The organism is Bacillus sp. SSR7, from assembly GCF_055902415.1.
The window spans coordinates 1-57,671 of sequence record NZ_JBVVXV010000010.1; the positions used below are offsets into that span (position 1 = coordinate 1).

Sequence of the window (57,671 nt, forward strand, 5' to 3'; positions counted from 1 at the left end):
GGAGACCAGCAGCGTCTGCGGTTAATTTTGGTGCGCCTTGTATAACGAAGTCGCCAGATAAAACCCCTTAATATAAAGTGTTTTTAAAAAGATGTACGCTGAAATTTTCCATGTCCTATTTCATTCTCATTCTGCAAGTAAGTAAGTGTAAGGTTCAAAAATTGAACCACTAAACTTGTAGAAAAGGAATGATTAAAATGGCAGACACTGTAACAAAGATCGAAGGAACAGGAATTATTTGTAAGGGGAATGTTGAAGGTAACTTTGAACAAGTACCAATGGAATTATTCGATTATATTCAGTTAGGATTGATTACTCATACTGATCTAGTCGTTTATGTGAAGTTACTTCAATTTTATAATCCTGACTATGGTTACGCTTTTCCAACTGTTGAAAAGTTAATGATTGATACTCATATAAAAGGTAAAGCAACTGTTCACAACAGCCTTAAAAGATTAGGGGAAGTTGGGCTAATACAGAAAGGTAAGGCAAGTTGGGGAAATAATACTTACATGGTCTACAAGCCATTAAGTAAGACAAAATTATATAAGCGTGTTCCAGATAAGGTTGAAAAATTTAAAGAGTTTGAAAGTAAGTTAATGAAAATATCAATTCATGACAAGGAACGTTTTCAACAGCACCAACAAGATAAACAATTAAGGGAACAACAGGAACAGCAAATTCAAGCAAGGCAAGTTGTTTCTACTGTGGAACAACCAGTGAATAATGAACTAACTGTTTCTAAATATAATGACCTTTTACCTGAGGAAATTGAAATGCTTAGGAAAGTAGAATTATTAGCAAGAAGATAGTACAAATTAAGTACCTGAAAGTCACAAGAATAGGGATTAAGTAGTTCAAATAATGAACCTCAGTAGTTCAATAATTGTACTTGAGATAGTTCGGATTATGAACGTTATACATACTTACTTTAAACAAACTTATATAATCAAACTTAAATATACTCTCTAAAAGAATACTATGAAAAGAATAAAAGAAATCTGTTAAAAGAATGGAGTAAAGAAATTATTAACGTTTATTATTTGAACCATGCACAATGAGTCTTTGCTGGGAATCCGTATGATAGCAACGTTTATGACATATTTAGCTTGTTCATTTTTGTGCAAATCGCACTCTTTTTGCTTCACTGCCCTCTTTATACAGCCGACTCAAAATTATTTTTCTGCACAAACAAGAGGCTATTATTTAGCCCCTTGTTGTTCTCTGTATTCTTTTAACCTTCTCTTAAATGTAGCGATACTACACTTTGCAAATTCAGCCCCCTCAGGCTGTGATATTGTGCCAGCTTCAACTTGCTGAATGGCATTTAATAAAGCCCCTTCAATTTTATGTGTCTTAGATTTTCTACCAAACTTAACGCCCTTCTCTTTAGCGTCTTTAATGCCTTCCTGAGTTCTTTCAAGTATCATAGAACGTTCAAATTCAGCAAATGCCCCTAATACATTGAATAATAGTTTTGTCATAGGATTTTCCATAGTCTCGGCTGTAAACATTCCCATATTGATTATATGAACCGCTACACCTCTATTAGTTAAATCAGTAACGATTTTCTCTAACTGTGATAATGAACGTGCTATACGGTCAGCCTTAGTTACTACAAGCGTGTCACCAGCTTTAATTTCTTCTAATAGCTTGTTAAGTTCTTTTCTGTCAGCTTTAGCCCCACTAATCTTTTCTTTATATATCTTTGTAGCACCAGCCTCTTTAAGTGCTTTTATTTGAATATCCAATTCTTGTTTATTTGTACTTACACGTCCATAGCCATAAATCATAGTTATTTTCCCCTTTTTAGACGTTTTATTTGATACTACTTTTTGATACTATATAAACCCTATAATACAGCCACTCTTCATCAATATCAACAAATGTATACTTTTTGATACTTTTATAAAACTATTCTAATTATTAACCCCCTGCTAAAATTAGCAATGATAAATCAATTAGTTATCAAAGGTGGGTATGTGACTAATGATAAGGATAGTACTTACATTATTCGAATGGACAGCAAAGTATTAAATAAATAATGTGAAAAATTGTGTACATAAAAGTGATATAGCCCTCATCCCTATGCCATATGAGACAAGGAGAAGTAATGATACAAACAAGTGAATGCACATTATAAGTAGTTGCCTCAAATAATTTTTCTGAACAATTGTATTTGTCCCTATTTTTAGAAGGGATTAACCTCTAATTAGTAGAATATATACTATATTACAATATAAAACATACTAAAATGGGGTTATTAGGGGTGAAGTGATGAGTACTACTACAGAGAATATGATAGACGCAATTGTTAAAATTGCAGAGGATTACGAAGGGACAAATTTTACTAATGAACATGTGGAGACATGGTTAAACCAATTTCTACCGGAACAGCATGATTTAATTTTAAAAGAGTTGCATAGTATTCTTAGTAAGGTATATGTATCTAAAGAAGGGGTTATTAAATTTTTCGAGGTTCTTATAGAGAATGAAAATATTTTTCCTATGCATATTAAAAATTATAAATTTATTAACCCTCAAAAAATAGGTGGCAGTCAGAAGGTAATGTTAGAAATTGTAGGTGATGCCATTCAAAAGAAATATGGAATCTCATTAGAAGAGTGTGGTCAAAATTATGTTTCATCATATATTTACATAGATGATGCTATTTATTCTGGAAATCGTGTGGTTCGCGATATTCAAAATTGGGCGGGTATAATAAATGATCCGAATTCGATTGTAAGATTAGATATAATTGTTATAGCAATCCATAATAGGAATTTTAAATATATTAAAGAACAAATTGAAAAGGTTTTGCCAAAAGCTGAAATCAAATTTTGGCGTGGAATTGAATTTCTTGATAGTCTTAGAGGATCGAGACAGCAATTTGAGAGTTATTGGCCTTCAGCGGAGTTAGAGTATAATAATCAAACAGATGAATATATAGCGAGTGTTACAGAATCTCGAAGTGCAAAACAGAATGAGATGATACCACTCCTTAGAAATAGTGGAGAACCTATGTTGGATGAGTATTTTACAAATTCGCAAAATAGAAAGTTAGTGGAGAAAATTTTCTTTGAAAAGGGTGTAGAAATTGTAAATTATGCAGTAAAACCTAATCCCAATATGAGACCTATGGGGTATGATTTCTCTAAGACCCTTGGTTTTGGTTCGTACTTTGTTACATATAGAAATATAGCGAATAATTGTCCTCTCGTTCTTTGGTGGGGGGATTTAAATGCTGCCGGAATTGATAATTGGTATCCATTATTTCCAAGAATAACCAACTAAAGGAGGGATACTATTAAATCTAATCAAAAGATTTATAAAAGGAATGAAGTTGCATTCTTTAGAAAAACAAAAGAAGAATACGGTGGATTGTCTAATATGGCTTCTGGTTTTCCTATTGAATTACAAGGGATTAGGATTTTATCTTCAGAGGCTTTATATCAAGCAATGAGGTATCCTAATCACCCAGAGTATCAAAAAGCTATAATACAGCAAAAGAGTCCCATGACTGCTAAAATGATTAGTAAAAAATATCGATCCCACACAAGAGAAGATTGGGAAGAGGTAAAGTTAATGATAATGCGTTGGTGTTTAAGAGTAAAGCTAATTCAAAACTGGGATAAGTTTGGTTCGTTACTGTTAAGCACACTTGATAAGCAAATTGTTGAAGAATCTTACAAAGATGATTTTTGGGGGGCTAGACCTTCGGACATCAATTTATTGGTGGGAACCAATGCATTAGGAAGATTGTTGATGGAATTAAGGGCGGAATTGCCCCAATTTATAGGGAGGCATGAACTTTCCTTACCTCGTATAGATAATTTTATGTTGTATGGAAAAGAGATAGGGACTATTAGGTTTAAAAATAATGCCATGCCAATTGAAATCTCGTCAAATTTAAATACTAATTTTGAAAATTTATCATTGTTTGACTGATAGTAATGAAAGCTACTTTTTACTGGAAAGTTGAAGTAGCTTTTTTAGTATGTATAAGAGTACTTTTACTAATACCAGTCATATCTTCACTCCTTAATAGCTATTTCTTTCTAACAACTGCAAAGCATGTTCTAGCTATTGTGTAGTGTATTTATTTGAACGACCTTTTTTAAAACTTGCTTGTGTCCATTCCACAATTAGATTGCGTTCTATTTCAATTACTGCTAATAGTATGATAAGGTGAAAATTTCCTATTATTGTGTTTGCTAGTAATTCTACACTTAATAACGGCATGACTTATGATGAAGTAAAGGTTATAATTGGTAATGAAGGCGAATTACAGCCTGAGGTGGAGAATGTAGAACACAATTGTACACATGGAAAGTGAAAAAGGCATTGGTACGAATGCTAACGTAACTATCAAAAATGGTATAGTACAGCCTAAAGTACAGTTCGGACTAAAATACCAGGGGGAAATGAAATGGATACAGTTCAAGTAAAGGTAATTTTTAAAAACAGTATTGCTGGAACAACTGAAAATGGTTATATTAAAACAAAGTTTCCAATCTCACAACAACTTGAAAAGAAGTTTATCGAGATTAAACTAGGAGATACATGGAAACATATATCTACTGACGAAATCGCAAGACTTTGGAAAGCGTAAAACGAGGACACCTGAAAAGGTGTTCTTTTTTATGACCTAAATAGTTCGCAACTTGCAAGTACCTAACTGAACATGGTACTACAATTGAAGTTAAAACTTTTAGAGACAATTTATTTCAAAAGAATACAAGATGATTCGGAAAGGTAATGGAACTAGCAATTAAGAATTTTATTAGTATGAATAATAGTATCGATAATAAGTTATATTAGTGTGTTTAAAAAGTGTTATAGAATTATTAAGTTTATATGAGGTTATTTCCTGATAAAAAATGAGAAGGATAAATTATGAAAATGTAAATGAATTATCGTTTAATATAAAAGTTGTTTTAGGAAAAGTAACCGTCAAAATTCAACACCTTCCGAGTGAACTACTCAGCAACTCAAAGACAAGGAGTAGGCCTCCGTCATAAATCTCAATCAAAGGGGTGTATATCTACTAGTACATGGCTATATAGGGCAGTATAATGGCACTACTAGGTAGTGCTGTGCTGATAGGAATACACATACCATAGTGCTGGAGGTGCATGCAAGGTATGTGGCATACAGCAAGGCACACACCACAAGGCGAGGACAACAGCAAGGAAAGAACGAATGAAGAACGATGAAAGAAGAACAAACAAACGAATAAAGAAAGAAACAAGCAATCAATGAATGAGTAATGAAGGAGATCAGTGAGGACAGTTGCAACGTCTTCTATATTTTTTTATATGGATAGGGGTACATAGGGGGGGTGGGGGTGTGTATATGGCTGGTCTGCCGTTTGAAAAATATATGCTATGGTTTGTGGAATCTATATGGTATTAAATGGAATTTATCTTCCCGTACCTACAACAAGTTAAACTTTTAGTGCGGAAGATTAGGGTTCTACTAAAATTTTTAAATTACTTTTTTAGAAAAAATCAAAGTAAGTTTTATACAATAATTTTTATGTTTATCAGTGTCAACCTGTGCATGTCAGTATAATCCAGTGAAACCTCGTGTTATCTCGTGTAATCTACTAACTTCTAATTATATAAAAATAGGTATTAAAGACGTTGGCGGGGGCGATATTAGTAATAGGACGTCCTAATAAATTCGATAGGAGAGATTAAATTGAAAATACCTCGTCAAAATCCTGATAACTTTGAAGGAGATATATTGACTAAATTGATTAAGAAGGGTGGTAATGGATTTTTATACTGGCACATTTGGAAAGATGGAATGACATTAAAAGTTCATTCTGGTTCTGTTGGAGATATAGGAGAAACAAGAGAAATACAGTTGTCATTATCTGAAAAAGCAAATGAATCAATAGATGAATTAGTTAATCAAAAGATTAAAGAAGAGTTTCGGTATATAGAAGAACATGATCTAATTACTCTTTTAGTGGAATTTAACTATAAAAAAGATAAAATCCAAGAAGCACACAAAAAAAGACATTACATGCAAGATATAATTGATGAAAGTTTATTTCGGACTGGGAATGGCTATTGTGATGGTGGAGGAATGGGAATGGCGGTTGCCCAAATTTTTAATTATGTAATAGATGTTAAAAAGGCTGCAAAAGAAATTATCAAGGAACTTGAAAATGAAAACTTGGTTGAGGGAGTAGAAATCTCCTATCTTAATCCCTTAAATATTCATATCACTTTGTACCCTAATTGATTAGAACAATAATAAAAAGAGAGTATTGAAATCACTCAATACTCTCTTTTTATTATGCGGGGAAGGATAATAATAGTGACGAGGTAAATATTGTAGAAAGTGGTCAATCGCAAGTCATTAAGCTGTATGGCTGGAAGGGGTACATGGGTGGGGTAAGGGTCTATATTATAGCTGTCTAGTATCCGCTGTAAATACACCATATTTTTGAAAGCTTTTTGGGCTGGGTAGTCTGTCTGATTATCGGACTTACTAAAACCAACGAGTCTTGAGGGTGCTGAGATTTGCAATTCTAGGCGATTATCTTTCTCTTTATGGACAAATGCCCTTGCTATTTACCTTGTACAGCTATATAAAGGAGGGGTGGTTAAGGGTTTTGTCATGCTTGAATAATCAATACCCTCCCCTAAAAAACCACCAATTTTTTTGGATTTTTAGGGGAGGGACTGTTTTCTCTCAGTCAGGTCACGCTAAAAAATAAAAGCAGTTGTGATAAGCACAATAGTTTTATTCTCTCCGAAATTTTGGTATATTGTATTGATATAACATAATAAGGAGGACACCAATGAGATCAACTTATAGTATTGCGGTAAACAAGTTGGAACGTATCTTAATTAAAAATGGGGTTAACGCCAAAGGACAAGGGTATTACATAATAAATGCGGTGGACTCTGATGTAGAAAAGGAAGTCAATAGGTTAGGAATGGAAGACGGAATAGACGAAGAATTTGAATTTTCTTCTGAACAAGAGATTGAAGGTGTTTCATTTACACTTTATGGAACTATGATTGAAGATTATCTTACTCCTTTCCCTGATGAATCTATTGAATTAACTCGTTATTACCCGCAACTCGATTCATGTGAGGTTAAAGATATTGACGGAAACATAACATCTTTTGACTTAGGGGTCACTTGGAAATAAATCCACATTATATGAGTAAAACCCGAATCACTACTAACCTAGATTTTTAGGTTAAAAGTAATTCGGGTTATTTTGCTTATTTTGGATTGTTTTTTAAATGCTTGGCAACTGTCCTATGTTTCTTTTTTATACCTTCACTCATTCGAACAGGGTCAACCCCACATATATGCTTTTGATTCTCTTTTGTAAGTAGCCACGTAGGACGTGCATACCATTCTTTATGACAGTTACTACATTTATGAATAAGGGTAGCACGAGGGTTAATGAACTTCTCTTTTACTATGACAGTACCGCCATATTTCTTATTTAATGCTTCCTGATATGGGGCTGTTCTTTCTATTTTCTTATTTTCCTTTGCATTATGGAGGTCAGTTTGTTCTTTAACTCTCATGTCTTCAGTTTCTCTAAAAGTCATACTGGTAACAGTTGTTTGTTTAATTCGTTTTACTAGCTGTTTCTTCATTCTCTTTTTGCGTTGTTTTGCTTTCTTGTTTGCCATATAGTTTCCGCTGTTCATAGTTAATTAAGCAACAGTTTGATGTGTGTTTTTGGGGTTTGAATAGGAATATACCCGACCTCCATTTTTGGACCTGAGAATGCCTTTATACCAAGCCCTCATTTTGCTAAAGTGTTGCGTATTCTACTGTTTCGTTCTGTCTTTCTTCTAGCTGACTTCCTGCATACGTCAGAACAGTATCTCAGTCGCAAATTACTAGTTTTAAAGATCCTTTTACAGCCATTACATTGTTTTGAGAAAACGTAAACCTCCTTGACTACACCATGTTTAGAATCAATGCCATTTAATAAATTTAAGTAGTCACACTTAACCTCTTCTTTATCGAACTTGTAGCGGTCATGTTTAACTAATAACGGACAATATGAGTCTCGTAATAAACACCAATTGTTTTTGCCATTAAATTCTTTAGCTAAGTTACAACAAACCTTTGCTTCCATGTCTCCTGATCTCCCCTTTTAAAACAGAAAACCCCAACCATTATTTGGCTGAGGTTTCGTCTTCCTTATTTTTCAATTTTCGATTACGAGTAATTGCATACGGTGTTGCAACTACAATAGGTTCGTTATGTGCTGTGATAGATTTTCTGATTGTCTCATCGTCCATAGGTGTAGGTTAAACTTTTGTAATACCTACTTCTTTATTGATTTCATCGATAGCCAAACCTAATGTAATTTTATCTAGTGAACTTCTTGCCATAATTTTTTCACGTCCTTTGGTTTACGTATTTGAGAAGGCATGTTTCCGCTACAAGCTGTAAAGATGTCTTGTCGATTGATTACTGATTGCTGAGATTCACTGTAATGTATATTCGTGATGTCAAACTCAAATAAACGCTGGAAGCCTCTATTCGTTTCCATAACTTCTTTATCGTTCAGAAACTCATTCATAGTTGCCATTAAAGGTGTTTGCTGTTTACGAACTTCTTTAGCGTAATCAGTAATAGCCTTAATTAACTCATAACATACAGAATCGACCATATCATTTATAGGAAGTTCGTCTTTCTCCCTTAGGTCTTTTCTATATGTTTCTTGAATAGTTGGTGCAAACTCTTGTCGTAGTGCTGTGAAATCCTCTTTTAAGTTGTCTTGAAGTGATAGAAGTATCTTTACTTCATCATCAATTTTAGTCAGCTGTGCTGAAAGATAAATGTAGTCAGACGGATTGTCATTTGCGACTTCTCTGTTAATTAAAGTTTGGGTATGTTGTTCCTGTAATTGTGCTAGGCGTCTGTAAGTACTTCCCCACGCTTTGCTAACACTTCTTTCTCTGCTTCATAACTAGCAAGTATTTCCTTTGTAGCTGTAAATAAGTTCATTTCCTCAATTGCTTTATCTACTGCTGTACGGTCAATCTTTAACATACAATTTCCTCCTTATTTGATTCCTCTTTGTTGTTTTAATTCAATGATTCTCTTCACTGAAATTAGTTCTAAATTTGATACTGAAAGTTCTTGTAATGCCTCATGGAATTTTGATTGATAATGAACGCTGAATGGTAGCAGACCGTTTTCCAGTCGGCTGAGATCAGCGCATCTGTTTTCATATATGAACTAAATTCAGTCAAAGTAAGGTTGCGTAATCGTCTTACTTCTCGAATATAGTGATAGTCATAATCATGAAAGAAAGGTATATCATCTTTACTGTAAAATGACATATGTTTTCACCTCCAATAAATTTGGGACTGACGGTAAATAGAAAAGGCGTAGCAATTAAGCCACACCTCGAAAAATAAAGTACAAAAGGAAATCAACAATGTTATTTACCGTAGAAAGCCTATAAAGACTTTCCTGCCTTCTAGTTCTTGACGACTAGGGGCATTACTGGTTATTCAAGTAAGTTTTTAAAAATTTATTTTCAATATCAATGTCCTAATTCATTCCGTATTTGCAAGTACCTAACTGACAGAACAAATTCAGTGAGGTGCTAATACAGATGAAAGATGTAAAAAGAAGTAGAAAAACGGAAGGAAATAATGGATTATTAAGTAACCAAAAAAATCAATCTGCATACCATGGCTTTCATGGGGTGATGTGTCTATGAAAAATAAACGTATACCTAAAGTAACAATCATTAAAGCCACTAATCCTAACTATAAACAAGTAGCTGAAACAATTGTGAAATTATCTCAGCCTAACATAGAAACAAAGAAAGACGTTTCCTAATTGGAGACGTCTTTTTCTTTTAGCCTTATTTCAAATTCATCCACTGTATTTACAAGTTCTAGATGTTCAAATAGTAGTCTGTATATCCTATTCTGATTTTCAATGCTTTCGTTTTCAATGTAAATTAGCGAATCAACAGCGTTTTGAATAACTGCACTTCTATCATAGTCAGTCAAACTAGCAAGTAGTCGTTCATTATCTTCTAGTGCCACATTTAAATCCTTTAAATCCTTCTCTAAGGGTGGTACTAATCCTACATAATCTGCTTCAGATAAAACTCCTTTGATTAAATAGCTTTTAGCGTTTTGTATTTCAGTTTGTATTTCAGCTATACGTTTTGATATATCCTTTATTTGTTCCATGACTTTAATTTTCATATCACTGGTTGTATCTATTTCCACTCTTTCTATTTCTTCTCTTAATGAATCCTTATAGCTTTCAATAGCAATATAAAAATGGGGAAGTAGTTCCTTCAAAGAAATCGATTTATTAGGACATTTCTTCTCGTTGTATTCACCCATAACCTTTTGGCATTTACCCACCTGATAAGATGTAACCCCTTCTTTATTAGTCCATGATTTATGAATTGGTAACCTATTACCGCATATACCACATACAACTAATCTATCCAGCACTGTATTGATTTTAGTGTACCTGATACCTTGTGGATTCCTACTACGTGAACGAATCATATTACTTATTTTTTGAAATTCTTCAATTGTTAATAATGCTTGATGTGTATCACGCACTATAACATCTTCATCAAACATCTTACTGTAATAGTGACTTTCACCTAAGTAAACACGATTAGCCAACATCCTTGTAATTGTACCTACGTCTTTCCATTTCTTATTAGACTTTGTGGTATATCCTAGTTGGTTAAGTTGTCCAATGATTTCAGCTATTACATATCCTTCTAATACTTTGTCTACAATAAACCTAAACGTCTTGCTTTCAATAGGGTGTGGTGTCAGTTTGTCCTTATCTTTGAAATAACCAAAAGGTAGCTTATTGACATATTTACCTTCCTTCGCACTTGCTAAAACCTTTACATTCATCCTATAAGCAAAGTTTTCAAGTTCTTGCTGATTCATAGCCCCACGAATGATATTAGTTAGAAACTGATTTCTATCATTAGGGAAGATGTAGCCCTCACGTATGGAAAGGATAGCTATGTCAGTTCCCTTTAATTCTTCATACACATTCGTCTGTTCATTTACTGTACGATATAACCTTGATTCTTCCACAACAACGATTAAATCGTGCTTTCCATCTAAACAAGCATTAAGCATTTTGTTGTATTCAATTCTATTTATGTCCGTTGACTTTGCAATATAATCATTATAAATCACGTAATTGTTCCAGCCTTGATCTTTGCAGAAGTCTGTTAAACGCTTTAAATGGCTTTCAATTGTTTCTATTTCAGTCTTCCCTTGACTCTTCTTAGACTTCCTTATATACAGTGCTTTAGGCTTATCAGAAGGCTTATAGTCAGCTTGTGAGAACGGTTTATACAATGTGTTTCACTCCATTTAATAAGTATTTATATACATTATAATAACATGTTTTACCACCGGATAAAGCAATCCCATGACCGAATAAGTTCATAGCAATTGCCACTCCAATTGGCGGGAGACCGACGCGTACAGCAACCGGTAATAAAATAGCTCCCATTAAGGCGACAGCTGGAGAAGGCCAAAAGAAGAAAGAAATTGTCATCATTAAAAGGCCGATAATCCAGTAGGCGAGGGTAGGGGTACGAATCATCTTTGTAAATGGTGAAATCATCGTATCATTTATGCCGGTATGAACGAGTAAATTGCTCATGGATACGATAATGGAAATGATTAATATAGTTGGTAATAGCTCAGTAATGGCGTAAATAAAACTTTGAAAAATACCGCTAATAGCAAGAGGGATAGAACTTGTAGCAGTTAATGCTAATAAAAAGATAAAAACGATACAAATAATTGTCGTATCTTTTCGGAGAATAAAAAAGGTAATAATAGTGAGTAAACAAATAATATAGAGAGCGTGTAATAGCGTTAATTCAACTCCCATAACATTCACATCCTTAGGCAATCGTGTAGTTTATTGTATGAAAGTAGTGAAAGTATGTGAGTATAAGAAACAGAAAAAAGGTGAAATTTCATGTACTGTAATGGTAAGAACAAAAAATGGATGTTACAATACAATTAATCCTAAAAATGGAATTAAAGGAGGGCTTATGCACAAAAAAATTGGATTTTGGGGATTTATCATATCTTGTATTCTATTAATCATTTTAAAGCTATTTACAAACAATGAATGGATCAGTATTATACCTGTTTTCGGGTTTGTATTTATACTTTTATATAACTGGGATGGTATGAAACAATATAGTAAGAAAAGTATCGGAATTATGATAGGTATCATCGTTGTTTGCTCATTGTTCGCAGGGGGTATTTTAATAGAGGGTCAGAAACAAATGGAGAAAATGTCTATTTTTCAAGAATGGATGTCTTCTGCAAAAGGTCTTTATCTTGTAATTATAGTTGTTATTTTTCTAAGAATTGTTATAAGTATAGCAAGTTACATATTAAGGGAGAAGTAGAATGGGGGAGTATGAATGAGAGAGAAAATAGGGTATTATGGTGTGCTCGTTTGTTTGCTATTATCAGTTATTTCAGGACAATTTCTTAACAGTGCATGGGTGCCAGTTATATTATGTATAGGGGGATTGGTTTTTGCTCCTATGTATCGCTGGGACGAGTGGAAAGCATACAGCCGAAAAAAGAAAATTGTTTTCAGCTTCGAGTTTGTCATTATTATTAGTATGATTTCGTTTTTGTTACTGACGGGAAATGAGATAATAGATGGGATTGTAATGTTTCAAGGGTGGCTATTTTTTGCGAAATTGCTATATTTAATTTGCATTTTAATGTTGGTAGCGGTAGTCACTAAAACAGTAAACGAAAAGTTATTCGTTAATGAATAAAAGAAAATGCCATCTTATTCGGTGGCATTTTCTCATTTACAATTCCCCTCTTTAAACGGAATACTCCAGAGAAGGAATTCTATGTGTAGAGAAAAAACAGGTTGAAAATTTCGAAATATTAACAAGGGATTACAATTAATTCTCTATTTGATTTTGTAATAACTTCATATCCATCTTTTGTAATGACGATATCATCTTCAATTCTACAACCGCCCCAGTTTGGTATGTAAATACCTGGTTCAACTGTAACGACCATACCTTCTTCTAAAGTAGCTTTACTTTCTTGGGATAGGCGAAGTGGTTCATGAATTTCTAATCCAAGACCATGACCAGTAGAATGTCCAAAATATTGACCGTATCCATGCTCAGTAATGTAGTTTCTCGTTATATCATCGATACGTTTTGCAGTTTCTCCAGGTTTAATCGCTTCAGTTCCGCGTTTTAATGCTTCTCGTACAATATTGTATATCTTTTTAAATTCTTCTGATGGTTCCCCGATTGCTACAGTACGTGTTATATCGGAACAGTATCCGTCATAAAGTGCACCGAAATCTAATGTCACGATGTCGCCTCGTTCAATTATTTTATTTGATGCAACTCCATGTGGAAGAGAAGAACGAACGCCAGAAGCTACAATAATTTGAAATGATGAAGAGGCAGCACCTTTTTTTCGCATGAAAAATTCTAACTCATCTCGTACATCATGTTCACTTATTCCCGGTTTTAGAAACGTAAGGATGTGATGAAATGCCTCGTCCGCGATATTAGCTGCAATTTTCATTGTTTCTATTTCAGACGTGTCTTTAATGATACGAATATTTTCGATAATTTCGCATACTTGAATCATTTCCGCCTGTACGTATTTTTGCAAGTTTTTATATTGTTGCAATGTCATGTTGTTTTCTTCGATTCCAAGTTTTTGAATGTTTAATTTCGATACTTGATTTGCAACTTCTTCCTCTAAAATTCCTTTATGCATAATAATTTCAGCATCTTGTATTTGTGACTTTGCTTGATCTACATAGCGGAAATCTGTTATAAAAACAGCTTGATCGGCAGAGATTAAGACGACGCCAGCACTACCTGTAAAGCCTGTTGCATATTGGCGGTTTTCTTTTTTTGTAATAAGTAACCCGTCAATTTCGTAGTTCTGTAGTTGATTTTGGATTTTATTGATTTTTAAAGTCATGTTAATTCCTCCTATTCATAGTATTGAATAAAGCAAATAGCGTGCCAAAATGTAGATTTGAAGAAAGGGTAGTAGGGACAACATATATTTTAGGGGAGATAAAATATAGCCCGCAATTTGTGGGAGACGGTTTGTTCATAAAATCCAGATTGCTTTAATAAATAGCAAGGGGGATGGGAAAAGCAATGATTGGAGTTACATTTGTACTTTATTTACATACTGTAAAAAAATTTATACAAATGTGAAATGATACTGTCAATTTTTTTGACAATATTGAATGGATATAGCAAAGAAATTGAAAACATATAAAAAATGCGCTGCATAAAAGCAGCGCATTTTTTTATTTAAGCTTTTAATTTCATTACAGTATCAGCATCTGGTGTTACATAAACAGTTTGCTGATTGTCGTACGTAACAAAACCAAGTTTTGCACCACTCGGTTTTTTCACGTGGCGTATTTTGGTGAAATCAACAGGTACAGAACTAGACTCTTTTGCTTTACTGTAATAAGCAGCAATTTTGGCAGCTTCTAGTAAAGTTTCTTCAGCAGGTTCTAAAGAACGAATGACAACGTGAGAACCAGGTATGTCTTTCGTATGTAACCAAATTTCATCACGGCGGGCAAATTTCGTTGTTAAATAATCATTTTGTTTATTGTTTTTACCGACGAAAATTTCTGTACCATCAGTAGCCAAATATTTATCTAATACTGGTTTAGTAGGCTTTTTCTTTCCGTTTTTCGTTTTACGATTGCGCATATAACCTTCTTCAGCTAATTCCTCACGAATTTCTTCAATATCTTTTGAAGAAGCAGCTTCCATTTGTTGAAGTAAGCTATCGAAATAAAGAATTTCTTCCTTTGTTTTTTCGATTTGTTCTTCTACAACAACAACTGAATTTTTCGCTTTTTGGTACTTTTGGAAATAGCGTTGTGCATTTTCAGATGGCGTTTTTAAAGGATCTAATGCGATTTTTACAGTTCCGCCATTTTCATCGTAATAGTTCACGACTTCAATATCTTTATCGCCTTTTTTCAAAGCGTACATATTGGCTGTAAGTAGTTCTCCAAATAGTTGATATTTATCTGCTTTTCCAGCATCTTGTAATGTTTTTTCTAGTTTAATGAGTTTTTTCTCATTTTTATTTTTTTCGTTTTGCATAAAGCGCTCTAAATCATGAGCTTGCTGTTTTACACGGTCGCGCTCTGCTTTTCCGAAAAAGAAACGGTCTAGCAATTCACTAACAGATGAGAACGTCTTGTTTTCCCCTTGCAAATGTGCAAGAGGGAAAAGGTAGAAAAATTCTTTCCCATTTGAAGTAGTCATTGTTGGTGAATATGTATGAGTTAATAATGGTTTTTGTATGGAGAAAAATGCGTCAGCTAATGCTTTTTCATTTACCATACCTGCTTTTTTCACGACTTCTTTTGCGAATAATGGCGATATTCCGGTAAAGGTTCCGACTAGCTGTTTATCCATGTTTCCAGATAGAAAGTCTAGCGGTCTAATAAATTCATCATTTGTTTCGATCTGAAGTGGGTTAATTTTATGTTGTGCTGGTGGTGCAATATATTCAGCCCCAGCGTATACAGTTCGATGTCGGTTTACTGCTAAAGAAACGTGTTTTAAGCTATCTAAAATATTGTTTGTTTTTGTGTCTACTAAAATGATGTTACTATGTCGTCCCATAATTTCAATTACTAATGTTTTTAGCGATTCATCACCAATTTCATTTCTGCTACGAACGGTAATTTGAATAATACGCTCTAAATCAATTTGTTCAATTTTTTCAATGAATCCACCTTCTAAATGCTTACGAAGAAGCATGCAGAACATTGGTGGAAGTGCAGGTGAATCGTAACTTTGATTTGTTAAGTGTAAACGTGCATATGTCGGATGAGCGGAAAGAATCAGTTTTTGATTTTTTCCGTTTGCTCGAATATGTAATAAAATCTCGTATTTTGAAGGTTGATATATTTTTGAAATTCTTCCCGTGTAAAGAGAATTTGCAATTTCATGTGTAATCGCTCTTGTAAATAATCCATCGAATGCCATAATTGAACACTCCTTTCTAACTAAAAGTTAATTATAGCATTTTTTTGGACGAGGCTGAATAAGCTTTCAATAGAGTATGTCTGGAATCAGGAGGTCGATAGCAGGATGAACTGGTATGGAATGCGTGCACATGAAGTGGAAGAAAGAACGAATACGAATGTGAAGGTTGGACTTACAGAGAAAGAAGCAGAAGGGCGAATAAAAAAATTTGGTACAAATGAACTAGATGAAGCGAAAAGGCCTTCTGCACTAATGGTATTTTTGGCGCAATTTAAAGATTTTATGGTGCTTGTTTTGTTTGGTGCAACAATCGTTTCGGCCTTTTTAGGGGAATACATTGATTCTATTGCGATTGTGGCAATTGTTATTATCAATGGTATTCTCGGCTTTTTTCAAGAAAGAAAGGCTGAAAAGTCATTGGAAGCTTTAAAAGAGCTAGCCGCCCCGCAAGTAACTGTACTGCGAAATGGAAAGTGGGTAAAGGCACCGTCTAAAGCACTCGTTTTAGGTGATATTATTAAATTTTCTAGTGGCGATCGTGTTGGAGCTGATGTACGTCTTGTTGAGGCGTCGAGTTTATATATTGAAGAATCGGCTTTGACAGGAGAGTCAGTACCCGTGCAGAAGAAAGTAGAAGCATTGCAAGGGCAAGATGTTTCAATTGGTGATCAAAAAAATATGGCTTTTATGGGTACGATGATTACACGAGGGTCTGGAACAGGAGTCGTTGTAGCAACGGGTATGAATACAGCGATGGGACAAATTGCAAATATGTTACAAAATGCAGAGCAGATGGAAACACCACTGCAAAGAAGATTAGAGCAACTCGGAAAAATATTAATTATTGTCGCTCTTGTTTTGACAGCGCTTGTCGTGTTAGCCGGTGTGTATCAAGGGAATGAAGTGTATCATATGTTTTTAGCGGGTGTGTCGCTAGCTGTTGCTGCAATTCCAGAAGGATTGCCAGCAATTGTTACAGTAGCCTTATCGCTTGGTGTACAGCGTATGATAAAAAAGAGAGCGATTGTAAGAAAGTTACCAGCAGTAGAAACGTTAGGTTGCGCTTCTGTTATATGCTCTGATAAAACAGGAACGATGACGCAAAACAAGATGATGGTAACACATATGTGGTCAGGTGGAGAGTTGTGGAAAGTGACAGGCCAAGGGTATGAACCTAATGGCTCGTTTATGAAAGGTGAAAAAGAAATTAATCCAGCTAAGATGAAATCACTTTATCAACTACTTACATTTGGTTCGTTATGCAATAACGCAAATATTATTCAAAAGAAAAAGGCGTATGTATTAGATGGAGATCCAACTGAGGGAGCGCTTGTAGCTGCAGCAATGAAAGCGGGGATAACGCGTGAGGCGCTGAAAGGGAAATTTGAAATTATTCGTGAATTTCCGTTTGATTCAACTCGAAAAATGATGAGTGTTATTGTACGAGATCGAGAGGGTAAAAAGTTTGTCGTTACGAAGGGAGCACCAGATGTCCTTCTGCAAATGAGTCAAACGATTTTATGGGGGGATAAGCAGCAACCATTAAGTGAGTTGTATAGAAAAGAAGTACAGGCGGCTATTCATAGCTTAGGTAGTCAAGCACTTCGAACCATTGCAGTTGCTTTTAAGCCTTTAAAAGTAACAGACTCAATTGAACATGAAAGAGACGTTGAAAAAGATTTTATGTTAGTTGGCATACAAGGAATGATTGATCCGCCAAGACCAGAAGTAGAGCAGGCAGTAAAAGAGTGCAGAGAAGCTGGTATTCGAACAGTGATGATTACAGGTGATCATAAAGTGACTGCAATGGCGATTGCAGAACAATTAAGCATTTTGCCACCAGGTGGACGCGTTGTTGAAGGGGTAGAACTTGCAACTATGGATGTAGAAGAATTAGAAAATGTTGTAGAAGATACGTATGTATTTGCTCGTGTATCACCAGAACATAAATTGAAAATTGTTAAGGCGTTGCAAAATAAAGGACATATAGTCGCGATGACAGGTGATGGAGTAAACGATGCTCCGGCTATAAAAACTGCGGATATTGGGATAGCGATGGGAATTACAGGGACAGATGTTGCAAAAGAAGCTTCTTCTCTCGTATTGCTGGACGATAATTTCGCTACGATAAAATCAGCAATTAAAGAAGGTAGAAATATATACGAGAACATACGTAAGTTTATTCGTTATTTATTAGCATCGAACGTTGGAGAAATTTTGGTCATGTTATTTGCCATGTTACTTGCATTACCGCTGCCGATGGTTCCAATTCAAATTTTATGGGTGAATTTAGTTACTGACGGTTTACCGGCGATGGCATTAGGTTTGGATAAGGCCGAGGGAGACGTGATGAAGAGAACGCCGCGTCATCCGAAAGAAGGGGTATTTGCTAGAGGGCTTGCCTGGAAAATTATAAGTCGTGGCTTTCTAATTGGGGCAGTGACGCTAGTAGCATTTATTATTGCGTATAATCAACATCCAAATGAACTGAAATATGCACAAACTGTAGCGTTTGCAACGTTGGTACTTGCTCAGCTGATTCATGTATTTGATTGCCGAAGTGAGCATTCTGTTTTCCACCGCAATCCGTTTGGAAATGTGTATTTAGTAGGAGCGGTTATCATTTCATTACTACTCATGCTAGTCGTTATATATTATCCACCGTTACAACCGATTTTTAGCACGATGCCAATACAAGCGAGAGATTGGTTGCTAATTGGAGGTTTATCGTCAATTCCGACCTTTTTATTAGTAGGCTCTTTATTAACAGGGAAAAAGGGGAAGAAGGAAAAGTCAATATTATATAAGAAGGGATTAAACTTGAAATAGTCAATGATATGAAAATGTGATATAATTTATAGAAGGTAGTAGAGCCTTGTCTCTATTACCTTTTTCATTGAGTTATTTCATGGCTTGGATGTGATAAAAAATGATTTGTAGTATGACAGGATTTGGAAGGTCGAAAGTAGAGAGTGATACTTTTCAAATTACAGTAGAAATGAAATCGGTGAACCACCGTTTTCTAGAGATGAGTATTCGACTACCGAAGCAAATGATGGTATTTGAAGACAAAATTCGTAAAATAATTGCACAGCAAGTTCGCCGTGGACGTATTGAAGTGTCTATTAGTATAGCGGGTGAAGGGCTTGTTGAAAGAAAATTAAGTGTGAATTGGTCGCTTCTTGAGCAGTACCAATCGATTATGAAAGATATAAAAGGGAAATTTCAATTACAAGATTCTATTACACTCGAGCAATTAATGGCAATGCCAGAAGTAACAGCGATTGAAGAGGTAGAAAACGTAAATGAACAATTTGAGAACAGTTTATATGAGGCTGTTCGCCAAGCTGCTCATATGTTAAAAACGATGAGAGATGGCGAAGGAGAACGATTACATAAAGATATAGCGTATCGCTTACAAGAGATTCACAATTGTGTAAATGCTATTATTCCGCATGCACCAATTGTTACACAAAAATATCGTGAACGATTAGAAAATCGCTTAAAGGAATTACATAATCAAGATTTAGATGAACAAAGATTGCTAACTGAAGTTGCAATCTTTGCTGAGCGTTGTGATATTCACGAAGAGTTAGTTCGTTTGCAAAGTCATTTAGAACAATTCCATGAAACACTGCAGATTGAAGAGCCTGTTGGAAGGAAAATGGATTTCATCGTGCAAGAGATGCATAGAGAAATTAATACGATTGGTTCTAAGGCAAATGACTTAACAATTTCAAAATATGTTGTAGAAATGAAAAATAACCTTGAAAAAATTCGTGAACAAGTACAAAATATTGAGTAGCTTTCAAAAAATATATAAAGTTATACGTGGTGGAGAAATCGGATAGACTTACTAGGAGGCGCAAACTATGGCCATGCGGTTTTTAAATATTGGATACGGAAATATTGTATCTGCTCATCGAATTATTGCTATTGTAAGTCCGGAGTCAGCTCCTATTAAACGAACAGTACAGGAAGCACGCGAACATAATGCTTTGCTTGATGCTACGTATGGGAGAAAAACAAGGGCGGTTATTGTTATGGATGATGGGCATGTTGTATTAAGTCCAATTCAGCCAGAGACGATTGCACATCGTTTGAATAATAAAGAAGAGTTAAGTGAGGAAGGGTAGGTTTTACATATTTATGAGAAGTAGAAGAGGATTGCTCATCGTTCTTTCAGGACCTTCTGGGGTTGGTAAAGGAACGGTTCGAAAAGAGCTGTTTAGTCATGAGGATACACGTTTTCAGTACTCCATTTCAGTAACGACACGTAAGCCACGTGAAGGTGAAGTGGATGGTGTGGATTATTTCTTTAAAGAGAGAGAAGAATTTGAGGAAATGATTCGTAATGAAAAATTACTTGAGTGGGCTGAGTTCGTAGGTAATTATTACGGAACACCAATTGACTACGTTGAAAAAACATTACAAGAAGGAAAAGATGTATTCTTAGAAATTGAAGTGCAAGGAGCAATTCAAGTTAAGAAAGCTTTCCCAGAAGGTGTATTTATTTTCTTAGCACCTCCAAGTTTATCTGAACTAAAGAACCGAATTGTCGGTCGTGGTACAGAAACTGAAGATGTTATTGAAAATCGTTTAACGGTAGCGAAAGAAGAAATTGATATGATGGACGCTTACGACTACGTTGTAGAAAACGACCAAGTTGAACTAGCTTGTGAAAGAATTAAAGCAATTGTGGTTGGCGAACATTGCCGCCGCGAAAGAGTAGCAAAATATTATAAAGAAATGACGGAGGGTCTATAATTATGTTAAATCCATCAATTGATTCATTACTAACAAAAATCGATTCTAAATATACACTTGTAACAGTGGCTGCAAAACGTGCGCGCGAAATGCAACTTGCTAATAACTGTGTTGTAGAAAAACCAGTTTCTCATAAATGTGTAGGTAAAGCATTAGAAGAAATCGATATTGAAGCGTTAAGCTACGTACCAAGTGAAGATAAAGTAACTGAATAAGACTTTGTCTTCGACAATTTAAAACATAGACTTTATAATTTTCTATGTAACGGTAACAACCTATTTACAAGTAGGTTGTTATTTTTTTACGGTAGGGAAGAAATATTGATACTGATGAGCTGATAATCTTGTTTCAGTATTATAAGTTTGAAAAAGAAAGAGGACGAGCCATATGCTAAAAGGGAAAAAGATACTTTTATGTGTAACAGGAGGCATTGCGGTCTTTAAAGCGGCTGCGTTAACGAGTAAATTGACACAAGCTGGTGCTATTGTAAAAGTAATGATGAGTGAGTCGGCAATGAAATTTGTTACACCTCTTACATTCCAAGCGCTTTCTCGCCATGATGTATATACGGATACATTCGATGAGAAAGACTCAGCTGTTATTGCTCATATCGATTTAGCAGATTGGGCAGATGTTGTACTTGTTGCACCTGCTACAGCCAATTGTATTGGAAAGTTAGCTAACGGTATTGCAGATGATATGATTACCACTACTTTGCTAGCTACTACAGCCCCAGTGTGGATTGCACCTGCTATGAATGTGCATATGTATGAAAATAAAATTGTTCAAAAAAATATGATGACGTTAAAAACGTTAGGATATACATTTATTGAGCCCGGAGAAGGTTTTTTAGCGTGTGGTTATGTAGCGAAAGGAAGATTAGAAGAACCTGAAGCGATTATCGCACGGTTAGAAGAGGCTTTTTCAGAACAAAAACCATTACATGGAAAAAGAATATTAATAACTGCTGGTCCAACGCGTGAAAAGATTGATCCAGTTCGTTTTATGACTAATTTTTCTTCTGGAAAAATGGGATATGCGATTGCGGAAGTAGCAGCGAACTTAGGTGCTGACGTCATACTCGTTTCGGGGCCGACAGCATTACATCCACCATTACATGTAACTACAGTGCAAGTGGAATCGGCACAAGATATGTTAGAGGCAGTTATTCAACATTATCAAGACGTAGATGTTGTTATTAAAACAGCAGCAGTTGCAGATTATCGCCCGAAATATGTTCATGATAATAAAATGAAAAAGAAAAATGGCGATGCTGTAATTGAACTTGAGAGAACAGTAGATATTTTAAAAACGTTAGGTGAGATGAAGGACAAACAGTTACTTATCGGTTTTGCGGCTGAAACGACAAACGTAGAGGAATATGCAACGAAAAAATTACGTGAGAAAAATGCGAATATGATTGTTGCAAACGACGTAAAGGCGCAAGGAGCTGGATTTGGTACAGATACGAACATTGTAACAATGTATAGAAAAGATGGAGAAGTTATAGAGTTGCCACTTTTAACGAAGAAAGAGGTTGCTCATGAAATATTAAAGCAAATTGAAATGATGTTAGAAGATGATCGTCTATGAAATTTGCAAGTGTAATTGTTGATGTACCTGCACGTCAGACAGATCGACCATTTGATTATATTATCCCTAAAAAATGGGAAGATATTGTCCAGACAGGCATGCGTGTAGTAGTTCCGTTTGGCCCAAGGAAATTGCAAGGTTTTATTATTGGGATTAAAGATTCTGTTGAAGTAGAAAATAAGAAGTTAAAGACAATCCATGAAATTTTAGATGTAACACCGGTTTTAAATGAAGAGTTGTTAAAGCTTGGGTATTGGCTTACAAGTGAAACGTTATGTTATATGATTTCAGCTTTTCAAGTTATGCTTCCAACGGCGATAAAAGCAACATATAAAAAACGTCTACAGCTTCGTAAACAAGAAGAAGTAGCACCTGAACTACTGTTTTTATTTCAGGACAAAGAAGCGATAGATTGGGAAGCGATTGAGACGCAGCCACATCTATACCGCACGATTCAACAAGAAATTAAACATGGCACGATTGAAGTCGTTTATCACGTAAAAGATAAAGTACAAAAGAAGAAACAAAGAATCGTTCAACCGGAGTTGCCAGAAGATAAATTGGAATTAGCAGCATTTGAACTGAAAAGTAAAAAACAACAAGATGTACTCTATTATTTTGTGGAAAATTATAAAAGTATGCCGTTGAAAGTAATAACAGAAGAGTTGCAAATAACAGATGCTCCAATTAAAGCACTTGTTAAAAAGGGGCTACTCTCAGAAAAGTATGTGGAGGTGTACCGAAATCCGTATGACGATGACGATTTTGAACAAACGAAACCATTCCCACTTACTGAGGAACAAAAGCAAGTTATTACACCGATTTTATCATCAATTACAAATGAAACTTACAATTCATTTTTACTATATGGTGTTACAGGAAGCGGAAAAACAGAAGTATATTTACAATCTATAGCAGCGGTGCTCGAGAAAGGAAAAGAAGCTATTGTACTTGTTCCTGAAATTGCACTAACGCCTCAGATGGTAGATCGTTTTAAAGGTAGATTTGGCTCACAAGTTGCAGTTCTTCATAGTGCGCTGTCTGTTGGAGAAAAATATGATGAATGGCGTAAGATTTTAAGAAAAGAAGTGAAAGTCGTAGTTGGTGCACGCTCAGCTGTATTTGCTCCTTTTGAAAATTTAGGGATTATTATTATTGATGAGGAACATGAATCGAGCTATAAGCAAGAAGATAATCCGAGGTATCATGCAAGGGATGTAGCTGTGTGGAGGGGACAATATCATAAATGTCCTATCGTTCTTGGTAGTGCAACACCGACGCTTGAATCGTTTGCAAGAGCGAAAAAAGGGGTGTATGAATTACTGACGATGGAAAAACGTATGAACGAACAAGCTTTACCGACAGTAGAGATTGTTGATATGCGTGAAGAACTTCGTGACGGGAATCGCTCCATGTTTTCAAAGGCGCTGCATGAAAAAATAGCAGATCGGTTAGAAAAGAAAGAACAAATGGTGCTCTTTTTAAATAGAAGGGGGCATTCTACATTTGTTATGTGCCGTGATTGCGGGTACGTTGTACAATGTCCGCATTGTGATATCTCGCTGACATATCATAAAATGAACCATCGTTTAAAATGCCATTATTGCAGTTACGAAGAAAATATGCCGACTGCGTGTCCTGCTTGTCAAAGTACATACATTCGTTTCTTTGGTACAGGTACGCAAAAGGTAGAAGAGGAAATTACCAAACTATTTCCAGAGGCACGAGTCATTCGAATGGATGTAGATACGACGAGTCGTAAAGGGATGCATGAGAAATTATTAAAGGCGTTCGGGGAAGAAAAAGCAGATATATTACTTGGAACACAAATGATTGCAAAAGGGTTAGATTTTCCAAAAGTAACGCTTGTTGGGGTTTTAACTGCTGATACGATGCTTCATTTACCTGATTTTCGGGCGAGTGAAAAGACTTATCAGTTATTGACGCAAGTAAGTGGGCGAGCAGGCCGACATGAATTGCCAGGGGAAGTTATCATTCAAACGTATACGCCAGAACATTACAGTATAGAGTTAGCAAAGAACCAACAATATGATGTGTTTTTTGACCAAGAAATGCAAATGAGACGAACGAGACAATATCCACCTTATTACTATGTTGTACTTGTGACGGTATCTCATCCGGAATTATTAAAGGCGGTACAAGTGACGGAAAAAATTGTCGGTCATTTACGGTCGCACTGTTCGCAGCAAACAATGGTGTTAGGACCGGTTGCTTCAGCAATTCCAAGGATAAAAGATAGATATCGTTATCAATGCATGATAAAATACAAACGGGAACCAAACTTAAAGAACGTGCTCAAAATGGTAAATGAACATTATCAAGCAGAAATGCAAAAAGAGCTACAAATCTCAATTGATTTTAATCCAACAATGTTAATGTAGCGGAGGGAAATATGGCAGTTTTAGAAATAGTAAAGCATCCAAATGAAGTGTTAGAAACACCGTGTGAAAGAGTAATTAACTTTGATAAAAAGTTAGTGAAATTGTTGAAAGATATGCATGAAACAATGTTAATTGCGGACGGAGTCGGTTTAGCTGCGCCTCAAGTAGGGGTAAGCTTGCAAGTGGCGGTAGTTGATATCGGTGATGATACTGGGAAAATCGAGTTAATTAATCCATCGATACTAGAAAAACGTGGTGAACAAGTAGGTCCCGAAGGCTGTTTAAGCTTCCCGGGACTTTATGGTGAAGTGGAACGTGCGGATTATATTAAAGTGCGTGCGCAAAATCGCAGAGGTAAAGTGTTTTTACTAGAAGCAGAAGGGTTTTTAGCGCGTGCAATTCAACATGAAATCGATCATTTACACGGTGTGTTATTTACATCGAAAGTGACAAGATATTATGAGGAAAACGAATTAGAATAGGTATTAAAAGGAGCGGTTTTTAAATGATAAAAGTAGTATTTATGGGAACACCGGACTTTTCAGTGCCGGTGCTTCGTCGTCTTATTGAAGATGGCTATGATGTAATAGGTGTTGTGACGCAACCAGATCGTCCGGTAGGTAGAAAAAAAGTATTAACACCTACACCTGTTAAAGTGGAAGCAGAAAAGCATGGTATTCCGGTGTTACAGCCGTTAAGAATTCGTGAAAAAGACGAATATGAAAAAGTATTGGCATTAGAGCCAGATTTAATTGTAACAGCTGCGTTCGGTCAAATTGTACCAAATGAAATTTTAGAAGCACCGAAGTATGGATGTATTAACGTCCACGCTTCTTTACTTCCTGAACTTCGTGGCGGTGCACCAATCCATTATGCAATTATGGAAGGGAAAGAAAAAACAGGTATTACAATTATGTATATGGTAGAAAAATTGGATGCTGGTGATATCTTAACACAAGTAGAAGTGGAAATTGAAGAGCGTGAAACGACAGGCTCGTTATTTGATAAGTTAAGTGAAGCAGGGGCACATCTTCTATCTAAAACAGTACCTTTACTAATTCAAGGTAAGTTAGAACCAATTAAACAAAACGAGGAAGAAGTAACGTTTGCATATAATATAAAACGTGAGCAAGAGAAAATTGATTGGACAAAAACAGGTGAAGAAGTATACAATCACATTCGCGGATTGAATCCATGGCCAGTTGCTTATACAACTTTAGCGGGACAAGTTGTTAAAGTATGGTGGGGAGAAAAAGTACCTGTAACGAAATCAGCTGAAGCAGGTACGATTGTTGCGATCGAAGAAGATGGTTTTGTTGTAGCAACTGGTAATGAAACGGGTGTTAAAGTTACAGAATTGCAACCTTCTGGTAAAAAGCGTATGAGTTGTGCGCAATTTTTACGTGGCACAAAACCTGAAATTGGAACGAAGTTAGGAGAAAATGCATGAGACAAAATGTTCGTGAATTAGCTCTTGATGGTTTAATTCAAGTAGAAAAAAGTGGTGCATACAGTAACTTACTTTTAAATAATCTAATTGAAAAAAGTACAATTGATAGAAAAGATATTGGTTTATTAACTGAAATTGTATATGGAACAATCCAACGTCGTGACACATTAGATTATTATTTACAGCCTTTTTTAAAAAAGAAGGTTGAAGCGTGGGTAAGAGTATTGCTTCGCTTATCTTTATATCAAATGATTTATTTAGACCGAGTGCCCGAAAGAGCGGCTATTCATGAAGCGGTTGAGATTGCAAAGCGTCGCGGGCATAAAGGAATTGCTGGTATGGTGAACGGTGTATTACGTTCGATTCAAAGAGAAGGTGTACCTTCTGTAGATGAAATCAAAGATCCAGTAGAACGCTTGGCAATTGCAACAAGTCATCCAGTTTGGCTTGTCCAAGAATGGGCTTCAGAATATGGTTTAGAAATTGCTGAGAAAATGTGTGAAGTGAACATGTTACCGCCTGTACCAACAGCGCGTGTAAATGTTGATAAAATAACAGTAGAAGAAGCAATTACATTATTGGCTAGTGAAGGTATAGAAGCGAAGCGTGGCGATTTATCAGATGATGCAATTCAAATTGAAAAAGGAAATGTAGCGCACACAGATGCGTTTAAAAAAGGTTTTCTTTCTATTCAAGATGAAAGTTCTATGCTGGTAGCACGTGCCTTAGAACCAGATGAGGGAGATGTAGTTCTTGATAGTTGTGCTGCTCCAGGTGGAAAAACAACGCATATTGCAGAGCGATTAAAAGGAACTGGTCAAGTCATGTCCCTTGATTTACATGCACACAAAGTACGTTTAATTAAACAACAAGCAGAGCGACTTGGTCTAGGAAATGTCGAAACAAAGGCATTAGATGCTAGAAAAGTGCAAGAACACTTTGCAAATGAAACGTTTGATAAAATATTAGTAGATGCCCCATGTTCTGGATTTGGTGTGATTAGACGTAAGCCTGATATTAAGTTAGGTAAAGATAAAGGCGATAGTGAAAGATTATCGACGATTCAACTTGCAATACTAGAAAAAATCGCACCGTTATTAAAACAAGGTGGTCGCCTTGTTTATAGTACGTGTACAATTGAGAAAATAGAAAATGAACAAGTAATAGAACGATTTTTACAAGAGCATCCTGAGTTCGAGTGGGATACTACGATAAAAGAGCGTATGCCAGAAAAGCTAAGTCCGTATATTGATGAAGGTCAAGTACAAATTTTACCGCATTATTTTGCAACAGATGGCTTTTATATTGCTTGTTTAAGGAAGAAGGTGTAGCATCGTGGAAACGACTGTGAGAAAACAAAAGAAAAATTTAGAAACGAAAAAACCATCAATTTACTCTTTACAACTTCATGAAATGCAAGATTGGTTAAAGGAGCAAGGAGAACCAAAGTTCCGTGCTGGACAAATTTTTGATTGGTTATATAAAAAACGTGTAAAAAATTATGAGGATATGTCAAACCTTTCTAAAGGATTGCGTGAAAAATTGTCGAATTCCTTTGATATTACTACTTTAAATACGTTAGTAAAACAAACGTCTTCGGATGGAACAATTAAATTCTTATTCCAATTATATGATGGATATTCTATTGAAACGGTATTAATGCGACATGAATATGGAAATTCCATTTGTGTAACAACACAAGTAGGTTGTCGTATTGGGTGTACGTTCTGTGCTTCAACGCTTGGCGGTTTAAAGCGAAACTTAGAAGCTGGAGAAATTGTAGCACAAGTAGTAGAAGTGCAACGTGCACTTGATGAATCAGAAGAACGTGTAAGTTCTCTTGTCGTTATGGGAATTGGAGAACCATTTGATAACTATGATAATTTAATGGGATTCTTACGTATCATTAACCATGAAAAAGGACTGCATATTGGTGCGAGACATATGACAGTTTCGACAAGTGGAATCATCCCAAAAATTTATAAGTTCGCTGAAGAAGACTTACAAATTAATTTTGCGATTTCACTGCATGCTCCAAACTCAGAATTACGTTCAAAATTAATGCCGATTAACCGTGCTTATAAGCTACCAGATTTGATGGAGGCTATAAAATACTATGTAAATAGAACAGGGCGTCGTATTACTTTTGAATATGGACTATTTGGAGGCGAAAATGACCAAGTTGAGCACGCTGAAGAGCTTGCTGCGCTCTTGAAAGGTGTAAAATGTCATGTGAACTTAATTCCGGTAAACTACGTACCTGAACGTGATTATGTACGTACGCCACGTGAACAAATTTTCTTATTTGAAAAAACGTTAAAAGATCGTGGAGTAAATGTAACGATTCGCCGTGAACAAGGTCATGATATTGATGCAGCCTGCGGTCAGTTGCGTGCGAAGGAGCGCAAAGAAGAGACGAGGTGACGAGATGAAAGCCGTGTTTCTATCAGATAAAGGAAAAGTTCGTCAACATAATGAAGATAGTGCAGGAGTTTTTCACAATTTAGATGGAAATATTTTAGCGGTAGTAGCAGATGGAATGGGAGGTCATCGAGCTGGTGATGTAGCTAGCTCGATGACCATTCAATTATTCCATGATTATTGGAAGCAAACGCATAATATGAACGAGCCAAAAAAAGTAGAAGAGTGGTTACATACTAGTGTGGGGATTATTAATGAGCGTATATATGAATACTCTAAGCAACATGTAGAATGTAACGGTATGGGAACAACACTTATAATAGCGATTTGTACACCAAATTTTGTGACGATAGGTCATATAGGAGATAGTCGTTGTTATATGGTATCAGAGGGGGAAATCTCGCTTGTAACGGAAGATCACTCACTTGTCAATGAACTTGTGAGACATGGTGAAATTTCAAAAGAAGACGCAGAATATCACCCGAAAAAGAATGTTTTGTTAAGGGCATTAGGAACAGAAGAGAAAGTCGGATTAGATGTGAAAACATTAGTGCTAGAGGAAGATGATCAGTTACTTCTTTGCTCTGATGGACTATCTAACAAAGTTTCTATTGCTGATATGCAACAAGTTTTACAGTTAAATGAACAGCTAGAAACTAAGGGACAGCGTCTCATTCAATTGGCGAATGATCGTGGCGGGGAAGATAATATCACCCTTGTTCTGATTGATTATGCGGGTTCGACAAACGAAAGTAGGTGAAGTGCAACGTGCTGATTGGAAAACGCTTAAATGACCGTTATAAGCTACTGAAAATGATTGGTGGCGGTGGAATGGCCAATGTGTATTTAGCTCATGATGATATACTAGGCCGAGATGTAGCGGTGAAAATATTAAGACTCGACTATTCAAATAACGAAGAGTTTATTAAACGTTTCCATCGAGAAGCGCAGTCTGTTACAACGTTGTCGCATCCAAATATTGTGAATATGTATGATGTCGGAGAAGAAGATGGTATATATTATCTTGTAATGGAGTATGTACCAGGACAAACATTGAAGCAATACATAATTGAGCGAGGGATGTTACCGATAGGAGAAGCTCTTGATATTATGGAGCAGTTAACATCCGCCATGGCACACGCCCATCATTTTGAAATTGTGCACCGCGATATTAAACCGCACAATATTTTAATTCGAGCTGATGGAGTAATAAAAGTAACAGATTTTGGAATTGCGACAGCTACAAGTGCAACAACAATTACACATACAAATTCAGTACTCGGTTCGGTGCATTATTTATCACCAGAACAAGCACGCGGCGGGATAGCAAATAAACAATCAGATATTTATTCCCTAGGGATTGTTATGTTTGAGTTGTTAACAGGAAGACAACCGTTTTCTGGTGAATCTGCTGTTGCTATAGCTTTAAAACATTTACAAAGTGAAATTCCATCTCCGAGAAGATGGAATGAACATATTCCGCAAAGTGTCGAAAATATTATATTAAAGGCAACTGCGAAAGATCCGTTTCATCGATATCAATCTGCCAATGCGATGAAACGAGATATTGAAACTGCGCTATATCCAGAGAGGATAAATGAGCAGCCATTTTACATACCGGAAGATATGGAAGCGACGAAAGCGATTCCGATTATTCAACAAGAACAATTATTCGAAAATATAACCGATGAAACAATTGTTTTAAAAGGAAGTAAAGTGGATGAACAGAACAGAAAAGAAGAAGTAGAATTAAGTAAGAAGAAAAAACGAAGTAATAAATGGCTCAAAATTTTAATTACAACATTTTTACTTTTAGCGATCGGAATAACGTTAGCCCTTACTGTTATTCCAGGATTCTTTATTCCAAAAGATGTAAAAGTCCCTGATGTGTCTGGTATGAAATATACGACTGCAGTAAATACATTAGTTGAAAAGGGTTTTGAGGTTACGGAACCTAATATTGTATATACAGATGATGTAGAGGTCGGTGGTGTTCTAAAAACAGACCCTGCGGCCGGAAGAGTCGTGAAAGAGAACTCTAAAATTACTATCTATCAATCGGGTGGGAAAAAGAAAAATAAGATGAGTGATCTCACAGGAAAAGATTTTGAGAGCATAAGGTCTGAATTAGAAGAAAAATATAAACAAGTTACAATAAATTATATTGAAAATGATAGACCAAAAGGTGAAATCGTTGAGCAAATTCCGACGCCGGATCAAATGGTAGTAGAGGCGGAACAAGACTTGAAAATTTGGGTAAGTAAGGGTCCTTATCAAATTAGACCAGGTGACTTTTCAGGATGGACTGAAAATAGTGTCAATGGTTATTTGAATGAGAGGAAACTAACTCCAGATATAAAACGAGAGTATTCTGATACTGTTGATAAAGGACTTGTAATTTCGCAATCTCCAAAACCAGGAACGCCGTTAAAAGAAGGAGATAAAGTGACGATTGTCATCTCAGAAGGTCCTAAGCCGAAAGTAACGAAAACAGTGAAAGTAGATAATATTTCTATTCCGTATGAGTCTTCTATAATAGGTGAGAAAAAACCGCAAACGATAGAAATTTATAAAGAAGATATGCAACAAAAAATGGATAGACCAATTGAAACTAGAACAATTTCAGAGTCGGCAACTATTTCATTAGAATTTGTAATTCAAGAAGGTACAAAAGGACATTATAAAATTGTACGAGATGGTGTAACGATTATTGACAAAGAAGTACCATATCCAACTCAATAATAATGAATTCCATTTTCTTTTTAGAGAGAATGGAATGTATTACTTCTGCCTGTTATGCTGTCTACATATAGTGGACTGTATAACAGGCAAAAATATATGATTCAAAAAGATATAAAAGTGATACTGTTATAAATAATATTTTAAATTTGATGGTAGATTAAATATATTAATGTGTATATATGACGGGTTTTGAAATCTTTATTTAAAGAATGATAATCCATTCAATATGAATTACAGCTTCACTTTATACAGAATAAAGGAGAATTATATGCCAGAAGGAAAAATTGTAAAAGCTCTAAGTGGATTTTATTATGTGCAGCATGAAGAAGGGATTACACAATGTCGCGGGCGTGGTGTGTTTAGAAAAAATAAAATTACACCACTGGTAGGAGACCAAGTTGTTTTTCAGGCTGATAATCCAAGTGAAGGATACGTGCTTGAAGTATTTGATCGAAAAAATGAACTTGTCAGGCCTCCTATTGCTAATGTTGATCAAGCAATTCTTGTTTTTTCAGCAGTAGAACCAGATTTTAATCCGGGACTGTTAGATCGATTTTTAGTGCTGATTGAATATCATAACATTAAGCCGATTATTTGCATTAGTAAGATGGATTTAGTGGATGAAAAAATGAGAGAGACTGTTGAATCTTATGCAAATGACTATCGTGAGATGGGATATGATGTATTATTTACTTCTATAAATACATCGGAAAGTATTGATATTTTAAAACCGTTCTTAGAAGGTTGTGTTTCCGTTGTTGCGGGGCAATCTGGTGTTGGAAAATCTTCTATGCTTAACGTCTTACGTCCAGAATTAGAACTGAAAACGAATGATATTTCCTCACATTTAGGACGCGGGAAACATACGACAAGACACGTAGAATTAATTGCGATTGGAAGCGGACTAGTTGCAGATACACCTGGTTTTAGTTCACTCGATTTCATAGATATAGAGGTAGAAGATCTTACATATTGTTTTCCAGAGTTGAAAGAAGCGAGCCAATACTGTAAATTTAGAGGGTGTACACATCTTTCTGAACCGAAATGTGCTGTGAAGGCTGCGGTTGAAGAGGGGAAGATTACAGAATATCGTTATAAGAATTACAAACAATTTGTAGAAGAAATTAGAGAGAGAAAGCCGAGGTATTAGTTATGATTAAAATTGCACCATCGATCTTATCAGCAGATTTTTCAAAATTAGGGGAAGAGATTAAAGATGTAGAAAAAGGCGGAGCGGATTACATTCACGTCGATGTAATGGATGGACATTTCGTACCAAATATTACGATTGGACCATTAATTGTAGAAGCAATCCGTCCAATCACATCGTTACCGTTAGATGTACATTTAATGATTGAAAATCCTGATAACTATATCCCGACTTTCGCAAAAGCGGGAGCGGATATTATTACTGTTCATGTAGAGGCGTGTCCTCATTTACATCGTACAATTCAGTTAATTAAATCTCATGGCATTAAAGCAGGAGTTGTATTAAATCCGCATACGCCAGTTTCAGTGATTGAGCATGTATTAGAAGATATTGATATGGTATTACTTATGACAGTAAACCCTGGATTTGGTGGACAGAAATTTATCCATTCTGTATTACCGAAAATTAAACAAGTTGCAGAAATGGTTAAAGAGCGCAATCTAGAAGTAGAAATTGAAGTTGATGGTGGTGTAAACGCTGAAACAGCAAGACTTTGTGTGGAAGCAGGAGCAAATGTACTTGTAGCTGGGTCAGCAGTATACAATCAAAAAGACCGAGGTGAAGCAATTCGTGTCATTCGTGGATAATGAATGAACGAGTCTTTATCCCAGTGAATCTTCTAGTATAGTAAGTTTTCACTATTTATAAAGGATAGAGAAAAAATATGTAAAAAGGCAATCTACCGAATGGCAGATTGCCTTTTTACAATAGAAGGGGAAGGAAACATGATTATTCATATTTTAGCGGGAGGACCTGCGGAATATTGTGCAGATTTTTCTCCATATGAAAATGAGAAAGTAGTGTGGGCGGCAGTTGATAGAGGAGTATATCGTTTATTAAAAAGAGGTATTACTCCTGCTGTTGCGTTTGGAGATTATGACTCGGTTACGGAAGAAGAATTAGCGTGGATGGGGCAACAAACAAATGATTTACATATTGTTCCTCGTGAAAAAGATCAAACAGATTTAGAAATTGCGATTAACTGGGCGTTAGAACAAAATCCGGCACTCATTCGTATTTTTGGTGCTACTGGCGGAAGACTTGATCACGGTTTAGCGAATATACAGATGCTTTTAAAAGGATTAGAAGTAGGAATAGAAATGTGTATTGTAGATAATCAAAATGAAATAAGTGTAAAAAGAGAGGGTACACATATAATTGAAGAAAATAAAAATTTCCCTTATATATCTTTTGTGCCTGTTACTGAAATAGTGGAAGGGATTACATTACTTGGTTTTAAATATCCTCTAACGAATAAAAAAATAGAGTGGGGATCAACACTTTGTATTAGTAATGAACTCGTTGAGGAAAAAGGTACTTTTTCATTTACTTCTGGCATATTAATGGTGATAAGAAGCACTGATTAAAGAAACAATTTTGCTCCTTACATCATATAGTGAACAAGTGGAGTAATGGGGATTAGGAGGGAAACCATGAGATTTTATACAATTAAGTTACCTAAATTTCTTGGTGGAATTGTTCGTGCCATGTTAAATACCTTCAAAAAAGATTAAAAAAAGCACCTATTACCGGTGCTTTTTCCATTGGTATAGTAAAAAAAGAGCCTAGCGGCTCTTTTTTTTATTATTAAACACGTTCGATTTTGCCAGATTTTAATGCTCTAGCAGAAACGTAAACACGTTGAACTTTTCCGTCGATGCGTACGCGAACTTTTTGAAGGTTAGCGCCCCACTTACGTTTTGTAGCGTTCATTGCGTGAGAACGAGAGTTACCAGAACGAGCTTTTCTTCCAGTAATAGCACAAACACGAGCCATTTATATTTCCCTCCCTTGATACCTTACCATACGTAATTTTTCAATGTTAGTCTTTTATGCGATGCTAAAAACACTACTATAATTTAACACAACTAAAAAGAGAATGCAACACTGTAGAAAAAAGAAATCAAGAAAAATTACTTGACACTATATGTCAATGAAGAAAAGTTGAAATCAAGAAAAATTGCTTGACATATTATAGTGATACATGTTGTATAATAACAATGGACTATTTTGCTCATCATAAAAAAGTGTAGTTTTCAACATAAAATATGAGAGTGAAAAAGAAAGAACGATGGAATTTTCTTTAAAAAGATTATATGATAGTAACTAAAGTAGTCTAACTCACTTTCACCATTTATGAAGGGGGAAAACGAGATGTCAATTGAAATTAAAACGAAGTACGGTCAAATTGATATTAGTACAGATGTAATTGCAACAATTGCTGGAGGTGCCGCGGTAGATTGCTACGGTATCGTAGGTATGGCATCAAAAAATCAGTTAAAAGATGGATTAACAGACATTTTACGAAAAGAAAATTTCACTAGAGGTGTTATTGTTCGTAAAGATGAAGATGAAGTACATATTGATATGTATATTATTGTGAGCTATGGTACGAAAATTTCAGAAGTAGCACATAACGTGCAGACGAAAGTGAAATATACATTAGATCAAACTGTAGGACTAGCAGTAGATTCTGTAAACATCTACGTACAAGGAGTTAAAGTAATAAACTTGTAATGTGCATTAAGGAGGAAAATCTGTGTCAATTCAAAAAATTGATGGAAAACGTTTATCACAAATGATCATTCAAGGAGCGAATAATTTAACAAATAATGTTCAGCTTGTTGATGCATTAAACGTATTTCCAGTTCCAGATGGCGATACCGGTACAAACATGAACTTATCTATGACTTCAGGCGCACGTGAAGTGAAAGCAAATCCTTCACAACATGCTGGTAAAGTCGGTGTAAGTTTAGCCAAAGGATTATTAATGGGAGCTCGTGGTAACTCTGGAGTTATTTTATCTCAGTTGTTCCGTGGTTTCTCAAAATCCATTGAACAAAAAGAAGAATTAACAACAGTTGATTTTGCTGCAGCTTTAGAAGCTGGAGTAGAGGCGGCTTACAAAGCGGTTATGAAACCGATTGAAGGAACGATTTTAACGGTTGCAAGAGAAACGGGTAAATATGCAGTAACAGTTGCGAAAAAACAGCGCGACTTTGTTTTGTTTATGGAAGACGTTGTGAAAGAAGCAAATGCATCGTTAAATCGTACGCCAGATTTATTACCTGTATTAAAACAAGTTGGCGTTGTAGATAGCGGTGGTAAAGGTCTTGTAGTAGTATACGAAGGGTTTTTAGCTGACTTAAAAGGAGAAACGATTTCTTCTGATGCACCTGCCCAACCATCTATGAATGAAATGGTGCGCGCAGAACATCACCGTAGTGTACAAAGCCAATTGAGTACAGAAGATATTAAGTATGGATATTGTACGGAGTTCATGGTGAAATTAGAAGCTGATAAAGTGAAAGAACATAATTTCTCTGAACAAAAATTCCGTGAAGATATTAGTGTGTATGGTGATTCATTACTAGTTGTATCTGATGATGAAATTGTAAAAGTTCATATTCATGCAGAGCATCCTGGAGACGCTATGAACTACGGACAACGTTACGGTAGTTTAATCAAGATTAAAGTAGAGAATATGCGCGAACAGCATACTGCTTTATTAGATGAGCCTGCTATGATGCCTGAGCCAACTAGCCAGCCTAAAGAGAAACAACCATATGGTATCGTAACTGTAGCTATGGGATCTGGTATTAAAACTTTATTTGAAAGCATTGGCGCGACGAAAGTTATCGAAGGTGGCCAAACGATGAATCCGAGTACTGAGGACATCGTGAAAGCGATTGAAGAAGCAAACGCTGAAAAAATCATTATTTTACCGAACAACGGGAATATCGTAATGGCAGCAGAACAAGCAGCGTCAGTTGTGGATCAAGAAGTGATTGTAGTTCGTTCAAAAACAGTTCCTCAAGGTATGGCTGCAATGTTAGCATTTAATCCAGTTGGAACGCTAGAAGAAAATGAAGAAAACATGAAAGAAGCTTTATCTCATGTGAAAACAGGTCAAATTACGTATGCTGTACGTGATACGGAAATTGATGGTGTGGCAATTCAAAAAGATGATTTCATGTGTATCGCAGATGGAAAAATCGTATCAACAAATGCTGAAAAAGTAGGGGCTGCGAAGCAATTACTAGAAGCACTAATTGATGAAGATTCTGAAATCGTAACGATTCTACAAGGTGAAGATGCAACTGACGAAGAGGTAGCTGAATTAGTTGAGTTTGTAGAAGAGAATTTTGAAGATGCAGAAGTAGAAGTACATACTGGAAACCAACCGGTGTATTCTTTCATCTTCTCTGTAGAATAAGAAAAAATTCGTTTTGAAAATAAATGGATTACTTACTTGCTAATGGATAAGAAGTAGTAATATGAAGTTTATTACTAGTTTTTATTCAAAAGGCTAGCATATTGAAGATAAAAAAGAGCCTTGCTGCTAAAAGTGAGGCTCTTTTCTTTCGTGTTACTTATGAGGGATTTGAGTAGTTTCTCTTAGAATGCCTATGATAGAATATATAGGGTAAAAGAGAGCGATTACAGATGTCAATCATGTTAATGGATAATGAATCAAAAAATAATGTGACGGAGCGTGAGAATCTTGAATGAAGTTGTACAAGTTCCTGTTACGGATGTAAAGGGAATCGGAGGAGAAACATCTGAATTACTACACGAGATGGGAATTTATACAGTTTCTCATCTATTAGAACATTTTCCGTACCGTTATGAAGACTATGCGATGAAAGATCTTGCAGAAGTAAAGCATGATGAACGTGTAACAGTTGAGGGGAAAGTTCATAGTGCTCCTTTACTGCAATATTATGGGAAGAAGAAGTCGCGTCTTACGGTTCGTGTCCTCGTAGGTCGTTATTTAATTACAGCTGTATGTTTTAATAGGCCGTACTATAAGCAGAAGTTAAATTTAGATGAAACGGTAACGATTACTGGTAAATGGGACCAGCATCGTCAAACGATTGCGGTATCAGAACTTCATTTTGGACCGGTTGTACGTCAACAAGAAGTGGAGCCTGTGTACTCAGTGAAAGGGAAACTTACAGTAAAACAGATGCGCCGTTTTATTGCACAAGCGTTAAAGGAGTATGGAGACTCTATAGTTGAAGTGTTACCAGATGGATTGCTAAGTCGGTATAAATTACTGCCACGTTATGAAGCGCTTCGGGCTTTGCACTTTCCAGCGGGGCAGGAAGACTTGAAGCAAGCGCGTCGCCGTTTTGTATATGAGGAGTTTTTCTTATTTCAGTTAAAAATGCAAACGTTACGAAAAATGGAGAGGGAAAATTCGAAAGGGACGAAAAAAGAAATTCCTTCAGAAGAATTGCAAGAGTTTATTGATGCACTTCCGTTTCCGTTAACTGGTGCGCAAAGCCGAGTTGTAGATGAAATTATGAAAGATATGACATCTCCTTATCGAATGAATCGTCTGTTGCAAGGTGATGTAGGTTCTGGTAAAACGGTGGTTGCTGCAATTGGTCTTTATGCAGCGAAATTAGCGCATTATCAAGGTGCTTTAATGGTTCCAACAGAAATTTTAGCAGAACAACATTATCAATCGCTTGCAGAGACGTTCTCGCACTTTGGTATGAAGGTTGAATTGTTAACAAGTTCAGTTAAAGGCGTGAGACGCCGAGAGATTTTGGCAAAATTAGAACAAGGAGAAATAGATATCCTTGTTGGAACGCATGCTTTAATTCAAGATGAAGTTATTTTTCATAGGTTAGGTCTCGTGATTACTGATGAACAACATCGATTTGGTGTAGCGCAGCGACGAGTTTTACGTGAGAAAGGTGAAAGTCCAGATGTACTATTTATGACAGCAACACCAATTCCACGTACGTTAGCAATTACTGCATTTGGAGAGATGGACGTTTCTATAATCGATGAGATGCCAGCTGGTAGAAAGGTAATTGAAACATACTGGGCAAAACATGACATGTTAGATCGTGTTCTCGGTTTTGTAGAGAAAGAGATAAAAAAAGGAAGACAAGCATATGTTATTTGTCCCCTTATTGAAGAATCTGAGAAACTTGATGTACAAAATGCAATTGACTTACATAGTATGCTGACTCATCATTATCAGGGGAAATGTCAAGTCGGATTAATGCATGGAAGATTATCATCTCAAGAAAAAGAAGAGATAATGGGGCAATTTAGTGAAAATAAAGTGCAAATTCTTGTGTCGACAACAGTTGTTGAAGTAGGTGTGAACGTACCGAATGCGACTGTAATGGTTATTTATGATGCAGAGCGTTTCGGTTTATCACAGCTTCATCAGCTAAGAGGACGTGTTGGGCGTGGTAGTGAACAATCGTATTGTTTATTAATCGCGGATCCAAAATCGGAAACGGGAAAAGAACGAATGCGTATTATGACCGAAACGAATGATGGATTTGTATTGTCGGAAAAAGATTTAGAGTTAAGAGGTCCTGGAGATTTCTTTGGGAGTAAGCAAAGTGGTTTACCAGAATTCAAGGTTGCTGATATGGTACATGATTATCGGGCGTTAGAAACAGCTAGACAAGATGCGGCGTTACTAGTAGATTCAGAAGCTTTTTGGCATAATGATCAATATGCGTCATTGCGTACGTATCTTGACGGGACAGGTGTGTTCCAGGGAGAGAAGCTCGATTAAAGGGAGGCAACAAAAGTTTTTGTTGCATTCTACTTTTAATGATTATATACTACTGTTAGTACCTAGTCATAAAAATGGATGGTGCGGTATGAAAAAAAGAAGAAGTAAAAAAGAAAGACAAGAATTATTACAACAAACGATAGAAACGAATCCTTTTATTACGGATGAAGATTTAGCAGAAAAATTTCAAGTGAGCATACAAACCGTACGTCTTGATCGTATGGAATTGTCTATTCCTGAATTAAGAGAAAGAATTAAACATGTAGCTACAAAGCAACATGAAGAAGATGTGAAATCTTTACCATTAGAAGAGGTTGTCGGAGAAATTATTGATATAGAATTAGATAGACATGCGATTTCTATCTTTGAAGTGAAGGTAGAACACGTATTTAAAAGGAATCAAATTGCCCGTGGGCATCATTTGTTTGCACAAGCAAACTCACTAGCTGTTGCAGTTATTGATGAAGAATTAGCTTTAACTGCAAAGTCTACCATTCGATACATTCGTCCTGTAAAATTAGGAGAGCGTGTTGTTGCAAAAGCGCGCGTGGAAGATGTAGAGAATGATAAAGGGCGGACGGTTGTCAAAGTGCGTAGCTTTGTTGGAGAAGAACTTGTTTTCACAGGCACTTTTGAAATGTATCGATCTAGTAATTATAGTGAGGAAGGTAACAACTTATGAAAATCGCAATAGATGCAATGGGCGGCGATCATGCTCCAAAGGCTGTCGTACTAGGAGCAATGAAAGCTATTAAGGAATATTCTGATTTACATATTACGTTAGTGGGGAAAGAAGAGGAAATTCGTCAATACTTAACGAGTGAAGAACGAATTACTATACTTCATACAGATGAAAAAATCGAATCGACAGATGAACCAGTAAGAGCGGTTCGTCGAAAAAAACAAGCTTCAATGGTACTTGCGGCGCAGCAAGTGAAAGACGGTGTAGCGGATGCTTGTATATCAGCCGGTAGTACAGGAGCTTTAATGGCGGCTGGATTGTTTGTTGTAGGTCGTATGGAAGGAATTGAGCGTCCAGCTTTATCCCCTACAATGCCAACTGTTGATGGAGAAGGTTTTGTTATGTTAGATGTTGGAGCGAACGTTGATGCAAAACCAATTCATTTATATCAATATGCAGTAATGGGATCTGTATATGCTGAGAAAGTAAGAGGAATTAAAAATCCTCGCGTTGGACTTTTGAACGTTGGAACAGAAGATGGTAAAGGTAACGAGCTTTCAAAACAAGTCTTTGCAATGCTTAAAGATGCCCCAATTAATTTCGTTGGGAACGTTGAATCAAGAGATTTATTGCAAGGTGTAGCAGATGTTGTTGTATGTGATGGTTTTACAGGGAATGTAGCACTGAAATCATTAGAAGGAACAGCACTTGCATTATTCTCTATGTTAAAAGAACAGTTAATGAGTTCGTTTACGAGCAAATTAGCAGCAGCGGTATTAAAGCCAAAACTTATGGTATTAAAAGATAAAATGGATTATTCGGAGTATGGAGGAGCGGCATTATTTGGATTGAAGGCTCCTGTCATTAAGGCTCACGGTTCTTCCAATGACCAATCGATATTTAGTGCGATTCGTCAGACGAGAGAAATGGTAGCGAAAGAAGTGATTCCTACTATTTCAAGCGTAATGGAGAAAGAGCCACTCCAATAAGAGGAGGATTTGAAATGGGAAAACTAGCATTTCTTTTTCCGGGCCAAGGTTCACAGGCAGTTGGAATGGGTAAACAGTTAGCAGAGAATAATAAAGAGGTTGCAAATGTATTTGCAAAAGCAGATGAGGTGTTGCAAGACTCACTTTCAGAAGTGATTTTTGAAGGGCCGCAGGAAAAGCTTACGTTAACAACAAATGCGCAACCTGCTTTATTAACAACGAGTTTTGCTATTTTGACAGCTTTAAAAGAGTATGATGTTACACCAGACTTTGTCGCAGGGCATAGTTTAGGTGAGTATAGCGCTCTTGTAGCAGCAGGTGCATTAACTTTTGAGGATGCAGTATATGCTGTAAGGAAACGTGGGGAATATATGGAAGAAGCTGTTCCTGGCGGAGAAGGTGCAATGGCGGCTATTTTAGGTGCTGACCCACATATGCTGAAACAAGTTACAGAAGAAGTAACAAGTGAAGGATATGCAGTACAAATTGCTAATATGAATAGTACGAAGCAAATTGTGATTTCTGGAACAAAGCAAGGAGTCGAGATTGCTTCTCAAAGAGCGAAAGAAAATGGTGCGAAGAGAGCAATTCCGCTTAAAGTAAGTGGACCGTTCCACTCTGCGCTTATGAAGCCAGCGGCGGAGAAATTCCAAAGTGTCTTAAATGAAATTACAATTCAAGATACGAATATTCCGGTAATCGCAAATGTAACAGCAGACGTTATTACAAGTGGTGCGCATATTCAAGAAAAGCTGATCGAACAGCTCTATTCGCCTGTCTTATGGTACCCATCCATTGAATATATGGTGAGTCAAGGGGTAGATACATTTATTGAGATTGGACCTGGGAAAGTACTTGCTGGACTTATGAAGTCAATTGATTCATCAGTGAAAGCATACGCGATATACGATGAAGAGACATTACAAGATACCATTTCGAATTTGAGAGGAGAAAACTGATGTTAAAAGGGAAAGTAGCATTAGTAACGGGTGCTTCACGTGGAATTGGTCGTGCAATTGCGATTGATTTAGCAAAACAAGGGGCAAATGTTGTAGTAAATTATGCTGGTAACGAGCAAAAGGCAAATGAAGTAGTTGATGAAATAAAGAAATTAGGTTCGGATGCAATTGCAGTAAGAGCAGATGTTGCAAATGCTGAAGACGTTACAACTATGGTGAAACAAACTGTAGATGCATTTGGACAAGTTGATATTCTTGTGAATAATGCAGGGGTAACAAAAGATAATTTATTAATGCGTATGAAAGAAGAAGAATGGGATACAGTTATTAATACAAACCTAAAAGGTGTATTCTTATGTACAAAGGCAGTATCTCGATATATGATGCGTCAACGTCATGGACGTATTGTAAATATCGCTTCTGTTGTCGGAGTAACGGGAAACCCAGGACAAGCAAACTATGTTGCTGCTAAAGCGGGTGTAATTGGATTAACAAAAACATCAGCAAAAGAGTTAGCGAGCCGTAATATTACTGTAAATGCAATTGCTCCTGGATTTATTGCGACAGATATGACAGACGTATTAGATGAAAATATAAAAGCTGAAATGTTAAAATTAATTCCTGCAGCTCAGTTTGGTGAGGCGCAAGATATCGCGAATGCTGTAACGTTTTTTGCTTCTGATCAAAGCAAATATATTACAGGTCAAACGTTAAATGTTGATGGCGGTATGGTAATGTAATAAAAGAATCGATTTCAGCTAGTTTTTTTGGACAATATTTAATATAATATTTGAGGGGAGGTGAATGGAATGGCAGATGTTTTAGAGCGTGTAACAAAAATCATCGTTGATCGTTTAGGAGTAGAAGAAACAGAAGTAGTACCAGCTGCAAGCTTCAAGGAAGATTTAGGAGCAGACTCCCTAGATGTAGTAGAACTTGTAATGCAATTAGAAGACGAATTCGAAATGGAAATTTCTGATGAAGATGCTGAAAAGATTGCTACTGTTGGCGATGCTGTGACTTACATAGAGAGTCATCTATAATGCTTGAATGAAGTCCCGTTTTTTAGCGGGGCTTCTCGGCTTATATCTGGAGGGACCTATGCCGTACCGTAAATATAGAGAAAAAAAATACGAAACAAAATATCGTGAAGCGTTTAAAGTATTTCAAGAAAAGATAGGTATTACGTTTACAGATGAAAAATTATTGATTCAAGCATTTACGCATTCATCGTATGTGAATGAGCATCGAAAAAAACCGCATGAAGACAATGAGCGTCTCGAATTCCTTGGAGATGCAGTATTGGAACTTACTGTATCGCAGTATCTGTTTCAAAAATATCCGACAATGAGCGAAGGAGAGTTAACAAAACTACGTGCAGCTATTGTATGTGAACCATCTCTTGTTCGTTTTGCAAACGAGTTGTCATTTGGTAGCCTTGTTTTATTAGGAAAAGGTGAGGAAATGACAGGCGGACGCGAACGACCAGCTTTATTAGCGGATGTCTTTGAAGCGTTTATTGGTGCCCTTTATCTTGATCAAGGGCTAGAAACAGTATGGGGCTTCTTAAAAGAAATTGTATACCCTAAAATTAATGAGGGTGCTTTTTCTCATGTGATGGATTATAAGAGTCAATTACAAGAGTTGATTCAGCGTGATGGTAGTGGCAATATTGAGTATCAAATTTTGCAAGAAAAAGGACCGGCCCACAATCGAGAATTTGTGTCACGTGTTACGTTAAATAACGTGGCTTTAGGACTTGGTAGTGGCAAGTCGAAAAAAGAAGCAGAGCAACAAGCTGCTGCAGAAGCGTTGAAAAAGTTAAAAGAACAACTATAAGGAATCCCCCTTTGAATGAGGGGGATTCCTTGTGCATAGAATGAAACTTTCCTTTCGTTTGTAAATGTAAGGAAATAAAATCCGTATAATAGTTTGTTTTTGTATAAACAACATTTATAGCAACGGAGAATAGGAGGAAGGCCTTTCGTGTTTTTAAAAAGATTAGAAATAGCAGGATTTAAGTCTTTTGCTGAGCGTGTATCTGTTGATTTCGTCCCAGGTGTAACGTCTGTAGTAGGACCTAATGGAAGCGGGAAAAGTAATATTACGGATGCCATTCGCTGGGTACTTGGTGAACAATCGGCAAAATCATTACGTGGTGCAAAGATGGAAGATATTATTTTTGCAGGCAGTGATACGAGAAAAGCAGTTAATGTTGCTGAAGTAACGATAACTTTAAATAATGAGGATCAACGTTTACCGATTGAATATAATGAGGTGTGTGTAACGCGTCGTGTATCTCGTTCTGGTGATAGTGATTTTTATATTAATAAACAATCATGTAGATTGAAAGATATTATCGACTTATTTATGGACTCTGGTATGGGAAGAGAAGCGTTTTCGATTATTAGTCAGGGGAAAGTTGAAGAGATTTTAAGTAGTAAATCAGAAGAACGTCGTGGTGTATTTGAAGAAGCAGCAGGAGTGCTGAAATACAAACTTCGTAAAAAGAAAGCTGAAGGAAAATTAGCAGACACACAAGAAAACTTAAATCGTGTACAAGATATAATTCACGAATTAAGTAGTCAAGTAGAACCTTTAGAAAGACAAGCTTCTATTGCGAAAGATTATCTCGAGAAAAAAGAAGAATTAGAGAAAGTAGAAGCGGCACTTATTGTACATGAAATTGAAGAATTGCATGAGAAATGGGAAGCGCTTCGAAATCAGTTTGGGCATAATAAAAACGAAGAAGCTAAAATGTCAACGCATTTACAAAAAGGTGAAGAAGAGCTAGAGGAATTACGAGGTCAATTACAAGCAGTAGATGAGTCTGTAGATTCCCTGCAAGAAGTACTTTTACTTTCTAGTAAAGAGCTAGAAAAGTTAGAAGGACAGCGTGAGCTATTAAAAGAGAGAAAGCAAAATGCAACGACGCATTGTGCACAACTCGAACAGTTAATTGTTGAATTAACAGAGAAAGCTACAAGTTATGATGGTGAAATTGAATCGAGTACAGAAGTATTGATGCAATTTGTAAATCATGTAAAAGAGTTAGAGACGAAATTGCATGATAATGAGCAATTACTTGCAACGTTTGCTGACAATTTAGAGGAACAAATTGAGAATTTAAAAGGTGACTATATTGAACTTTTAAATCAACAAGCTAGTCATCGTAATGAGTTATCTATGATTGAAGAACAATCTAAACAACAAAACTCAAAAAATGAACGCCTTGATGAAGAAAATGCGAAATATGTAGAAATGCGTATGGAAATTACAGCGAAAAAGACAAAACTTGTGGAAAGTTATGAACAAGTAAAAGAAAAAGTAGCTGGAATTCTTTCTAATATACAAAAGACAGAAGCGGCACTTGGGAAATGCAAGGCGCAGTATAGTGAAAACGAAACAAAACTGTATCAAGCGTATCAATTTGTACAACAGGCACGATCTCGCAAAGAAATGCTAGAAGAGATGCAAGAGGACTACTCTGGTTTCTATCAAGGGGTACGTGAAGTATTAAAAGCTAGAGAAAATAGGTTGCAAGGTATTGAGGGTGCTGTTGCAGAACTGCTAACGGTACCGAAAGAATATGAAATTGCAATGGAAATCGCTCTAGGTGCAGCGATGCAGCATATAGTTGTACAAAAAGAAGAACATGCTCGTAATGCAATTGCGTTTTTAAAACAGAATAAACATGGACGAGCAACGTTTTTACCGCAAGCTGTTATTAAAGGTAGATCGTTATCATTTGAGCAATTACGTATTGTAAATCAGCATCCATCGTTTGTAGGTGTGGCGGCAGAACTTGTGCAATATAACAATAAATATGAAAATGTAGTTTCAAATTTATTAGGTACTGTTATTGTTGCGAAAGATTTACGCGGAGCGAATGAGTTGGCGAAACAACTACAATACCGTTATCGCATTGTAACAATCGAAGGTGATGTAGTAAACCCTGGCGGTTCTATGACAGGTGGAGCGGTAAAACAAGCGAAATCTTCTTTATTAGGACGTCAACGTGAATTAGAAGAGTGGACGAGCAAGTTAACTGATATGGAAGAAAAAACGACGAAGTTAGAAAACTTTGTTAAAGCAGTAAAGCAAGAGATTCAAGAAAAAGAAGTGCAAATACGCGAACTAAGGCAAAGTGTAGAAGCAGAGCGTGTAGATGAACAGAAATTAAGAGAAGAAATTAATCGCTTAGAATTAGAAGAACATCGTATTAATGATCGTTTATCTATTTACGATTTAGAGATTGAAGGATTCTTGCAAGACCAAGTGAAAATGCAAGGCCGTAAAGAAGAGTTAGAAAAGATTTTGGCGACTCTTCAGGCAGAGATTACGGAATTAGATAGCAAAATCACAGCTTTAACAAAACAAAAAAGTGAGCAACATTCTTCGAAAGAAAAAGTTCAAAAAGAAATGACTGAGTTAAAAGTGTTAGCAGCTGAAAAGCAACAACGCTTATCTAATCAAAAAGAAAAAGTAGAACGATTGACGAAGGAAAAAGAAGAAACCGATGCAACACTTGTCAAAACGAAAGAGGATTTAGCATTCTTAAAACAAGAAATGACATCGAATTCAAGTGGTGAAGAACAAATTACGAATATGATTGAGAAGAAAGCATATGATCGTAATCAAACTTCAGAGTTAATTCGCTCTCGTCGTGAGCAACGTATATCGTTACAAGAGAGAGTAGAACAGTTAGAGCGTAACCTGAAAGAAACAACAGGTAAACATAAATACATTCTTGAGATGTTAAAAGATCAAGAGGTAAAAATAAACCGACTTGATGTAGAGTTAGAAAATAGATTACAACATTTACGTGAAACATATACGATTTCATTTGAAGCGGCAAAACTGAAGTATACAATGGTGATGCCTGCTGAGGATGCACGTAAAAAGGTGAAACTAATTAAACTCTCCATTGAAGAGTTAGGCACAGTAAACTTAGGAGCAATTGATGAGTATGAGCGTGTGGCAGAGCGTCATACATTCTTACTAGAGCAAAAAGATGATCTAGAAGAAGCAAAAACGACATTGCACCAACTTATTACTGAAATGGATGAAGAAATGAAAAAACGCTTTTCTACTACGTTTGAAGGAATTCGAATGGAGTTTCAATCGGTGTTCTCTGAATTATTTGGAGGCGGTAGAGCGGATTTAGTTATGACAAATCCAGAGGACTTATTAAATACTGGTATTGATATTGTAGCGCAACCGCCAGGGAAGAAACTGCAAAACTTAGGTTTACTTTCAGGTGGAGAGCGTGCTTTAACGGCAATTGCGCTGCTATTTGGTATTTTAAAAGTGCGCCCAGTCCCATTCTGTGTATTAGATGAGGTAGAGGCTGCTCTAGATGAGGCAAACGTTGCCCGTTTTGCTCAGTATTTAAAGAAATTTAGTGATGAGACACAGTTTATTGTAATTACACATAGAAAAGGTACAATGGAAGAGTCTGACGTATTGTACGGTGTAACAATGCAAGAGTCAGGGGTATCTAAACTTGTTTCGGTTCGTTTAGATGATGGAGAAGAACTAGTTGCAAGCAAATAGGAAGGATGGGACAGTATGAGCTTTTTTAAAAAACTAAAAGAAAAAATTTCAAAACAAACAGATACGGTAACAGAGAAGTTTAAACAAGGATTAGAAAAAACGAGAAATTCGTTTGCAGATAAAGTAAATGATTTAGTCTTTCGTTACCGTAAAGTAGATGAAGATTTCTTCGAAGAATTAGAAGAAATTTTAATCGGTGCAGATGTTGGCGTTTCGACAGTGATGGAATTAATCGACCAGCTGAAAGAAGAAGTGCAACGCCGTAATATTCAAGATCCAAAAGAAGTACAAGCTGTTATTTCGGAAAAATTAATAGAAATTTATAAAGGTGACAGCGATTTTACTAATGAAATTAATGTGCAAAAGGATGGCTTGACAGTTGTTTTATTTGTTGGTGTGAATGGTGTAGGTAAAACGACAACAATTGGTAAGATGGCTCATAGATTTAAATCAGAAGGCAAGTCTGTCTTATTAGCAGCAGGAGATACATTCCGTGCTGGAGCGATTGAACAATTAGAAGTATGGGGCGATCGCGTTGGGGTAGAAGTGATTAAACAAGGATCAGGGTCTGATCCAGCAGCGGTTATGTATGACGCTGTACAAGCTGCAAAAGCACGTAAAGTAGATGTATTACTATGTGATACAGCAGGACGTTTACAAAATAAAGTAAACTTAATGAAAGAGTTAGAGAAGGTAAAGCGTGTAATTGAGCGTGAAGTACCAGGAGCTCCTCATGAAGTATTACTTGTTATTGATGCAACAACAGGACAAAACGGTTTAAGTCAAGCGAAAACATTCCGTGAAGCAACGAATGTGACTGGTATTGTTTTAACGAAATTAGATGGAACTGCTAAAGGTGGCATTGTATTAGCAATTCGTAACGAAATGGATGTACCGGTGAAATTCGTTGGATTAGGAGAGCAAATGGATGATCTGCAACAGTTCGATCCAGAACAATATGTGTATGGTTTATTTGCGAACTTAGTAGAAACAGAAGAAGTATAAGTGAAAGAAGCGGTATTTTCCGCTTCTTTTTCTATAAAAATATGCGATGTTAAGAAAAAAACTTGACACTCTTTTGTACTCCATGTAAACTAATTCATGTAAAGGGAAATCACTTAACAAAGGATGATCCAACATGCTCGAAAAAACAACGAGAATGAACTATTTATTTGATTTTTATCAATCGTTGTTAACGCAAAAACAAAGAAGTTATATGTCGCTTTATTATCTAGATGATTTATCTCTTGGTGAAATTGCGGAAGAATTTGATGTAAGTCGCCAAGCCGTGTATGATAACATTAAACGGACTGAAGCGATGCTTGAAGAATATGAAGAAAAATTAGTATTACTTCAAAAGTTTCAAGAGCGACAGCGACTTGTTGCAAAGCTAAAACAGCTAATCAGCGAAGAAGAGCATGTGAATGAAGAAATGAAACAAGTTGTTGAAGCTATCGAAAAATTAGATTAGGAGGGCGGCAATATGGCATTTGAAGGATTAGCCGACCGACTTCAACAGACGATGCAAAAAATCCGCGGCAAAGGAAAAGTTTCTGAAGCCGATGTGAAAGAAATGATGAGAGAAGTTCGTCTAGCTCTTTTAGAAGCGGACGTTAACTTTAAAGTAGTAAAAGATTTTGTAAAGCGTGTATCTGAACGTGCTGTCGGACAAGATGTAATGAAAAGTTTGACACCTGGACAACAAGTAATTAAAGTTGTACAGGAAGAACTTACAGAACTTATGGGCGGAGAGCAAAGCAAAATTGCTGTTGCTAATAAGCCACCGACTGTTATTATGATGGTTGGTCTGCAAGGTGCAGGTAAAACAACGACGACAGGTAAGCTTGCGAATTTGCTTCGTAAAAAGCATAATCGTAAACCGATGCTTGTTGCGGCAGATATTTACCGTCCTGCAGCGATTAAACAGCTTGAAACATTAGGGAAGCAATTGGACATGCCTGTATTCTCTTTAGGAGATCAAGTAAGTCCTGTTGAAATTGCGAAACAAGCGATTGCAAAAGCGAAAGAAGAACATCATGATTATGTTTTAATTGATACAGCAGGTCGCCTGCATATTGATGAAGAACTAATGGATGAATTAGCGAAAGTGAAAGAAGTTGCGAAACCGGATGAAATTTTCCTTGTTGTCGATGCGATGACAGGACAAGACGCGGTTAATGTTGCACAAAGTTTCCATGAACAGTTAGGTTTAACAGGGGTTGTATTAACGAAGCTGGATGGTGATACGCGCGGTGGTGCGGCATTGTCTATTAAAGCTGTTACGAATACGCCAATTAAATTTGCTGGTATGGGTGAAAAACTAGATGCACTTGAAGCGTTCCATCCAGAACGTATGGCATCCCGTATTTTAGGGATGGGAGACGTCTTAACATTAATTGAAAAAGCGCAAGCTACAGTTGATGAAGAGAAAGCAAAAGAACTTGAGCAAAAAATGCGTACGCTTTCGTTTACACTTGACGATTTCCTAGAACAACTTGGACAAGTGCGTCAACTTGGACCGCTTGATGAATTGTTAGGAATGCTTCCTGGTGCAAATAAAATTAAAGGGCTGAAAAATGCACAAGTTGATGAAAAACAAATTGGGCATATTGAGGCGATTATTCGTTCTATGACTAAATTAGAGCGAGAACAACCGGAAATAATCAATGCTAGTCGCAAAAAACGCATTGCCAAAGGTAGCGGTACAACGGTACAAGAAATCAATCGTTTAATCAAGCAATTTGATGATATGAAAAAGATGATGAAAACGATGACTGGGATGCAAAAAGGTAAGAAAAAAGGACTAGGTGGATTGAAGTTTCCATTCATGTAAGGAAAAAAGATGGCTCTGTTAAGAAAAAATACTTTACAAAGCAATAGTCTTTTTGCTAATATAATTATCTGTGTGAAATAAATTCGGAGGTGCTTTATAAATGGCAGTTAAAATTCGTTTAAAACGTATGGGAGCTAAAAAAACTCCTTTCTATCGTGTAGTTGTTGCAGATTCTCGTTCTCCTCGTGACGGACGTTTCATTGAGGAAATCGGTACTTACAATCCGGTTGCTCAACCAGCTGAAGTTAAGATCAACGAAGAAGCAGCATTAAAATGGTTAGGAAATGGTGCTAAACCATCTGATACAGTTCGTAACTTATTCTCTAACCAAGGTATCATGGAGAAATTCCACTTATCTAAACAAGGTAAGTAATTGAGGCAATGACTATGAAGAAGTTAGTCGAGACGATTGTCAAGCCTCTTGTCGATCATCCTGAAGATGTAAAAGTTACACAGGAACTTTACAACGGAGAGATAAAGTATCGATTAACTGTACATCCTGAGGATGTTGGAAAAGTCATTGGAAAGCAAGGGAAAGTTGCGAAAGCAATTCGAATGCTCTTGTATTCAGTGGGACATCACAATAGTGAAAAAGTAACACTGGAAATTCAATAAACGTAAAAAGGGCGAGGAGTTATTTCCTCTCCCTTTTTTAACATTTAAAGAGAAGTTGCATGTTCCATATGTGAAATGGGGATGCTTAATTTATATAGAAACCAGGGGTGACATACTGTTTATGACAAAATGGTTTAACGTAGGGAAAATTGTAAATACTCATGGCGTAAAAGGAGAAATTCGCGTGGTTTCTCGTACTGATTTTCCAGAAGAGCGATATAAAGTAGGGAATACGTTATACATATCGAATGAAAAAGGTGGAGAGCCTTTCCCAGTAAAGATTACTTCTCATCGTCAACATAAAACATTTGACTTATTGACATTTGAAGGATACGGGAATGTAAATGAAGTAGAACAGTTTAAAGGTTCTCTTTTAAAAGTGCCTGAAGATCAATTAGGCGAACTAGCTGAAGGTGAATACTACTATCATGAAATTATTGGTTGCAACGTTGTAACGGAAGAAGGAGAAGCGTTAGGGACAATAAAAGAAGTTTTATCTCCTGGTGCAAATGATGTTTGGGTAATTAAACGCCCAAAAGGTCAAGATCTGTTAATTCCTTATATTGATGATGTTGTACTTCAAGTTAACATTGAAAATAAATTAGTAACCATTCATGTAATGGAAGGGCTACTATAATGAAAATTGACATTTTAACTTTGTTTCCAGATATGTTTACAGGTGTGTTTGGATCTTCAATTTTAAAGAAAGCACAAGAAAAAGAAGCGGTAGAGCTTCGTGTTGTCAATTTCCGCGATTATACAACGAGTAAGCATAATAGTGTGGATGATTATCCGTATGGTGGCGGCGCTGGGATGGTATTAACTCCTCAGCCTATTTTTGATGCTGTAGAAGATTTAACGAAAGAGACAGAGCGTAAGCCGCGAGTTGTCTTAATGTGTCCGCAAGGTGAAAGGTTTACTCAGAAGAAAGCGGAAGAGCTTGCAGAGGAAGAACATTTAATCTTTGTATGTGGGCATTATGAAGGATATGACGAACGAATTCGTGAACATCTCGTAACAGATGAGATTTCTATCGGTGACTACGTATTAACGGGTGGAGAGTTAGCCTCTATGGTTATAACTGATAGTGTCGTACGTCTCCTGCCAGGAGTACTAGGAAACCATGCTTCACAAGTCGAGGATTCGTTTAGTACAGGTTTATTAGAGCACCCTCATTATACACGACCAGCTGATTTTCGTGGTATGAAAGTGCCAGATGTATTAATGTCGGGAAATCATAAAAATATTGATGAATGGCGACATAAAGAATCGTTGCGTCGTACGTACACGCGTAGACCGGATTTACTAGAAGAACGAGAATTGTCTAAGCAAGAAAAGAAATGGCTAGAACAGATTAAAGAAGGCAAATAAGGGCTTGATATATTTTCTATTGCAACAGCCCTAGCAATATGCTATTATAACACTTGTGCTACTGAAATCAGTGGCCGTATTAACGATGTTCCGCTGTAATTTATTTAGACTTTATAAGAGCATCTGTTTAAAGGAGAGAATTTAATATGCAACAATTAATCGCAGAAATTACAAAAGGCCAATTAAAAACTGACCTTCCTTCATTCCGTCCTGGAGACACTTTACGTGTACACGTAAAAGTAGTTGAGGGAACTCGTGAAAGAATTCAGCTTTTCGAAGGTGTTGTAATTAAACGTCGTGGTGGCGGAATCAGTGAAACATTCACAGTTCGTAAGATTTCTTACGGTGTAGGTGTAGAACGTACATTCCCAGTTCACACGCCAAGAATCGCGAAAATCGAAGTACTTCGCCGTGGTAAAGTACGTCGTGCTAAGTTATACTACTTACGTAACCTTCGCGGTAAAAAAGCACGTATTAAAGAAATTCGATAAGACATGTATGGGAGCTTGTAAATGCACAAGCTCCCTTTTTCCAATCTATATAAAATTTTGATATAATACGATCAGCTTACATAATCGTGGAGGGGAAAAGCATGAAGAAAGAAAAGAGTTCACTTTGGGAATGGATCAAGGCAATTTTGATAGCTGTTGTATTAGCAGGTGTTATTAGACAGTTTTTCTTTGCGCCAATTCTCGTAGATGGAGTATCGATGGCGTCCACATTACATGATCGCGATCGAATGATAGTTAATAAAATTGGTTATCACATAGGAGATCCGAAACGATTTGATATTATTGTATTCCGAGCAACGGAAGATAAAGATTATATTAAGCGTATTATCGGCCTACCAGGCGATGAAATAGAGTATCGTAATGATAAACTATATGTTAACGGAAAGGCTTATGAGGAGCCGTATTTAGACAAGCAGAAAAAACAAATTGCTGACGGACCGCTTACATATGATTTCACTCTTGAAGAGATGACAGGGAAGAAAACTGTTCCAGAAGGTCAATTATTTGTTTTAGGCGATAATCGTCGTTTTAGTAAAGATAGCCGTTCCATTGGTACAATTTCAATGGACCAAGTGATTGGAAAGGCAAATATACTATATTGGCCGTTAAAAGATGCTCGTATTGTGAAATAAAAGAAAAAGAAGGTGGCAACATGGTAATTCAATGGTTCCCAGGACATATGGCAAAGGCTAGACGCCAAGTAACAGAAAAATTAAAGTTAATTGATGTTGTAATTGAGCTTGTAGATGCTCGATTACCTTTATCTTCTCGAAATCCGATGATCGATGAGATTATTACACATAAACCGAGGCTTGTTGTTTTAAATAAAGCGGATATGGCAGACGATCGTTTAACAAAGCAATGGATCGCATATTTTAAAGAAAAAGGTCATATGGCAATTTCAATTAACGCACAGGCTGGACAAGGCATGAAGGAAATTGCAGCGGCTTGTAAAGTGTTAGTGAAAGAGAAATTTGATAAAATGGTTGCAAAAGGTATTAGACCGAGAGCGATTCGTGCATTAATTGTAGGGATACCGAATGTTGGTAAATCTACGTTGATTAATAAGTTAGCGAAGAAAAATATTGCTAAAACAGGGGATCGTCCTGGTGTGACAACAGCTCAGCAATGGATTAAGGTTGGGAAAGAAATGGAGCTGTTAGATACGCCAGGTATTTTATGGCCTAAATTTGAAGACCAATTAGTTGGGTTACGTCTAGCTACGACTGGTGCAATTAAAGATTCTATTTTAAATCTACAAGACGTAGCTGTTTATGCGCTACGTTTTATGGAGAAACATTACCCAGAGCGATTAAAAGAGCGCTATAATTTAAATGACATTCCAGAAGACATCGTGGAGTTATTTGATGCGATTGGAAAAAATAGAGGCTGTTTAATGGGCGGCGGAATGATTGATTATGATAAAACATCTGAACTTGTACTTCGTGAGCTTCGTGGTGGCAAACTTGGAAAAATGACGTTTGAAACACCAGAAGAGTTTGCGGAGCAGACAGAAGATGCAGAAAAAGTAGAAGAAGTATAAGACGTGCGTTTGTACGTCTTTTCTTTTTTTGTATATAAAAGGAGTGGCATGAATGCAAAAAGTGACTATTCAAGAGGCGGAACATTTACTACAAGAAATTAGGAGTGAAGAGGACGACCGCTTTCAGATATTAATAAAAGATGAACGTAAAGGGGTACAAAAACTCATCTCGAAGTGGTATAAACAAAAAGAGTTAGCACAAAAGGAAAAAGAAAAATTTTTGGAAATGTCTAAGTATGAAAATGCGTTACGTGAAAAAGGTCTCACATATATCGCAGGTATAGATGAAGTAGGTCGTGGACCGCTAGCTGGGCCTGTTGTGACGGCAGCTGTTGTTCTTCCGGAAGGCTTTTATATTCCAGGATTAAACGATTCGAAAAAGCTGAGTGAGGCGAAGCGAGAACGTTTTTATGATGAAATTAAAGCGCAAGCAATTGCAATTGGAGTTGGAATTGTATCACCGCAAGTTATTGATGAAATAAATATTTATCAAGCGACGAAACAAGCGATGTTAGATGCTGTTGCGAATTTATCTTGTACACCACAATATTTATTAATTGATGCGATGAAACTCCCTACACCAATTCCGCAAACATCTATTATTAAAGGTGATGCAAAAAGTATTTCTATTTCAGCTGCATCCATTATTGCGAAAGTAACGAGAGATCGTATGATGAAAGAGCTTGGAGAAAAGTATCCTGCATATGGATTTGAACAACATATGGGATATGGCACAAAACAACATTTAGAAGCGATTGAAGCGCATGGCATATTAGAAGAACATCGAAAATCGTTTGCGCCAATTAAAGATATGATTCAAAAATAAGCTGCGAAAACGCAGCTTATTTTTTATTTTGACATATAAACATTACTATTTCCCAAAAAGAATAAAGCGATTTCAGTTTTCTGACACTTTATTGTAGACAGCGTGCCAATCATCTTATACAATGGCAATGTAATGTTTTTTAAACATTAAAAAACTTTTCGAGTAAAACAGGAAAACAGGGGAGGATGGGACCATGAATATCCATGAGTACCAAGGTAAGGCAGTCCTTAGAAGCTATGGGGTTAGCGTTCCGAACGGGAAGGTTGCATTTACAGTAGAAGAAGCTGTAGAAGCGGCGAAAGAATTAGGAACGGATGTATGTGTAGTGAAAGCACAAATTCACGCTGGTGGACGCGGCAAAGCTGGCGGAGTAAAAGTTGCAAAAAATTTAGATGAAGTTCGTACATATGCAGAGAGCATTTTAGGAACTACACTTGTGACACATCAAACAGGTCCTGAAGGTAAGGAAGTAAAACGCTTACTTATCGAAGAAGGTTGCGATATTAAAAAAGAATATTATGTAGGTCTTGTTTTAGACCGTGCAACTTCTCAAGTTGTTTTAATGGCATCTGAAGAAGGCGGAACAGAAATTGAAGAAGTAGCAGAAAAAACACCTGAAAAAATCTTTAAAGAATATATTGATCCAGCAGTAGGCTTACAAGGCTTCCAAGCACGCCGAATTGCATTTAACATCAATATTCCAAAAGAGCTTGTAGGACAAGCTGTGAAGTTTATGATGGGCTTATACCGTGCGTTTATCGAAAAAGATTGCTCTATCGCGGAGATTAACCCACTTGTTACAACAGGTGACGGTAAAGTTATGGCATTAGATGCGAAACTAAACTTTGATTCTAATGCTTTATATCGCCATAAAGACATTTTAGAACTTCGTGACCTTGATGAAGAAGATGCAAAAGAAATCGAAGCTTCTAAATATGACTTAAACTACATTCCTTTAGATGGAAATATCGGTTGTATGGTTAATGGTGCAGGTTTAGCGATGGCTACTATGGATATCATTAAACATTACCATGGCGATCCAGCTAACTTCTTAGATGTTGGTGGCGGTGCGACAGCTGAAAAAGTTACAGAAGCATTCAAAATTATCCTTTCTGACAAAAATGTAAAAGGTATCTTCGTTAACATTTTTGGTGGCATTATGAAGTGTGATGTTATTGCAGAAGGTGTTATTGAAGCAACGAAACAAGTAGGTCTTGAATTGCCTTTAGTTGTACGTCTTGAAGGTACAAACGTAGAGTTAGGTAAGAAAATTTTAAATGAGTCTGGCTTAAATATTGTTGCAGCAGAATCTATGGCAGACGGTGCACAAAAAATTGTTTCACTAGTGGGCTAATAGAAAGCGGGGGAGAAAAATGAGCGTATTAGTTAATAAAGATACAAAAGTTATTGTTCAAGGTATTACAGGTTCTCAAGGGTTATTCCACACAAAACAAATGATTGAATACGGTACGAAAATTGTCGGTGGTGTAACGCCAGGTAAAGGTGGCACTGATATTGAAGGTGTACCAGTATTTGATACTGTAGAAGATGCAGTGAAAGCAACAGGCGCAAACGCTTCAGTTGTATACGTTCCACCCGCTTTTGCGGCTGATGCAATTATGGAAGCAGTTGATGCAGAAATTGATTTAGTAGTATGTATTACTGAAGGAATTCCTGTATTAGATATGGTAAATGTAAAGAGATATATGGCTGGTAAACATACACGTTTACTTGGACCGAACTGCCCAGGTGTTATCACGCCGGATGAATGTAAAATCGGTATTATGCCAGGATACATTCATAAAAAAGGTCATGTAGGTATCGTATCTCGCTCTGGTACATTAACGTATGAGGCTGTACATCAGTTAACACAAGAAGGTATTGGTCAATCTACGGCTGTAGGTATCGGCGGAGACCCTGTTAACGGTACAGACTTTATTGATGCGTTAAAAGCATTTAATGAAGATGAAGAAACACATGCTGTAATTATGATTGGTGAAATCGGTGGTACAGCGGAAGAAGAGGCAGCTGAATGGGTGAAAGCTAATATGACAAAACCTGTTGTAGGCTTCATTGGCGGCCAAACAGCGCCTGCTGGCAAGCGTATGGGTCATGCTGGCGCAATCATTTCTGGCGGCAAAGGAACTGCTGCAGAAAAGATTAAAACGATGGAAGCTTGTGGTATTAAAGTAGCGGAAACTCCAGCAGTTATGGGTGAAACGCTAATCTCTGTCTTAAAAGAAAAAGGTCTATTTGAGACTTGTAAAAACTACTAATCTGTTGAAAGGCACCTTCTTGCTTGAAGGTGTCTTTTTACCAAATTCTTGTTTACATAATAAAAATTATGGGTAAGGAGAATTGAGATGAAAAGAGAACGATTATTACATCTACATTACTTGTTAGCAGACCATTGGAAGGCGATAGAGAGGCTATTATATGTCGATCCAGAATTAAAGGAAATATACAATTTTAATGCAAAACAAATTGAATGTTACACTGGAATATCCTCAAAAAAATCTTCAGAATTAGTAAATTTTCTTCAAAGTTCAAATCTCCCACAATATATATCTTATTT

Annotated in this window: 60 protein-coding genes and 1 pseudogene (1 of these 61 running past the window's edge); 51 read left to right on the top strand and 10 right to left on the bottom strand. The window is 36.4% G+C overall.

Features of this window, described 5'->3' with window-relative positions; all coding sequences use genetic code 11:
- Nucleotides 1–197: 197 nt before the first annotated feature.
- A complete protein-coding gene (locus AC0NJG_RS17395; RefSeq protein ID WP_474063248.1) occupies nt 198–812 on the top strand; it encodes a helix-turn-helix domain-containing protein in 615 nt (204 codons plus the stop codon).
- A 390-nt stretch (nt 813–1,202) separates the two neighbouring features.
- Here AC0NJG_RS17395 and AC0NJG_RS17400 read toward each other — a convergent pair whose 3' ends face one another.
- Complete coding sequence (locus AC0NJG_RS17400) at nt 1,203–1,793, bottom strand: recombinase family protein (protein WP_474063249.1); 591 nt, start codon at nt 1,791–1,793, stop codon at nt 1,203–1,205.
- 484 nt (nt 1,794–2,277) lie between these two features.
- Between AC0NJG_RS17400 and AC0NJG_RS17405 the strand changes: the two genes are divergently transcribed.
- The 6 genes from AC0NJG_RS17405 to AC0NJG_RS17430 all read left to right on the top strand — a co-directional run bounded on the left by AC0NJG_RS17405 (nt 2,278) and on the right by AC0NJG_RS17430 (nt 7,174).
- Nucleotides 2,278–3,294, top strand: a complete 1,017-nt coding sequence (locus AC0NJG_RS17405) for a phosphoribosyltransferase-like protein (protein WP_474063250.1) — start codon at nt 2,278–2,280, stop codon at nt 3,292–3,294.
- A gap of 30 nt (nt 3,295–3,324) precedes the next feature.
- Nucleotides 3,325–3,948 (top strand): NADAR family protein, encoded by a 624-nt coding sequence (locus AC0NJG_RS17410; RefSeq protein ID WP_474063268.1) that lies wholly within the window; start codon nt 3,325–3,327, stop codon nt 3,946–3,948.
- A gap of 259 nt (nt 3,949–4,207) precedes the next feature.
- Nucleotides 4,208–4,336, top strand: coding sequence for a hypothetical protein (locus tag AC0NJG_RS17415; RefSeq protein WP_474063251.1), 129 nt, complete (start codon nt 4,208–4,210; stop codon nt 4,334–4,336).
- A gap of 93 nt (nt 4,337–4,429) precedes the next feature.
- Nucleotides 4,430–4,612, top strand: a complete 183-nt coding sequence (locus AC0NJG_RS17420) for a hypothetical protein (RefSeq protein WP_474063252.1) — start codon at nt 4,430–4,432, stop codon at nt 4,610–4,612.
- Nucleotides 4,613–5,703: 1,091 nt separating this feature from the next.
- Nucleotides 5,704–6,255, top strand: coding sequence for a hypothetical protein (locus tag AC0NJG_RS17425; RefSeq protein ID WP_474063253.1), 552 nt, complete (start codon nt 5,704–5,706; stop codon nt 6,253–6,255).
- 562 nt (nt 6,256–6,817) lie between these two features.
- Nucleotides 6,818–7,174: a hypothetical protein gene (locus AC0NJG_RS17430; protein ID WP_474063254.1), complete on the top strand. Its 357-nt coding sequence runs from the start codon at nt 6,818–6,820 to the stop codon at nt 7,172–7,174.
- Nucleotides 7,175–7,250: 76 nt separating this feature from the next.
- Here the strand turns inward: AC0NJG_RS17430 and AC0NJG_RS17435 are convergent, their stop codons facing one another.
- The 4 genes from AC0NJG_RS17435 to AC0NJG_RS17450 form a co-directional block, all read right to left on the bottom strand.
- Nucleotides 7,251–7,637: a hypothetical protein gene (locus AC0NJG_RS17435; protein ID WP_474063255.1), complete on the bottom strand. Its 387-nt coding sequence runs from the start codon at nt 7,635–7,637 to the stop codon at nt 7,251–7,253.
- A 531-nt stretch (nt 7,638–8,168) separates the two neighbouring features.
- The gene (locus AC0NJG_RS17440; RefSeq protein WP_474063256.1) at nt 8,169–8,294 is read right to left on the bottom strand and encodes a hypothetical protein; all 126 of its coding nucleotides are present in this window, start codon (nt 8,292–8,294) and stop codon (nt 8,169–8,171) included.
- A gap of 74 nt (nt 8,295–8,368) precedes the next feature.
- On the bottom strand, nt 8,369–8,668 hold the full coding sequence (locus AC0NJG_RS17445) for a hypothetical protein (protein WP_474063257.1): 300 nt from the start codon (nt 8,666–8,668) through the stop codon (nt 8,369–8,371).
- Nucleotides 8,669–8,910: 242 nt separating this feature from the next.
- The gene (locus AC0NJG_RS17450) at nt 8,911–9,051 is read right to left on the bottom strand and encodes a hypothetical protein (RefSeq protein WP_474063258.1); all 141 of its coding nucleotides are present in this window, start codon (nt 9,049–9,051) and stop codon (nt 8,911–8,913) included.
- 675 nt (nt 9,052–9,726) lie between these two features.
- Between AC0NJG_RS17450 and AC0NJG_RS17455 the strand changes: the two genes are divergently transcribed.
- Nucleotides 9,727–9,852, top strand: a complete 126-nt coding sequence (locus tag AC0NJG_RS17455; RefSeq protein WP_000792136.1) for a hypothetical protein — start codon at nt 9,727–9,729, stop codon at nt 9,850–9,852.
- Here the strand turns inward: AC0NJG_RS17455 and AC0NJG_RS17460 are convergent.
- Nucleotides 9,849–11,369 (bottom strand): recombinase family protein, encoded by a 1,521-nt coding sequence (locus tag AC0NJG_RS17460; RefSeq protein WP_098832173.1) that lies wholly within the window; start codon nt 11,367–11,369, stop codon nt 9,849–9,851. The two genes, AC0NJG_RS17455 and AC0NJG_RS17460, sit on opposite strands and share 4 nt — an antisense overlap.
- Nucleotides 11,370–11,424: 55 nt before the next feature.
- A pseudogene (locus AC0NJG_RS17465) lies at nt 11,425–11,913 on the bottom strand (hypothetical protein); the annotation flags it as partial.
- A 100-nt stretch (nt 11,914–12,013) separates the two neighbouring features.
- Here AC0NJG_RS17465 and AC0NJG_RS17470 point away from each other — a divergent pair.
- Together AC0NJG_RS17470 and AC0NJG_RS17475 are read left to right on the top strand one after the other, a co-directional pair.
- Nucleotides 12,014–12,445 carry a YoqO family protein gene (locus tag AC0NJG_RS17470; RefSeq protein WP_140168697.1) on the top strand — a complete coding sequence of 144 codons (432 nt, stop codon included), beginning with the start codon at nt 12,014–12,016 and terminating at the stop codon, nt 12,443–12,445.
- A 15-nt stretch (nt 12,446–12,460) separates the two neighbouring features.
- A complete protein-coding gene (locus AC0NJG_RS17475; RefSeq protein ID WP_474063259.1) occupies nt 12,461–12,829 on the top strand; it encodes a YoqO family protein in 369 nt (122 codons plus the stop codon).
- Between the two features lie 118 nt (nt 12,830–12,947).
- On the opposite strand, the gene AC0NJG_RS17480 is transcribed toward AC0NJG_RS17475, so the two are convergent.
- The gene (locus tag AC0NJG_RS17480; protein WP_087954481.1) at nt 12,948–14,018 is read right to left on the bottom strand and encodes a M24 family metallopeptidase; all 1,071 of its coding nucleotides are present in this window, start codon (nt 14,016–14,018) and stop codon (nt 12,948–12,950) included.
- A gap of 344 nt (nt 14,019–14,362) precedes the next feature.
- Complete coding sequence (locus tag AC0NJG_RS17485; RefSeq protein WP_087954482.1) at nt 14,363–16,072, bottom strand: Rqc2 family fibronectin-binding protein; 1,710 nt, start codon at nt 16,070–16,072, stop codon at nt 14,363–14,365.
- Nucleotides 16,073–16,177: 105 nt separating this feature from the next.
- Here AC0NJG_RS17485 and AC0NJG_RS17490 point away from each other — a divergent pair, with 105 nt between their 5' ends.
- The 17 genes from AC0NJG_RS17490 to spoVM all read left to right on the top strand — a co-directional run bounded on the left by AC0NJG_RS17490 (nt 16,178) and on the right by spoVM (nt 34,171).
- Nucleotides 16,178–18,901, top strand: coding sequence for a calcium-translocating P-type ATPase, SERCA-type (locus tag AC0NJG_RS17490; RefSeq protein WP_143881472.1), 2,724 nt, complete (start codon nt 16,178–16,180; stop codon nt 18,899–18,901).
- A 100-nt stretch (nt 18,902–19,001) separates the two neighbouring features.
- The gene (locus tag AC0NJG_RS17495; protein WP_087954484.1) at nt 19,002–19,877 is read left to right on the top strand and encodes a YicC/YloC family endoribonuclease; all 876 of its coding nucleotides are present in this window, start codon (nt 19,002–19,004) and stop codon (nt 19,875–19,877) included.
- Between the two features lie 67 nt (nt 19,878–19,944).
- On the top strand, nt 19,945–20,208 hold the full coding sequence (gene remA, locus AC0NJG_RS17500; protein WP_001251458.1) for an extracellular matrix/biofilm regulator RemA: 264 nt from the start codon (nt 19,945–19,947) through the stop codon (nt 20,206–20,208).
- A gap of 13 nt (nt 20,209–20,221) precedes the next feature.
- Nucleotides 20,222–20,839: a guanylate kinase gene (gene gmk / locus AC0NJG_RS17505; protein WP_001257738.1), complete on the top strand. Its 618-nt coding sequence runs from the start codon at nt 20,222–20,224 to the stop codon at nt 20,837–20,839.
- A gap of 2 nt (nt 20,840–20,841) precedes the next feature.
- On the top strand, nt 20,842–21,054 hold the full coding sequence (gene rpoZ, locus AC0NJG_RS17510; protein ID WP_000933969.1) for a DNA-directed RNA polymerase subunit omega: 213 nt from the start codon (nt 20,842–20,844) through the stop codon (nt 21,052–21,054).
- A gap of 172 nt (nt 21,055–21,226) precedes the next feature.
- Nucleotides 21,227–22,432 (top strand): bifunctional phosphopantothenoylcysteine decarboxylase/phosphopantothenate--cysteine ligase CoaBC, encoded by a 1,206-nt coding sequence (gene coaBC / locus AC0NJG_RS17515; RefSeq protein WP_087996526.1) that lies wholly within the window; start codon nt 21,227–21,229, stop codon nt 22,430–22,432.
- The gene (gene priA / locus AC0NJG_RS17520; protein ID WP_474063260.1) at nt 22,429–24,834 is read left to right on the top strand and encodes a primosomal protein N'; all 2,406 of its coding nucleotides are present in this window, start codon (nt 22,429–22,431) and stop codon (nt 24,832–24,834) included. Before coaBC ends, priA begins: the two co-directional genes overlap by 4 nt.
- An 11-nt stretch (nt 24,835–24,845) precedes the next feature.
- Nucleotides 24,846–25,316: a peptide deformylase gene (gene def / locus AC0NJG_RS17525; protein ID WP_000279468.1), complete on the top strand. Its 471-nt coding sequence runs from the start codon at nt 24,846–24,848 to the stop codon at nt 25,314–25,316.
- A gap of 23 nt (nt 25,317–25,339) precedes the next feature.
- Nucleotides 25,340–26,284 (top strand): methionyl-tRNA formyltransferase, encoded by a 945-nt coding sequence (gene fmt, locus AC0NJG_RS17530; RefSeq protein WP_048550510.1) that lies wholly within the window; start codon nt 25,340–25,342, stop codon nt 26,282–26,284.
- On the top strand, nt 26,281–27,615 hold the full coding sequence (gene rsmB, locus AC0NJG_RS17535; RefSeq protein ID WP_087954487.1) for a 16S rRNA (cytosine(967)-C(5))-methyltransferase RsmB: 1,335 nt from the start codon (nt 26,281–26,283) through the stop codon (nt 27,613–27,615). Before fmt ends, rsmB begins: the two co-directional genes overlap by 4 nt.
- Nucleotides 27,616–27,619: 4 nt before the next feature.
- The gene (gene rlmN, locus AC0NJG_RS17540) at nt 27,620–28,708 is read left to right on the top strand and encodes a dual-specificity RNA methyltransferase RlmN (RefSeq protein ID WP_000450543.1); all 1,089 of its coding nucleotides are present in this window, start codon (nt 27,620–27,622) and stop codon (nt 28,706–28,708) included.
- A gap of 4 nt (nt 28,709–28,712) precedes the next feature.
- Nucleotides 28,713–29,465, top strand: a complete 753-nt coding sequence (locus tag AC0NJG_RS17545) for a Stp1/IreP family PP2C-type Ser/Thr phosphatase (protein ID WP_000648696.1) — start codon at nt 28,713–28,715, stop codon at nt 29,463–29,465.
- An 8-nt stretch (nt 29,466–29,473) separates the two neighbouring features.
- Nucleotides 29,474–31,447 (top strand): serine/threonine protein kinase PrkC, encoded by a 1,974-nt coding sequence (gene prkC / locus AC0NJG_RS17550; RefSeq protein WP_087954488.1) that lies wholly within the window; start codon nt 29,474–29,476, stop codon nt 31,445–31,447.
- 268 nt (nt 31,448–31,715) lie between these two features.
- A complete protein-coding gene (gene rsgA, locus AC0NJG_RS17555; protein ID WP_001113936.1) occupies nt 31,716–32,597 on the top strand; it encodes a ribosome small subunit-dependent GTPase A in 882 nt (293 codons plus the stop codon).
- 2 nt (nt 32,598–32,599) lie between these two features.
- Entirely contained in the window at nt 32,600–33,244 is a 645-nt protein-coding gene (gene rpe, locus AC0NJG_RS17560) for a ribulose-phosphate 3-epimerase (protein WP_000589966.1), read from the top strand.
- Between the two features lie 99 nt (nt 33,245–33,343).
- Complete coding sequence (locus AC0NJG_RS17565; RefSeq protein ID WP_143881470.1) at nt 33,344–34,024, top strand: thiamine diphosphokinase; 681 nt, start codon at nt 33,344–33,346, stop codon at nt 34,022–34,024.
- Nucleotides 34,025–34,090: 66 nt separating this feature from the next.
- Nucleotides 34,091–34,171, top strand: coding sequence for a stage V sporulation protein SpoVM (spoVM, locus tag AC0NJG_RS17570; RefSeq protein ID WP_001213599.1), 81 nt, complete (start codon nt 34,091–34,093; stop codon nt 34,169–34,171).
- 73 nt (nt 34,172–34,244) lie between these two features.
- Here spoVM and rpmB read toward each other — a convergent pair whose 3' ends face one another.
- On the bottom strand, nt 34,245–34,433 hold the full coding sequence (gene rpmB, locus AC0NJG_RS17575; RefSeq protein WP_000124776.1) for a 50S ribosomal protein L28: 189 nt from the start codon (nt 34,431–34,433) through the stop codon (nt 34,245–34,247).
- A gap of 378 nt (nt 34,434–34,811) precedes the next feature.
- Between rpmB and AC0NJG_RS17580 the strand changes: the two genes are divergently transcribed.
- The 24 genes from AC0NJG_RS17580 to dprA all read left to right on the top strand — a co-directional run.
- Entirely contained in the window at nt 34,812–35,174 is a 363-nt protein-coding gene (locus AC0NJG_RS17580; protein WP_000021109.1) for an Asp23/Gls24 family envelope stress response protein, read from the top strand.
- 22 nt (nt 35,175–35,196) lie between these two features.
- A complete protein-coding gene (locus tag AC0NJG_RS17585; RefSeq protein ID WP_087954490.1) occupies nt 35,197–36,873 on the top strand; it encodes a DAK2 domain-containing protein in 1,677 nt (558 codons plus the stop codon).
- A gap of 288 nt (nt 36,874–37,161) precedes the next feature.
- The gene (recG, locus tag AC0NJG_RS17590; protein ID WP_087954491.1) at nt 37,162–39,210 is read left to right on the top strand and encodes an ATP-dependent DNA helicase RecG; all 2,049 of its coding nucleotides are present in this window, start codon (nt 37,162–37,164) and stop codon (nt 39,208–39,210) included.
- 88 nt (nt 39,211–39,298) lie between these two features.
- Nucleotides 39,299–39,892, top strand: a complete 594-nt coding sequence (gene fapR / locus AC0NJG_RS17595; protein WP_000747352.1) for a transcription factor FapR — start codon at nt 39,299–39,301, stop codon at nt 39,890–39,892.
- On the top strand, nt 39,889–40,881 hold the full coding sequence (gene plsX, locus AC0NJG_RS17600; protein WP_000684108.1) for a phosphate acyltransferase PlsX: 993 nt from the start codon (nt 39,889–39,891) through the stop codon (nt 40,879–40,881). The genes fapR and plsX overlap by 4 nt, the downstream gene beginning before the upstream one ends.
- A 14-nt stretch (nt 40,882–40,895) precedes the next feature.
- Nucleotides 40,896–41,840: an ACP S-malonyltransferase gene (gene fabD, locus AC0NJG_RS17605; RefSeq protein ID WP_087954492.1), complete on the top strand. Its 945-nt coding sequence runs from the start codon at nt 40,896–40,898 to the stop codon at nt 41,838–41,840.
- The gene (fabG, locus tag AC0NJG_RS17610) at nt 41,840–42,580 is read left to right on the top strand and encodes a 3-oxoacyl-[acyl-carrier-protein] reductase (protein ID WP_016718306.1); all 741 of its coding nucleotides are present in this window, start codon (nt 41,840–41,842) and stop codon (nt 42,578–42,580) included. The genes fabD and fabG overlap by 1 nt, the downstream gene beginning before the upstream one ends.
- 69 nt (nt 42,581–42,649) lie before the next feature.
- The gene (gene acpP, locus AC0NJG_RS17615) at nt 42,650–42,883 is read left to right on the top strand and encodes an acyl carrier protein (RefSeq protein ID WP_000786062.1); all 234 of its coding nucleotides are present in this window, start codon (nt 42,650–42,652) and stop codon (nt 42,881–42,883) included.
- Nucleotides 42,884–42,941: 58 nt separating this feature from the next.
- Entirely contained in the window at nt 42,942–43,679 is a 738-nt protein-coding gene (gene rncS, locus AC0NJG_RS17620; protein WP_001146876.1) for a ribonuclease III, read from the top strand.
- Nucleotides 43,680–43,826: 147 nt separating this feature from the next.
- Nucleotides 43,827–47,396, top strand: a complete 3,570-nt coding sequence (gene smc / locus AC0NJG_RS17625) for a chromosome segregation protein SMC (protein ID WP_474063261.1) — start codon at nt 43,827–43,829, stop codon at nt 47,394–47,396.
- 15 nt (nt 47,397–47,411) lie between these two features.
- Nucleotides 47,412–48,401, top strand: coding sequence for a signal recognition particle-docking protein FtsY (gene ftsY, locus AC0NJG_RS17630; RefSeq protein ID WP_087954494.1), 990 nt, complete (start codon nt 47,412–47,414; stop codon nt 48,399–48,401).
- Nucleotides 48,402–48,534: 133 nt separating this feature from the next.
- Complete coding sequence (locus AC0NJG_RS17635; protein WP_000891062.1) at nt 48,535–48,867, top strand: putative DNA-binding protein; 333 nt, start codon at nt 48,535–48,537, stop codon at nt 48,865–48,867.
- A gap of 12 nt (nt 48,868–48,879) precedes the next feature.
- Nucleotides 48,880–50,229 (top strand): signal recognition particle protein, encoded by a 1,350-nt coding sequence (ffh, locus tag AC0NJG_RS17640; protein ID WP_087954495.1) that lies wholly within the window; start codon nt 48,880–48,882, stop codon nt 50,227–50,229.
- Between the two features lie 100 nt (nt 50,230–50,329).
- Nucleotides 50,330–50,602 (top strand): 30S ribosomal protein S16, encoded by a 273-nt coding sequence (rpsP, locus tag AC0NJG_RS17645; RefSeq protein WP_000268750.1) that lies wholly within the window; start codon nt 50,330–50,332, stop codon nt 50,600–50,602.
- Nucleotides 50,603–50,616: 14 nt separating this feature from the next.
- The gene (locus AC0NJG_RS17650) at nt 50,617–50,844 is read left to right on the top strand and encodes a KH domain-containing protein (RefSeq protein ID WP_000737398.1); all 228 of its coding nucleotides are present in this window, start codon (nt 50,617–50,619) and stop codon (nt 50,842–50,844) included.
- Nucleotides 50,845–50,965: 121 nt separating this feature from the next.
- Nucleotides 50,966–51,481: a ribosome maturation factor RimM gene (gene rimM / locus AC0NJG_RS17655; RefSeq protein WP_000170268.1), complete on the top strand. Its 516-nt coding sequence runs from the start codon at nt 50,966–50,968 to the stop codon at nt 51,479–51,481.
- Nucleotides 51,481–52,215 carry a tRNA (guanosine(37)-N1)-methyltransferase TrmD gene (trmD, locus tag AC0NJG_RS17660; protein WP_000686892.1) on the top strand — a complete coding sequence of 245 codons (735 nt, stop codon included), beginning with the start codon at nt 51,481–51,483 and terminating at the stop codon, nt 52,213–52,215. The genes rimM and trmD overlap by 1 nt, the downstream gene beginning before the upstream one ends.
- A 146-nt stretch (nt 52,216–52,361) precedes the next feature.
- Nucleotides 52,362–52,706 (top strand): 50S ribosomal protein L19, encoded by a 345-nt coding sequence (gene rplS, locus AC0NJG_RS17665; RefSeq protein ID WP_001186516.1) that lies wholly within the window; start codon nt 52,362–52,364, stop codon nt 52,704–52,706.
- Nucleotides 52,707–52,807: 101 nt separating this feature from the next.
- On the top strand, nt 52,808–53,359 hold the full coding sequence (lepB, locus tag AC0NJG_RS17670) for a signal peptidase I (RefSeq protein WP_000711857.1): 552 nt from the start codon (nt 52,808–52,810) through the stop codon (nt 53,357–53,359).
- A gap of 20 nt (nt 53,360–53,379) precedes the next feature.
- A complete protein-coding gene (gene ylqF / locus AC0NJG_RS17675; RefSeq protein WP_000236700.1) occupies nt 53,380–54,270 on the top strand; it encodes a ribosome biogenesis GTPase YlqF in 891 nt (296 codons plus the stop codon).
- A gap of 52 nt (nt 54,271–54,322) precedes the next feature.
- Nucleotides 54,323–55,096 carry a ribonuclease HII gene (gene rnhB, locus AC0NJG_RS17680; RefSeq protein ID WP_087954496.1) on the top strand — a complete coding sequence of 258 codons (774 nt, stop codon included), beginning with the start codon at nt 54,323–54,325 and terminating at the stop codon, nt 55,094–55,096.
- 193 nt (nt 55,097–55,289) lie between these two features.
- On the top strand, nt 55,290–56,450 hold the full coding sequence (gene sucC / locus AC0NJG_RS17685) for an ADP-forming succinate--CoA ligase subunit beta (RefSeq protein WP_001020785.1): 1,161 nt from the start codon (nt 55,290–55,292) through the stop codon (nt 56,448–56,450).
- A 19-nt stretch (nt 56,451–56,469) separates the two neighbouring features.
- On the top strand, nt 56,470–57,372 hold the full coding sequence (sucD, locus tag AC0NJG_RS17690; RefSeq protein ID WP_000115178.1) for a succinate--CoA ligase subunit alpha: 903 nt from the start codon (nt 56,470–56,472) through the stop codon (nt 57,370–57,372).
- A gap of 87 nt (nt 57,373–57,459) precedes the next feature.
- On the top strand, nt 57,460–57,671 hold the start of the coding sequence (gene dprA / locus AC0NJG_RS17695) for a DNA-processing protein DprA (protein ID WP_087954497.1). The gene runs 658 nt beyond the window's last position; only the first 212 of its 870 coding nucleotides appear in the window; it begins with the start codon at nt 57,460–57,462; its stop codon lies beyond the right edge, outside the window.

What these genes read in the sequence shown, in the direction of transcription:
- AC0NJG_RS17395 (WP_474063248.1), top strand. Translation starts at nt 198, where the DNA reads ATGGCAGACACTGTAACAAAGATCGAAGGAACAGGAATTATTTGTAAG.
- AC0NJG_RS17400 (WP_474063249.1), bottom strand. Translation starts at nt 1,793, where the DNA reads ATGATTTATGGCTATGGACGTGTAAGTACAAATAAACAAGAATTGGAT.
- AC0NJG_RS17405 (WP_474063250.1), top strand. Translation starts at nt 2,278, where the DNA reads ATGAGTACTACTACAGAGAATATGATAGACGCAATTGTTAAAATTGCA.
- AC0NJG_RS17420 (WP_474063252.1), top strand. Translation starts at nt 4,430, where the DNA reads ATGGATACAGTTCAAGTAAAGGTAATTTTTAAAAACAGTATTGCTGGA.
- AC0NJG_RS17430 (WP_474063254.1), top strand. Translation starts at nt 6,818, where the DNA reads ATGAGATCAACTTATAGTATTGCGGTAAACAAGTTGGAACGTATCTTA.
- AC0NJG_RS17435 (WP_474063255.1), bottom strand. Translation starts at nt 7,637, where the DNA reads ATGAAGAAACAGCTAGTAAAACGAATTAAACAAACAACTGTTACCAGT.
- AC0NJG_RS17440 (WP_474063256.1), bottom strand. Translation starts at nt 8,294, where the DNA reads ATGGACGATGAGACAATCAGAAAATCTATCACAGCACATAACGAACCT.
- AC0NJG_RS17445 (WP_474063257.1), bottom strand. Translation starts at nt 8,668, where the DNA reads ATGGTCGATTCTGTATGTTATGAGTTAATTAAGGCTATTACTGATTAC.
- AC0NJG_RS17450 (WP_474063258.1), bottom strand. Translation starts at nt 9,051, where the DNA reads ATGTTAAAGATTGACCGTACAGCAGTAGATAAAGCAATTGAGGAAATG.
- AC0NJG_RS17455 (WP_000792136.1), top strand. Translation starts at nt 9,727, where the DNA reads ATGAAAAATAAACGTATACCTAAAGTAACAATCATTAAAGCCACTAAT.
- AC0NJG_RS17470 (WP_140168697.1), top strand. Translation starts at nt 12,014, where the DNA reads ATGGTAAGAACAAAAAATGGATGTTACAATACAATTAATCCTAAAAAT.
- AC0NJG_RS17475 (WP_474063259.1), top strand. Translation starts at nt 12,461, where the DNA reads ATGAGAGAGAAAATAGGGTATTATGGTGTGCTCGTTTGTTTGCTATTA.
- AC0NJG_RS17480 (WP_087954481.1), bottom strand. Translation starts at nt 14,018, where the DNA reads ATGACTTTAAAAATCAATAAAATCCAAAATCAACTACAGAACTACGAA.
- AC0NJG_RS17485 (WP_087954482.1), bottom strand. Translation starts at nt 16,072, where the DNA reads ATGGCATTCGATGGATTATTTACAAGAGCGATTACACATGAAATTGCA.
- AC0NJG_RS17490 (WP_143881472.1), top strand. Translation starts at nt 16,178, where the DNA reads ATGAACTGGTATGGAATGCGTGCACATGAAGTGGAAGAAAGAACGAAT.
- AC0NJG_RS17495 (WP_087954484.1), top strand. Translation starts at nt 19,002, where the DNA reads ATGATTTGTAGTATGACAGGATTTGGAAGGTCGAAAGTAGAGAGTGAT.
- remA (WP_001251458.1), top strand. Translation starts at nt 19,945, where the DNA reads ATGGCCATGCGGTTTTTAAATATTGGATACGGAAATATTGTATCTGCT.
- gmk (WP_001257738.1), top strand. Translation starts at nt 20,222, where the DNA reads ATGAGAAGTAGAAGAGGATTGCTCATCGTTCTTTCAGGACCTTCTGGG.
- rpoZ (WP_000933969.1), top strand. Translation starts at nt 20,842, where the DNA reads ATGTTAAATCCATCAATTGATTCATTACTAACAAAAATCGATTCTAAA.
- coaBC (WP_087996526.1), top strand. Translation starts at nt 21,227, where the DNA reads ATGCTAAAAGGGAAAAAGATACTTTTATGTGTAACAGGAGGCATTGCG.
- priA (WP_474063260.1), top strand. Translation starts at nt 22,429, where the DNA reads ATGAAATTTGCAAGTGTAATTGTTGATGTACCTGCACGTCAGACAGAT.
- def (WP_000279468.1), top strand. Translation starts at nt 24,846, where the DNA reads ATGGCAGTTTTAGAAATAGTAAAGCATCCAAATGAAGTGTTAGAAACA.
- fmt (WP_048550510.1), top strand. Translation starts at nt 25,340, where the DNA reads ATGATAAAAGTAGTATTTATGGGAACACCGGACTTTTCAGTGCCGGTG.
- rsmB (WP_087954487.1), top strand. Translation starts at nt 26,281, where the DNA reads ATGAGACAAAATGTTCGTGAATTAGCTCTTGATGGTTTAATTCAAGTA.
- AC0NJG_RS17545 (WP_000648696.1), top strand. Translation starts at nt 28,713, where the DNA reads ATGAAAGCCGTGTTTCTATCAGATAAAGGAAAAGTTCGTCAACATAAT.
- rsgA (WP_001113936.1), top strand. Translation starts at nt 31,716, where the DNA reads ATGCCAGAAGGAAAAATTGTAAAAGCTCTAAGTGGATTTTATTATGTG.
- rpe (WP_000589966.1), top strand. Translation starts at nt 32,600, where the DNA reads ATGATTAAAATTGCACCATCGATCTTATCAGCAGATTTTTCAAAATTA.
- AC0NJG_RS17565 (WP_143881470.1), top strand. Translation starts at nt 33,344, where the DNA reads ATGGCAGATTGCCTTTTTACAATAGAAGGGGAAGGAAACATGATTATT.
- spoVM (WP_001213599.1), top strand. Translation starts at nt 34,091, where the DNA reads ATGAGATTTTATACAATTAAGTTACCTAAATTTCTTGGTGGAATTGTT.
- rpmB (WP_000124776.1), bottom strand. Translation starts at nt 34,433, where the DNA reads ATGGCTCGTGTTTGTGCTATTACTGGAAGAAAAGCTCGTTCTGGTAAC.
- AC0NJG_RS17580 (WP_000021109.1), top strand. Translation starts at nt 34,812, where the DNA reads ATGTCAATTGAAATTAAAACGAAGTACGGTCAAATTGATATTAGTACA.
- fapR (WP_000747352.1), top strand. Translation starts at nt 39,299, where the DNA reads ATGAAAAAAAGAAGAAGTAAAAAAGAAAGACAAGAATTATTACAACAA.
- plsX (WP_000684108.1), top strand. Translation starts at nt 39,889, where the DNA reads ATGAAAATCGCAATAGATGCAATGGGCGGCGATCATGCTCCAAAGGCT.
- fabD (WP_087954492.1), top strand. Translation starts at nt 40,896, where the DNA reads ATGGGAAAACTAGCATTTCTTTTTCCGGGCCAAGGTTCACAGGCAGTT.
- fabG (WP_016718306.1), top strand. Translation starts at nt 41,840, where the DNA reads ATGTTAAAAGGGAAAGTAGCATTAGTAACGGGTGCTTCACGTGGAATT.
- acpP (WP_000786062.1), top strand. Translation starts at nt 42,650, where the DNA reads ATGGCAGATGTTTTAGAGCGTGTAACAAAAATCATCGTTGATCGTTTA.
- rncS (WP_001146876.1), top strand. Translation starts at nt 42,942, where the DNA reads ATGCCGTACCGTAAATATAGAGAAAAAAAATACGAAACAAAATATCGT.
- ftsY (WP_087954494.1), top strand. Translation starts at nt 47,412, where the DNA reads ATGAGCTTTTTTAAAAAACTAAAAGAAAAAATTTCAAAACAAACAGAT.
- AC0NJG_RS17635 (WP_000891062.1), top strand. Translation starts at nt 48,535, where the DNA reads ATGCTCGAAAAAACAACGAGAATGAACTATTTATTTGATTTTTATCAA.
- ffh (WP_087954495.1), top strand. Translation starts at nt 48,880, where the DNA reads ATGGCATTTGAAGGATTAGCCGACCGACTTCAACAGACGATGCAAAAA.
- rpsP (WP_000268750.1), top strand. Translation starts at nt 50,330, where the DNA reads ATGGCAGTTAAAATTCGTTTAAAACGTATGGGAGCTAAAAAAACTCCT.
- AC0NJG_RS17650 (WP_000737398.1), top strand. Translation starts at nt 50,617, where the DNA reads ATGAAGAAGTTAGTCGAGACGATTGTCAAGCCTCTTGTCGATCATCCT.
- rimM (WP_000170268.1), top strand. Translation starts at nt 50,966, where the DNA reads ATGACAAAATGGTTTAACGTAGGGAAAATTGTAAATACTCATGGCGTA.
- trmD (WP_000686892.1), top strand. Translation starts at nt 51,481, where the DNA reads ATGAAAATTGACATTTTAACTTTGTTTCCAGATATGTTTACAGGTGTG.
- rplS (WP_001186516.1), top strand. Translation starts at nt 52,362, where the DNA reads ATGCAACAATTAATCGCAGAAATTACAAAAGGCCAATTAAAAACTGAC.
- lepB (WP_000711857.1), top strand. Translation starts at nt 52,808, where the DNA reads ATGAAGAAAGAAAAGAGTTCACTTTGGGAATGGATCAAGGCAATTTTG.
- ylqF (WP_000236700.1), top strand. Translation starts at nt 53,380, where the DNA reads ATGGTAATTCAATGGTTCCCAGGACATATGGCAAAGGCTAGACGCCAA.
- rnhB (WP_087954496.1), top strand. Translation starts at nt 54,323, where the DNA reads ATGCAAAAAGTGACTATTCAAGAGGCGGAACATTTACTACAAGAAATT.
- sucC (WP_001020785.1), top strand. Translation starts at nt 55,290, where the DNA reads ATGAATATCCATGAGTACCAAGGTAAGGCAGTCCTTAGAAGCTATGGG.
- sucD (WP_000115178.1), top strand. Translation starts at nt 56,470, where the DNA reads ATGAGCGTATTAGTTAATAAAGATACAAAAGTTATTGTTCAAGGTATT.